Below are 57,671 nucleotides of genomic sequence, written 5' to 3'. Positions count from 1 at the left end.
TCGGTCATGGCGGTGATTTTGTTTGCGACTGGTTCAGCACTCCATCGGTAACGCTAGATATGGAATTCCGCAACAAAGGCGTTTACGCCTATTTTCGTCTGACATTGTCCGGCAAAACGGCAAACGTCGAACTCAACCATATCGTTTTCGATAACCCTGCTGAAGACCCGGCCCAGAACACAGCAAGACTTGCCCATGCGATTGACGACGCAAAGCTTTCACTTCCGAAATCCGCTTAGAGCGCATTTCACTCCATACAACTTATTCTTGAGATTACTGGCTGAACAAATGCTGCACGTCGGGCATATCAATGATGCCAAGTGCAAGCGCCGTTGCGACCGCTGACGTACGGTTTGAGCAATTGAGCTTTATTTTTGCATTCTGAAGATAGGTCACGACCGTCCAGCGCGCGATGCTGAGGATTTCGGCAATCTCGCCGTCGGTTTTGCCATTGGCAGCCCAGCGCAGGCAATCAAGTTCGCGTTGTGTGAGAAGCGCAACCGACGCGTTCAATGCGCTGCCACCGCAAAGCTTGTTGTGAAGTTTACCTGCCAGACTCAGCAAACGTGGGCGCAATTCAGCAATAAACGCATCACAATCTGCGAGATCGTCGACCCAGAAACTGAACTGCGAACAACCGCAGATCCCTTTTTGCGAGCGGGCTGATACAGCTATATGGACATTGCCCAAGCCATACTTGTCTGCATCGCGAAACATTTCTGCAACCGCCTTGCTTGTCTGCACATCACGCTTAAGATCGTGAACAAGCCCGCTCACATCTGAGCGAAAATAGGGCGCGTCCTCCTGAAAAAGCGGGTCGATCCTGAAATAATTGTTTTTGGCATATCTAGCGACCCACCCGGTTGGCGCAGACGTTACAACAGTCAGATCAGATGCAAAGCTTTTGGCACTATCACGCACACGGTGCCGGTAAGCATGCATGATGTGGCGACAGCCAATTTCGTCACGTATGCGCCCCATTAATGCCAGCACATCTTTTTGAAATGTGGCTCCGAAGAAGGTCTTTCTGAAATTCGGAAAATGGATCAAATTGAGAGTCATGTCTAAAACCCCTGCAATGAAACAAAGAGGGCCTCATTCGAACCGCCAGAAAATCCAGCGACGAATCGACTCCATCATGCTTTATCAAAGATGCCCAGACACAAGGAAAATAGGCTCTATGGCAAGCCGCTCATATACAATCAGAGCGTTTTACACACAGGAACAGTGATATCTGAAAAATATTGAAAGCACCTCATCCGCTTTATCCAACAGATGAGGCGCTGACCTTTAGGCGTTATGCTGCAACGCTTCTGCCATAGCGCGCAGAGTTACGAATGTGGATGCTGCACCCGGATCGATATGACCGATGGAGCGTTCGCCAAGCTTGGCTGAACGACCACGACGCGATTCCATTGCAGCTGTTGCCTTCATGCCCACTTCCGCACCATCGCGTGCCGCAATCAGCACGTCGAGCGTGGATTTGCCAGCCTTCGCAGCCTCGCTTGCCGCCTCAACCGCTGGAACCCAGGCATCGATCATCGTCTTGTCACCTGGTGCCGCGCGACCCCGATCCTGGATGCCTTGCGACGCGGCTGCAAGCCATTCAGCAATGCCGGTTCCATCAAGGTTGAGACGATTGCTGACAGCCGTACCTGCACGCAGGAATGCCGTTGCATAAAGCGGACCTGACGATGCGCCAACCGCATCCAGAAACGCCTTGGCCATGCGCTTGCAGATGGCTTCAATCGTCTCATCGTCCTGTTCGTCTTCAAGCGCATGTTGCACAGCCTTCCAGCCGATTTCCATGGTAATGCCGTGATCGCCATCGCCAATCACGCCGTCGAGTTCCGAAAGCCAGTTCTTCTCGGCAATGATCTGATTGCCGACATTCATCATCATCGCCTTGAAAAGTGCAGGTGTCACATCACCCTCGGTGATGAGCTTGCGCGGCGCTTCAGAAGCCACTTCCTTGTGGTCTGCACTGCGTTGAGCCTTGCGGTGCGAGGCCGGTTCACGATCACCTGCCTGCACAGCGCCAACCGTCAAGGCAGGTGTATGGCATGGATGATCAAGCAGCGTCTGCAAGGTGTCATCAAGCTTCATCAGCGTGACAGATGCACCGGCCATTTCGAGCGACGTTGCATATTCGCCAACCCATGAGGCATGGATTTGAATTTCTTTACCGTCCAGAATCTGTTTGACGCGGCGGAAAATGAGATAAAGCTCGATATGCGTGGTTGCACCAAGTCCATTGACAAGAACCGCAACACGATCACCAGCCTTGAGTTCCAGTTCTTCGACAACCGAGGCCATTAGCTCGTCGGCCACTTCATCAGCAGGCGCAAGCTTCTGACGACGAATGCCCGGCTCACCATGCAGGCCCATGCCGATTTCCATTTCATCGTCACCGATGGCAAAGTTCGGCTTACCTGTCTGGGGCAGGGAGCAAGGGCTTAAAGCCACGCCCATCGAACGGGTCGCCTCATTGGCGGCCTGCGCAAGCGCTTCGACGCGTGGCAGGGATTCACCCAGATCAGCGGCAGCACCTGCAACCTTGAATACGAAGAAGTCACCGGCAATACCGCGACGCTCCGACTTGCGATCAAGCGGCGCCGAGGCTACGTCATCCGCAACCGCGACATGGCGCACATCCATGCCGTCCTGCGCGAGTTCTTCCGCCGCCATCGTAAAATTGAGAACGTCGCCGGTGTAATTGCCGTAAAGCATCAGCACGCCCGCGCCGCCATCCGCAGCGCGTGCCGCTTCTGCAATATGTGCAGGCGATGGGGAGGCGAATACGTTACCAACAGCTGCTGCATCTGCAAGGCCGCGCCCGACATAGCCAGCAAAAGCGGGTTCGTGACCTGAGCCACCGCCGACAACAATGCCGACCTTACCTTCGCGCGGGCCATCAACTGCCACAACCGCACGCCCCGTTTCACCTTCAACACGCAGCATATGGGGATGCGCGCCGACCATGCCTTCGATCATTTCTGCAATGATGTTTTCCGGTGCGTTGATCAGCTTCTTGGTTTTGACTTGTTCATTCATGTCTTTAGCTTTCTAAAACTCGTCGCGTGTTCAGATCAGTGGGCATCCCGGCGCAGATAACGGCGCGATATGGCATCGAACGAAATAGCCAGCACGACGATTGCACCCGAAACAATGCCCTGCCAATAAGGAGAGACACCGAACAGAACGATAATGTTTTCAATAATAGCGATAATGCCTGCACCGAAGATCGCACCAATCGGGCTACCGATGCCACCCGTTGTGGCAACACCACCGATAACCGATGCAGCAATCGGAGCCAGCACCCAGCTGTCGCCAATCGACGGCTGGGCAGTTCCAAGACGCGCAACCATCAGCACACCGGCAAGACCAGCAATCGCACCAGCAGCACCAAATACCATCAGACGCACGCGATCCACACGAATGCCCAACATACGGGCGCCGTCACGATTGTTGCCGATCGCATACATGTAGCGACCGAACGGCGTTTTCAGCATCACGAAAGTCGCGATCAGCAATGCAACAAACATGATGATGAATGGCACCGGAATGCCGAACAGATCGCCACGGCCGAGATATTGCACATCACGCGGAATACCGGTGATGGCAACACCACGGGTCAGCACCAGATTGGCACCGCCGAAAATGCCTGCCGTACCAATGGTCAGCACCAGCGAATGCAGGCGCAGGAAGGTGACGAGGAAGCCGTTGAACAGGCCGAGGCAAAGGCCAAGCAGGATCGCCAGCAACATGGCCGAATAAGGCTCAAAACCCATCCGTACCATCAGAATGCCGGACACCACGCCACAGAGTCCGCCGATCACGCCAAGTGACAGATCGAGTTCGCCCAGCACCATCAGCATCGACTGAGCAATGGTGATGAGACCGACAAAGGCCAGGCCACGTGCAACAACCGACAGATTGTAAGGCGTGAGAAAGTAAGGCGATAGGGTTGCCGACAGGGCAAAGATCACCAGAAGCGCCACAAAGACACCGGCCAGCGGCGTACGAATGAGATTGGAAAAAGGATTAGTTTGCATCGGCTTTTACCTCTGTTCCAAAGATCGCGCCCACGAGTGTTTCATTGTTGGTATCGGTGGTGGAGAACTCACCCGTGATATGGCCGTTATGCATGGTGATGATACGGCTTGCGCATTTCTGTAATTCATTAAGTTCCGAAGAGACGAGGATGACACCGACACCCTCTTCAGCGAGATTTTTCATGATGCGATAAATCTCGGACTTGGTGCGTATATCGATACCCTTCGTCGGCTCATCAAAGATCAGCACACGCGGGCGCGTGGCCATGGCGCGGCCAATAATGGCTTTCTGCTGATTGCCACCCGAAAGCTGCGAGATACGCTTGCCCATTCCTGATGTGCGGATGCCGTAGTCATCGATGATTTTCTGCACGATATTGCGTTCACGACGGTCGGAAATGCCGAGCTTGCCGCTGGTCAGCTCCAGTATCGAAATGCCGATATTCTCGCGCAGTGAAAGCAGAGGCAGAATGCCGTGGTGTTTGCGCTCTTCCGAAAGATAGAGCATGCCGCCCGATACCGAACGTGAGGTATCATTGAGTGTCCAATTTTTGCCTTCGACCTTTACCTCGCCGGATTTAGCTTTTAGAAAGCCGAAGATCGTCTGCATCACTTCGGAGCGTCCAGCGCCCACCAGACCGGCGAAGCCAAGAATTTCGCCTTTGCGCAGATCAAAACTGATGTCTTCAAAACGCGATCCCGAAAGGCCACGCACTTCCATAATGGTTTCAGTGGTCGGCTTTGACGGACGGAAATGCTCATCAAAGGACAGGTCGCGGCCAGACATGGCGCGGATCAGATCGGCTTCGGTGATGTCCTTGATGTGACCGCTCTCGATCTTGGTGCCATTGCGCAGAACGGTATAATCATCGCCAATCTGGAAGACTTCTTCCATCTTATGACTGATGAAGACGATGGCATGATCGCGATCAAGAAGACCGCGAATAACCTTGAAAACACGCTCGACTTCAACACGTGTCAGCGAGGAGGTCGGCTCATCGAGAATCAGCACTTTCATCTGCTCATTGGTGCAGGCACGCGCGATCTGCAAAAGCTGCTGATCAGACACGGAAATATTGGCAACCAGATCGTCAGGGCGCGCTTCAATACCAAAGCGATCGAGATAGGATTTTGCCTCGATCATCAGCGCTTTGCGGTTGACAACAAAACCGCCATGCCCCGTTCGATTGAATGGCATGAACAGGTTTTCCGCGACGCTCATCTGCGGAAAAAGCGTCAATTCCTGCGGAACATAGGCAACGTTTTTATAAAGCGCAGGATCAGTAACAGGATCACGACCATCGATCAGCACCTGACCGCGCGAAGCGCTGTCGGTTCCGGTCAGAATTTTTACGAGCGTGGATTTGCCAGCACCATTTTCGCCGGCAAGAATATGCGTGCGACCCAGCTCGATTTTCAGGTCAACGCCATCCAGCGCGGTTACGCCCGGAAAGTCCCGGCCTAATCCGCTTGTTTCAAGATAAGCCATGATGGACACCTTGGAAAACTATCGCTGCATTTCCGGCAAGCAGCCGGTCAAAGCCGATAGGACAGGAAAGAATGGAGCACGGGAGAACCCGTGCTCCTGCAACAAGATCGGAACGGATCAGTTGCCTACGTTTTCCTTGGTGAGGAAAGCATTGCCGGTGTCGATATAGCCTGGAACCGGCGCGCCGGTTGCCTGTGCCCATAGCGTCATCACCGACCAGTAACCCTGAAGTTCAGGCTGCGATGCGGACGAGCTGTCAGCGACGCCATTGCGGATCATGTCGAGCATTTCCGGCAGGTTGTCGAGGCCGACCAGCGTGACTTTGCCCTGCTTGCCAGCTTCAACGATGGCCTGACCGATGCCGATCGGGCCAGCGGCATCCGAAGCAACCCAGCCCTTCAGGTTTGGATTGGCCTGCATAATGGCGGCCGCCTGCTGCTGCGCGATTTCGATGCTGTCATTGTCGATGCCTTCAGCAACGACCTTGATACCCGGATGTTCCTTGAACACTTCACGGTGACATTCCGCACGGATCGAATGGTTCGGTGCAGTTGGCACGCCCATCATGATTGCAACTTCGCCTTCACCACCCAGCACTTCAACCAGACGACGCGCAGCAATCTTGGCCTGCTCGCAGAAATCTGAACCGATATGGGTAATGCTCATGCCTTCCGGCGGCACGGAGTCGAACAGCACCAGCGGCACTTTCTGGCTCTGCGCTTCTTCAAGCGATGCACGGTTGCCCGATGGATCAAGCAAATCGAGTGCGAGGCCGTCAGGACGGGTGGCCAGCGCGCTGTCGATAATCTGGTTCTGTTGAACAACGTCTGCGCTCTGTGGTGCGGAGTAGACGATTTCAACATTGGCGCCGGTCTGCGCCTTGAGTGCAGCAGCGGCCTGCTGTGCACCTTCATTCACCTTGTCAAACCAAGGATGAACGACCTTTGGAACGATGACAAAACGATAACTGTCCTTTTTGACAGTGCCGGGCGCGTCCTGCGCCATAACCGAGACGGGCAGCGAAAAGGCAGCAACGGCTGCCAGCAAAGCAAGCTTTTTCATAAAGTCCTCCCTTGGAAATCAGACGAAACTTCCTCCCGCCTGACTGCTTGAAAGATCACTCGGGAAGGCTCCTCTGCCTTCATCCCTGTAGCGAACTCGACTCCTGAATACAGATGTATAATTGAAAATACAAGAGTAAAATTACCCGCCGCCGAAAACCACGTGATATGACGGCGCACTCATAAGATGAGTAAATTGTTCATATATAATTGCATTTAATTGAGCACATCCTTATAATGCGGCCATACAAATCCGGTGCCCGCCTTGAACCAGTCAGAGAAATCTAATCTGCCCGCGGCTTTTCCGCTGCGCGATATGGCAGAGATTGATGTTGCCATTACTGATTATTATGACGAGCTGTGTCGCGCAGTCCGTCGACGCGGGCACGTATCCTCAAATGCCAACGACATTGTCCATGATCTTTATGTGAGGCTGAAAGATCGCCGGACCGACCTTGAAGGCAAGTCATCTCTCCACGCATTTTTAACGCGTGCGGCTATTAATCTGGGCCTTGACCGGTTTCGCCGCGAGCGTTTTGAAGCCAAGCTCTTTTCCGGCACGCAAGAAGAAGCCGCGTATATCGCCAGCAAAGACGCCAATCCTGACATCGCCCTTGACATGCCGCGACGGCTCAACTGCCTGCGTCATGCGATTATGGAACTTCCTCTTCGCCAGCGCCGCGTTTTCATTGCCCATCGCATTGGCAATCTGCCGTCAGATGAAATTGCCAGCCGCTTTGGAATCACGCGCAATATGGTGGACCGCCACCTTCGCAAGGCGCTGATTCACTGCCTCTGTCGGCTTGATGAACTGGATCAGGGATGATGCGCTCATCCACGTCAAAACCAGACAAGGCACAACGCCTGATTCAAGAGCAGGCCGTCGATTGGCTGATGCAGCTTCAGGCATCGCCGAAGGATATGGCGCTGGCGGAGGCATGCGCACGCTGGCGCGCAAGCGATAGCCGGCATGAGCTGGCCTTCAAAAAAGCCTCACGTGTTTTCAGCGATACGCGTTTACTGCTGTTGCAGGATATCGATTTCGCCAAAACAGCTGCCAGAAGACCGCGTTTTCCGGTGCGCGCGACAGTGGCGTCAATGCTGGTTTTTGTTGCTTTCGCAGCAGCTTTCATCGCTTTTGATGGCCCCATGCGCCTGCGCGCAGACGCGATGTCTGCAAGCAGCGAAATGCCCGTGATAAAACTCGCCGATGGATCGACCGTTCAGCTCAATTCAAGTTCGGCCATCTCTTTTGACATCACAAACAAAGGCCGTCACGTTCATCTCCTGCGCGGGGAAGCCTATTTCATCGTTGCCAAGGACACGCAGCGCCCTTTCACGGTGAGCGCTGCCAAGGGCAATATTACAGCTCTTGGCACTGAATTCGATGTGAAGCTGAAAGAGCGCGGTGCAGACGTGGTCGTCACGGAGCACGCCGTTGAGGTCAAGAGCAGCGCTTCAGGCCCAGCACCCACCCCGCGTGACACCTTGCGTCTCGAACAAGGCCACAGCGTTTTTTACGACAGTGCAACAGGCATCGGACAGGTCACGGCGATTGATCCTGAATTCGCAGCCTCATGGCGCAATGGGCGGCTCATTTTTGAAGACCAGCCGCTTTCGCACGTGGTCGAAGATATTGCACGACATCTTCCCGGCCGGATCATGATTGCAAGCAATGATCTTGCGCAACGCCGCATTACTGGCACTTTCGATCTGTCTTCACCGTCCACCGCGCTTGATGATTTTATCAAGGTGTTTGATCTGAAAGCCACGCATATCGGGGCGCTGCTGACAGTCCTGCATAATTAATTTTCAATTGAATGTCCCATAAGCCGGTTTTCATTCGTCCAGTCCATGAAAGGCAATGCGCGCAACATGCGCGGATGCTTCAACACCGAAATTTTCAACGCCTTGAACGTTGAGACTGGACACGACATGAAAAGCCCCTCCTCACGCATTCTTACCGCCTATATGCGGCCTCTTTTTGCTTCGCTGCTTTTAAGCGGCACTGTTTTAAGCCCATTTTTTGCAGCACCAGCTATGGCCCAAGCGGCAACCCAACCCGTCACCGTGAATGTTGCGGCAGGGTCGCTTGCAACAGGCCTCAACCGCCTTGCTGTTCAGACAGGCTTGCAAATTGCATTTGATGCATCTGTGACAACGGGACTGAATACACCGGGTGTGCACGGAACGATGACGCTCGCTGAAGCGCTTTCAACGATACTCCGCAATACCGGCATTCGATACCGGTTTACCAGCGAAAAAACCGTTCGGCTGGAGCGCCCGGCGGAAGCAAACAATGCGCCAGTGCCGACCGATGACGGCTCGCTGCAACTTGATACAATCAGCATTTCGCATATCACCGGCGTGAATTTTGCCGAACTTGATCCGCGAGTATCGCAAATCACATCGGAACAGCTCGAACAGGCTCAAGCCTCGACAATTCCGGAACTCGTCAAAAGAACACCCGGCGTCTCCATGCTGGGCGGCGTGCGCACCGAAGGCCAGTCGATTGCCATCCGCGGCTTTTCACGCCAGACAGATGTTCGCATTTTGCTCGATGGCGCCCCTAAGAACTTCGAGAAATACGATCAGGGTACAATTTTTGTCGAACCCGAACTTCTCAAACGCATCGAAATAGAAAAAGGGGCAACGACCGTTCGTTACGGCAATGGTGGCTTTGGCGGCACCATAAAGCTGGAAAGCAAGGATGCAGCCGACATGCTGCGCGATGGCGAAAGCTGGGGCATTTGGGGCAAGACTGCCTATCAGACGGCGAACAAGCAATTTCTGGAAACCGGAGCCATCTATGGCCGCTCCAATCTCGGCACTGCAATTGATTTCGACGGCATAGCCAGCCTGACCTGGCGCAAGGGTGACAATATGCGGATCGGCGGCGGAGACATCTACAATTACTCCAATTCTGAGCTGACGTCTTTCTCCGGCAAGCTGAGTGGCGAATATGGTGGTCACGCAGTTAAAGCTTCCGTCCTTTATGGTGAAAGTGCCAACTGGGGACCGCTTGCCGCCATTCGCGGGCAGTTTGAGCCAAGCAACAATGCGCTGGTGCCGGGTACGCCCGCATATAAAGCCGCCATTCAAAGGCTTCTCGCCTGGCGCGAACTGAAGGATTTCACATCGGTTGTCGAACACACCTATGACGGCGACAGCGATTTGGTGAACACGCGCATGATGGCAAGCTATTCCTCAACCGATATGCATGCCGAACGCTTTCCGGGCGTGAATGGCACTGGATCACTGGGAGGCACCGAAAACGATGCAAAATATTCGGATTTTCACCTCGAAGCAGAGAACACCTCCAATTTCGAACTGGCCAGCATTGAACACAGTCTGAATTACGGTGTGCAATATAATCATCACGTCCGTGATGTGACGATGTTCGATAAAGCCAATGCGAAGCAAGCACAGTATAATTACGGTTATTATGCGCCATGGATCATGCCCGCTGGCAAGCAGGACATGACATCCTTCTTCATCCGCGACCGCATGACAGTCACCGATAAGCTCATCATCACGCCCGGTGTTCGCTACGATTATGTACGCTCCGAGGGCGTTCCAAACGCCGCCCCTCGTTATAACAATCCCGCCGCTGGTCACGATTATTCGGCAACATCACATCACGGTTTCACGCCCGCTCTGAGCGCCTCCTATCAGCTCACCCCCGCAACGCGGCTTTTTGCCGACTGGGCCTATGCAATGCGTGCACCAAACATCGATGAAATCTACTCGACCCAGAGCATACAGACGAAAGCGTCAGGAACCAGCCGCAACCTCAAGGTAGAGCGCAACAATACCATCAATATCGGTGCGGACACTGCGCTCAACAACCTGTTTACCGATGGCGATATGCTGATGGTGCGCGGTTCGTTCTTTAACAATCATGTTTCCAACCCGGTCGGACGACGCGTCGGCAGCGCGAACAATGCCAATCTCAGCTACGGTGAAGCGCCATTTTACTGGAATATGCCGTCCTACTATACGCGCGGCATCGAGCTCGAAGCCCATTACGAAAACAACTTCATGTTCGCCGATGCCAGCCTCACTTACATGATCGGCAGACGTGAGGGCACACTCAACAATGTGCGCGGACCGGACAGCTATATCAACGACATCATGCCAACGACTGCGGTGGCGACGCTGGGCTACAAACTTCCCGATAACGACATCAACTTCGGCTGGACTGGGACCTTCGTCGACAAGCAGGACAGAACCTCGCATGTCAAAGGTGATTTAAGCTATAATCGCCCCAAAGCACCGGGCTATTCCGTGCATGACCTGTTCTTCAACTGGACCCCGACGCAGGGGCTGATGAAGGACTCTGAATTGCGTCTTGCGCTGGAAAACGTGTTCGACAAGAACTATGAGCCTTATCTCAGCGATGGCATTTCTGCCATGCCGGGACGTAACTTGAAAGTCTCATTCAGCCGCAAGTTTTAAAGTATTTCCAGCAAAAGTGCGAAGCAGTTTTTCGCGGGATAATGGGTGCAACAAACAGCGAAAGCATTTTCAGCGATCCACCCAAAACAGAAAATGCTATAAGCTTGCTCCGCTCTGATCCAGACTATCCGGCTGTTCGAATTTGCGCGCAAATTTGACCAGCCGGTGCCGTGGAAGACCAACAACGCGATTGTTTAATTGGACGATGTTTTTGCACCTTTCCTCTGTAAGTCTGCAAGATCAACAACAATCGCAGCAGCTTCATTCTGCAGCACATCCTTAATGTCCTTGCGCGCCTTTTCCAAAGCGATGTCATCGCTCAGGCTTCGCTCGTTTGACTGCAAGCCATCATCATTTTGACCCGGTGTACGCGCGCGCGCTGCCTGCGCCTTCATTTCGGCCCGACGTTCATCTTCATTGAGAGAAATCGTCGTTTTTTCGCGATTGAGCTTCAACGCAGAAACATCATCTGCAAAGCGCTGGAACTCGACATCCTCTTTAACGCGTGCATCGTGCTTTTCCTGCAGCAAGGGAAGGAAAGCCTTCGCCTCGCCAAAAGACTTGTGTTTCGCAGCCTTTATCTGGGTCCACGGCAAGGCATTGTCAAAGCTTGCTTCACCAACAGTTTTGAGATCGTAAAGACCCGGCAAACTTATATCGGGCGATACGCCGCGCAATTGGGTCGTGCCACCGTTCACTCTGAAAAACTGGGCAACCGTAAATTTCAACTCACCAAATTTTGGTTGCGGATTTTGTGCCACCTCGTCCAGATTGACCACCGTCTGCACAGTGCCCTTCCCGAAGCTCGGCTCACCGATAATCACACCCCGATCATAGTCCTGTATCGCAGCCGCAAAGATTTCAGACGCGGAGGCAGAACCACGATTAATCAGCACACCAAGCGGACCTTCCCACGCAGGCTTAGAGAGATCATCGCGTTCGACCTTGATTTCACCCTTTGCGTTGCGCTGCTGAACAACTGGGCCTTTTCCAACGAACAAACCAGTGAGATCAATCGCTTCACTCAATGATCCGCCGCCATTGTTACGCAGATCAATCAGAATGCCATCCACTTTTTCCTGCTTAAGCTCGCCAAGAAGCTTTGCAACGTCGCGGCTGGCACTTCTGTAGTCCTTTTCACCTTTTCGCCGCGCTTCAATATCTTCATAGAAGGCGGGAAGTGTAATGACACCAATTTTACGTGTTGCGGTGCCATCTTCTACAGACAAGACTTTCTTCTGAGCCGCCTGCTTTTCAAGGCTGATCTTATCGCGAATAAGACTGATAATCCTATGTTTACCGTCGGCTCCGGCTTCTGCAGGCAATATCTCAAGACGCACGATAGAGCCTTTGTCGCCGCGTATCAGTTTGACGACCTCATCAAGTCGCATCCCGACAACTTCCTTGATAGGCCCATCCTCGCCCTGGCCGACACCAACAATCCGATCACCAACCGCAAGCTTACCCGACAATTGCGCCGGACCACCCGCAGTCAACTCGCGAATGGTTGTAAAGTCGTCCCGATCCTGCAACACCGCGCCGATACCCACGAGGGAAAGCTTCATCGAAATATCGAATTCGGCAGCAGCATTGGCACCAAAGTAATCTGTGTGCGGATCGACAGAGGTTGTATAAGCAGCCATAAAGAGTTGGAATACGTCGTCAGCTTTGGATTGTGACGCCCGTGAAAGTAAGTTTTCGTAGCGTTTGGTCAGCGTATCGCGAATAGCACTATCATCTTTGCCGGCAAGTTTAAGACGCAGCCAGTCATTCTTGACGCGCTTTCGCCAAAGATCATTGCGTTCCGCTTCCGTTTTGGGCCAAGATTCTTTCTTGCGATCGACCAGATAGCTCTCTTCTGCACTGAAATCGAACTTCTCATTGAGCAACTGCTCCGCATAAGACATGCGATCAGCAATGCGCTGGCTATAAATGTTAAAAATAGCAAACGGAATACTCAGATCCTGCCCCTCGATTGCATCATCAATCTGCGTGCTGCGCGTTTTGAAACTATCAATGTCGGATTGCAAAAAGATCAGCTTTTCAGGGTCGAGCATCTCGATAAAGCGATCCATGATTTTGGCTGACAATGCATCGTCTAATGGCACGGGCTTATAATGAAAACGCTGAAGAAATTCAGATGTCAGTTGAGCAGCCTGTGCCTGCTGTGGCAGCGGCTTTAGAACAGGCAGCGCACCAGCTTCTAGAGCGTTGGCAGGAGAAGCAATTGCGAGGATGAGGCAAAGAAAAGCAAATTTGATACGGAGCACGTCTATCCCGCTTTCGATTGGTGAGCATATGGCCGATGGACTATTTGAAATAATTACGGCTTTTTGGCAATCACCTATCCCAGCTTTGTGAGCACAGGTGGTTCAACACAGGCCAGAAAAGCGCGAAACGAATTACCAATAATCATGATTTAAAGATATAAACATTTCTTTATGTGATGTTGACATGCGGCAACGCTTCCGCCAGACTGGCCATTGTTATGGTTCTTTCGTCAGATTTCAGACGGAAGCTAAGAGGGAAACCGGTGCGTTACAAACAATACCGGTGCTGCCCCCGCAACTGTAAGCGGTGAGCCTTGATCCATCATGCCACTGGAATAAAAATTCCGGGAAGGCGGATCAGAGTGCATCCCGAAAACGTGAAACAGTTTTCGGGTGAAGATGCGCGCTAAGGTGCTGACCCGCGAGCCAGGAGACCTGCCATGACAAATAACGTCAACGGGCGGGGTCTCCCGGAGTGTCGCATATCTGGTCGCTTTTTGGCGGCCTTCTGTGCACATCTGCAAGCCCACGCCCCTTTCTATGTCGGGGTATATAGCTATGTCACAAACAACAATCGCCACAGCAACACTTGCTACCGCCACGCTGGGCGTGCCGCGCATTGGCCGTCATCGTGAGCTGAAATTCGCACTCGAAGCCTTCTGGTCCGGTAAGACGTCCGAGGTGGAACTGCTCGCAATCGCAAGCGCCCTGCGCGCCGCCAACTGGACAGAACAACGCGACCGCGGCATCACGAAAATCCCATCCAATGATTTCTCGCTTTACGATCATGTGCTCGATACTGCCGTGATGGTGGGGGCGATCCCTGCGCGCTATGGCTGGTCGGGCGGCGATATATCACTTCGAACCTATTTCGCCATGGCGCGTGGGAGCGAAGGCAAAACGCACAGTGATTGCAGCTGCAACCATCAGGGTGACGGCGTAACCGCGCTGGAAATGACCAAATGGTTCGACACCAATTATCATTACATGGTGCCAGAACTTGCCGACGATCAGAACTTCGCGCTTTCCTCACGCAAACCGGTCGAGCATTTTCTTGAGGCTAAAGCGCTGGGTATCCACACGCGCCCGGTCATTCTTGGGCCAGTCACGTTCCTGAAACTGGCAAAATCCACCGCTGCGGGTTTCAACCCGATAGCGCTGCTGCCGAAACTGCTGCCTGTTTATGAAGCGCTCTTGCAGGAACTGGCAAAGGCCGGAGCCGACTGGGTGCAGATTGACGAACCAGCGCTGGTTCTCGACCTCATCCCCAATGAACGTGCTGCCTTTGAACTGGCCTATCAGCGCTTGAGCACCGCAAGCCCGGTCAAAATCCTGCTTGCCAGCTATTTCGGAGACCTTGGCAGCAATCTCGAAACAGCGCTTGCCCTGCCGGTTGCGGGCCTGCACGTCGATCTTTTGCGTGGGGCAGACCAGCTTGCGGACGTTGTGAACAAAGCACGCAAAGATCAGGTGCTTTCGCTCGGCGTCATCGACGGGCGCAATATCTGGCGCGCCGATCTCAGCGCAATAATCGACCGTATACAGCCTGTGATCGACAAGCGCGGGCTGGAAACAATCGAAATCGCACCGTCCTGCTCGCTCTTGCATGTGCCGATTGATCTGGAGCTTGAAACAACCCTTGATGAAGAGCTGAAAAGCTGGCTTGCATTCGCAGCGCAGAAGATCGACGAGCTTTCCATCATCGGACGCGCCCTGGCATCCGGCAAAAGCACTGTTCTTTCTGAACTCAAGGCCGCCAGCGACGCGCTCGGCAGCAGAGCCCGATCACCCCGCGTGCATAATGCAGCCGTTAAACAGCGGATTGCGAATATCACCGAGGCGCAGAAAAGCCGCCAGAGTGCTTTTGCAAAACGTCAGAAATTGCAAAATGCAAAGCTTGGTCTTCCCACTTTTCCGACCACAACCATCGGTTCTTTTCCGCAAACGCCGGAAGTGCGCAAAGCGCGCGCAGCACATAACAAAGGCGAGATCACCAGCGCCCAATATGAAGGTTTTATTCAGCGTGAGACGGAAGCCGCAATCCGCTGGCAGGAAGAAATCGGCCTTGATGTGCTGGTGCATGGCGAGTTTGAACGCAACGATATGGTGCAATATTTCGGCGAGCAGCTTTCGGGCTTCGCCTTCACCAAGCACGGATGGGTGCAAAGCTATGGCTCGCGCTATGTCCGCCCGCCCATCATTTTCGGCGATGTTTCGCGTCCTGAACCGATGACGGTGGCATGGTGGAAATATGCACAATCGCTGACCGACAAGCCGATCAAGGGTATGTTGACGGGCCCGGTCACGATCCTCAACTGGTCATTTGTCCGCGACGACATTCCACGCTCGGCAAGCTGCCGCCAGATTGCGCTCGCCATTCGTGACGAGGTGCATGATCTTGAAGTTGCAGGCGCCACTATGATCCAGATTGATGAGGCCGCATTGCGTGAAGGTCTGCCTTTGCGCCGTGCCGACTGGGCGCATTATCTTGACTGGGCCGTCGAATGTTTTCGCCTCTGCTCGACCGGCGTTGCCGATGAAACGCAGATCCACACCCACATGTGCTATTCTGAATTCAACGACATCATCGCGGCAATTGCCAATATGGATGCCGATGTGATTTCCATTGAAACGTCGCGCTCACGCATGGAATTGCTCGAAGCCTTCAAGACCTTCAAATATCCAAACGAAATCGGGCCGGGCGTCTATGATATTCATTCGCCGCGCGTTCCGAATGTCGGTGAGATGGCTGATCTGTTGCAACTCGCCCGCAAGCAGCTTTCCGATGGCCAGCTATGGGTCAATCCCGATTGCGGCCTGAAAACCCGCAAATGGGATGAGGTGCGCCCTGCCCTCGTCAATATGGTGGCGGCAGCGAAAGCGCTTCGTGCTAAACGAGCTTAGTGATGCAAGCCTGCGCCGGAAGTCCGGCGTAGGCTACCCTCCGTTCACGAGTGCCAGAATAAGCTGTTCAACATTGCCGCCGGATCCCATTTCAATGCGGTCGAAATCACGGCCCTGCTGACGCTGAACGGCGACCAGCGCATTGATACGGTTAATCAGTTCGCGGCGCATTTTCTGGCATTTCGGATCGTTCGGGATGGACAGTCCCACCGTTGTGCGGACGATCTCGCGCGTCATATCCTTGGCGGTCTCGCCATGGACAAGCTCGTGCTTGTAAATGCCGTCATAAAAGCGTTCCCAGTTTTCTTTCACTGGCGAGGAAAGCTTCTGTGATGGCTTGGGCAGCGTATAGGTGATCTTGAGTTTTGGCTTTGCTGATACAATCCGACAGCCATTGTTGGAATTGTCGAACTTGCGATCCCAGGTCAAGACAAAGGTCGTGTGCGCAATCACGCGGGATTTTCCGGCCTGTGGGCCACGCTCGCCAATGGATTCATAAAGCTGCGGACCAGTGTGGCCGGAAATCGCATAAGGTTTTATAATTTCAACGGCTTTCCAGTCATCGTCTGCATAAGCCTGACCCGACAACACAACACCGGCAACAATTCCCAACACAGCTATGCGCACAACAACTCCAGGGCCAATCAGCGAAATCACTGCGTGAAAACTACAATATCATGAGTGTAAGCAGAAGCCCTTTTGCTCAGCTTTACGGATTGACTATATCTTCATGGTTTCGTAGTTATGAAGATATGAATAGAACTCACCCAATCGACCCCGGTGTCAAAACCCATCTCGCGGCCGACAAGGCAAGTGAATTTCTCAAAGCAATTGCCAACAATCACCGGCTTATGATTCTGTGTCGGCTGTACGGAGGAGAAAAGTCGGTGGGACAGCTTGCAGAGCTGATCGGCCTACGCGACTCGACCGTTTCACAGCATCTGGCTTTGTTGCGACGTGAGGGCATTATCGCCGGGCGACGTGACGGGCAGACGATATGGTATCGCGTTGAAAGCGATATAGCGCGGCAGGTGATGGCAGTGCTTTGCACAAATTTTCAGGTTCCGGCTGAATAGCCACGACCTGACCAGGCACCACGAAACGCGCATCCCGAAAGGGTGAAACATGACCGACCAGACCATCGCCAAACGCAATATTTTCGTGCTGACCGCAGCACAGGCACTGGGTGCTTCAAGTCCACCCATCATCATTTCGCTGGGCGGTCTGGTTGGCCAGCAGCTTTCTTCCGATCCGGCACTCGTCACGCTGCCGGTGAGCCTGTTTAATCTTGGTCTCGCATTGGGCACATTGCCAGCGGCTTTCGTGATGCGGACCGTTGGACGCCGCAACGGCTATCTGTTGGGCGCGTGCTTCGGCATGGCAGCAGGCCTGATTGCAGCCCTTGGCATTTTTTCAACGTCCTTCCTGATCTTCTGTCTTGGCACGTTCACTGCTGGCTTTTATGCTGCATATGTTCAAAGCTATCGCTTTGCGGCTACCGATGCCGCAACAGGCACGCTCAAAGCGCGCGCCATTTCCTATGTGATGATCGGCGGCCTGATCGCCGCGATTATTGGCCCACAGCTTGTCATCTGGACACGTGACGCATTGCCGTCAACGCCATATGTGGGAAGCTTCCTGAGCCAGGCCGTTCTTGCGCTTCTCGCAATTCCGGTGCTCATGCTGTTTCGTTCGCCGAAAACTACCAAATCCAACAAGGCCGCTGATAGCGGACGACCGCTCATAGAAATTCTTTTGAACCCGCGTTACATGCTGGCTTTGACCGCTGGCGTCGTCTCCTACGGATTGATGACGTTCGTTATGACTGCCGCCCCCATCGCCATGGTTGGCCACGGCCATTCGGTTGATCACGCGGCGCTGGGTATTCAGTGGCATGTGCTGGCAATGTTTGGGCCAAGTTTCTTTACAGGCCTGCTGATCACGCGGTTCGGCAAGGAGCGCGTTACCGCTTTGGGCCTGCTGATTATTGGCTTATCGGCAATCGTTGCTCTCTCGGGCCTTGATCTCAGCCATTTCTGGATTTCGCTGATCCTGCTGGGCATTGGCTGGAATTTCGGTTTCATCGGCGCAACCGCGATGGTCGCCGATTGCCACACGCCGGAAGAACGCGGCAAAGCGCAAGGCGCAAACGACTTCTTCGTCTTCGGCACGGTTGCCTGTGCGTCCTTCTTTGCCGGATCGCTCTTGCATTCATCAGGCTGGCAAACCATCAACTGGATGATATTCCCGGCGGTCGCTCTCATTCTTGTGCCGCTCTTATGGCAATCGGCACGAAAGCAGAAAGCCAATATCCCAGCATAGAAAAAAGGCCGCAGATCAATCTGCGGCCTTTTCTTCATCAGAACATGATCTTACTGTTCGATCGTGCGGTTCCAGCGGCTGTTAAGCTGCTGACGGCCTTCGTTGACGGCATCCCAGTCAAGCGTATTGGCGGTTTTCATGTAGCCGTTGAAAGCATCAAGCTTGGCCTGTGCTTCTGGCGTACCGGCCTTTGCTTTCAGGTTCGACGGAATGACGTTGCCATGGTCGAGTGCCTTGCTCTGCGCATCTGCGGAAAGCAGGTAATGTGCAAGCTTCTGGCTCAGCTCCGGTTCATTATTACCAGCGAGAACACATTCAGTCACAGCGAGAATGACAGAACCTTCCTTTGGCTGTGCATATTCAACCGGAATGCCCTTGTCTTTCAGGTTGTTGACGCCGGTTGGGGTCAGCGGGAAAATTGCTGCTTCGCCAGTCTGAACCATTTCCGAAATTTTGGCCGATGACGGGATGAATTCCAGAACATTCTTGCCGATGGTGTCCGGGAATTTTTCAAAACCTGGCTCCAGGTTCTTTTCATCACCACCCTGAATGCGGTTGAACATCAAAAATGCATGCAGGCCGAAAGTCGAAGCGGAAGCTGACTGGAACACGACTGCGTTCTTGTACTTTTCATCCGCGAAATCCATCCACGAGGTAGGAGCTGCCCAACCCTTTTCGTCGAAAAGCTTCTTGTTGTAGGCAATACCGGTCATGCCCATATCAACGCCGATGGCCATATCGTCTTTCAGACGCGCGGCTGGCTGAATGTCGGTAAGAACTGCATCGTCGGTGATCTTCTGGCAAAGACCGCCATTGATCGCGCGCACCATCACGCCATCATCGAGCAGCATGACATGCATCTGTGGATTGTCTTTCTGCGCGGTTGCTTTGGCCAGAATATCAGCCGAAGTGCCCGGAACGACAACGACCTTCACGTTGTTGGCCTTTTCGAACTCCGGCAGAACGTGCTCGGTGTAAGCCTTCTCCATGTTGCCGCCATTCATGCCGATATAGAGCGTCTTGGTCTCAGCGGATGCAGCTGATACAAACGCGACTGACAGGCCGAGCGCCATTGCCGTCATTGCGGTAATATGTTGATTTTTCATGCTAGTTCCCTTCCATGTTAAGATTGGTATTGGTTGAAGTGAAGCGGTTGATCGAAAAGGCATCGATCGGTGTTTCTGTCTCGCCCCTGATTGCGAGGTCAGCGAGAACCGCGCCGACTGCGGGCCCGGTCTGGAACCCTGCACCGTTAAAACCAAAGGCGTGATAGAGATTTTTGACGCGGGAACTCGGCCCGATAACCGGATTATCATCTGGCATTTCGGCTTCCGTTCCTGACCAGAAGCGGATCACCTGCGCATGTTGAAGATGCGGAAAAAGCTCAATCGCGCGTAGCATAACAGACGATGCCGCATTGACCGAAGGCCGCGAAAAATCCGGGTTTGCAAGCGGCGTACCGCGCCCGCCACCCATCACATAATTGCCGCGCGTGACCTGACGACCATAGAAACCGCCGCCTTCTTCGCCAAGGCTCATCGGCAGGCGATAGGGCATTGGCTCGGTCACAACCATCGACGGATAAATGCGCGTCAAAGGCACAGACTCGCCAAACGAGGCAGCAAACTGATCCGCCCATGCGCCAGCGCAATTGAACAAAAGGCGTGAACGGATTTCGATACCGTCGCCGGCGAGAATGGCAAAGCCATCGCCGGTTTCACGCGTTTCAATAACCGGGGTATTTTCCAGAACCGTTGCGCCAGCAGCCCGTGCCGCACGCGCAAAGGCCGGTGAAACCAGACGCGGATTGGCATTGCCATCTTCCGCACAAAGCGAGGCACCCGCCACATCGCCGGGCAACCATGGGAAGCGCCCGCGCACCGCATTGCCACCGATCATCTCGACATCAAGCCCAAGCGGCCTGACTTTGGCGGCATAGGCTTCCAGCGCTTCAAACTGGGCTTCCGTGCGTGCAAGTTTCAGATGGCCGCAACGCATATATTCGCCGTCAATGCCGATAAGTTCCGGCAGGCGCGCCCATAATGCGTGCGAGCGCTGTGCCAGCGGCAATTGTTCCGGCGCGCGGCCCTGTCTGCGCACGCCACCATAATTGACACCACTTGCCTGCGCGCCGCAAAAGCCCTTATCGAGCAGGATGACCGACAGTCCAGCCTTGCGCATGAAAAGTGCTGCCGACCCGCCCACAATCCCGCCACCAATAATCACCGCGTCGGCCTGAAGATGTCTCATCATGACGAAGTGCTTTCTCTGTCCGGTGCGCCAAAGCCAAGCGGGATCGGCTTGACGGGTGCCTGCGCACGGATCCGCCCTGTTTCAGCAGGGGTTTTGTCCTGCATCGACGCCAGAAGTTCTGCGGCGGCGGCACTGCACATGCGCCCCTGACAACGACCCATGCCAACACGGGTCAGTGCTTTCAGCCGGTTGATCTCGCGCGTATCGCCTTGGCTGATGACATCTTTTGCGTCACGGACCGCGATTTCTTCGCAACGACACAGCGTTACGTCGCCCGCAACCGTATCGAACCAGTTGTGTGGAAACGGGAAAGCTTTTTCCACGATCAGCCGCTCGCGATAAATATGGTTGAGCTTTTTCAAAAGCGCGCGCTCGTTGCCTTCATCAAATGGCATTCCCATATCGCGAAGCAGAGCAATCGCGGCCAATGCCCCACGAATTTCAGCAGCATCGGCACCAGCAATGCCTGCACCGTCACCTGCCACATAAACACCTTCGCGGCTTGAACGGCCAAGCAAGTCTGCCGCAGGAAGCCATGCGCGGTCGCGTTCTTCAAAGCAAAATTCGCAACCCGCGAGATCCGCAAGCTGTGTTTCCGGACGCAGCGCAAAACCATAAGCCAGCGCATCGCACGCGACGTCACGAACATGCTTACCCGTGCGATAGCGAATGCCTGTCACATGGTCATCACCAAGCACTTCATCGGGCCGCACATTATAATGGATCGGCACACCACCAAGCTTGAGACGCAGTCCATAATAAGCGCCAAGCGCCACGATGCGCGGGGCATAAAGTGCCAGATGCGCCAGATGGAATTTTGACGTGACAGGCGCTGTATCCAGCACGGCTGCAACCTTTGCGCCCGCATGGTGATATTGCCATGCCACCAGATAAAGCAGTGGCCCCGACCCCATGAAAACCACGCGCTCGCCAACAGTGCAGCCCTGTGCTTTCAGTGCCGTCTGAGATGCGCCGAGCGTATAAACACCGGGTTTGGTCCAGCCTTTAAACGGCAGAACCCGATCAGTTGCACCCGTCGCCAGAATAAGATGGCTGTAAGGCAATTGGCTATGCGCACCGCTGGTCAGCAGATCGAGACGATCGTCGTCGCTGCGAGTGATATTCCAGACGAGCGTTTCCGGGCGATAATCGATTGCGCCGCGAAGCGTATCGAACGTTTTGTGCAGCGCCTCAGCCTTATGCGCCTCGGAGCCATAGCGAGCACGATAGCTGCGGCCATCATCAAACGGCGGACGGCGATAGATCTGGCCACCCGAACGAAACCCCTCATCGAGTACAATCGGATGAAGGCCCGCTTTGACCAGCGTTTCAGCCGCGCGGATACCCGCCGGACCAGCGCCCACAATAACCGGATGACGTGCCGCGCTCATCGTTGAGCCTCCGTCACAAAGGACATGCCATTTTCCAAAAGCGTTGTGCAGGCACGAAGCTTGCGACCCTCAACGGTCATGACATGACAATCCTGACACGCGCCAATCAGGCAGAAGCCTGCACGCGGTTCTCCGGTAAATTCGGTATGACGCACCTTCCCCTGCACCGAGAGAATAGCGGTCAGCACGGTATCGCCACGGCGTCCCTCGAAAGGCACGCCGTCAAGCGAAAAGCTGATCGGCTGTTCAGTCAGCCGATACAGTCTGCGGAATTGCGCCGCGGCAGGCGAAACCGGGATCGTCATGAGTATCTGCTCAGCCTTTACCCACGAGGACACGATCAAGACCAAACAAACGGTCGATGATAACCATGGTCACGGTTGCAACGAGGATCATCAGGGCCGATACAGCCGCCATCATCGGATCGATGGATTCGCTGGCATACATATACATGCGCACTGGCAGCGTGACCGTGGATGGCGAGGTGACGAAGATCGACATGGTCAATTCGTCGAACGAATTGATGAAGGCGAGCAACCAGCCACCCGACAGACCCGGAAGAAGCAATGGCAGCGTGATGCGGCGGAACACCGTCCATTCACCGGCACCCAGCGTGCGGGCTGCATTTTCCGCATTGCGGTCCATGCTGCTGAGTGACGCGAGAATAAGCCGCAACGCATAAGGTGTTACGACAATCACATGCGTTGCGACCAGCCAGCCAAACGAACCTGTGAGGCCCATCAGCGAGAACAGACGCAAAAATGCGACGCCCAGCACCAGATGCGGAATAATCAGCGGCGACAGAAACAGTGCGTTCAGCGCATCGCGGCCCCGGAAATTATACTGTGCAATCGCAAGGCCTGACGGAACAGCCAGCAATGTCGAAATTGTTGCCGAAAAGATTGCAAGCTTCAGCGAGTTGGAGAACGACGTCATGAAGTCGTTATGGGCAAAGACTGCCTCAAACCAGCGCAGCGAGAAACCATTCCATGGCATGGTCAGCGTGTTTTCCGGCGTGAAAGCCACCAGACACACGACAACCATCGGTGCCAGCATGAAGATGACGACCAGCGTGTGGAAGAGAAGAGCGAAAGGACCGTTCTTGACCATGGCCGTTACCCCAGCTTCTTTCTCGCCTGCCCTTCAAGCATGCGATTATAGGCGATCATGATCACAAGATTGGCGACCAGAACGATAATGGCGATAGCAGCGCCCAGCGGCCAGTTCAGCTCGATCAGGAACTCGTCATAGACGACCGTTGCCGCCATTTTGAGACGACGTCCGCCAAGCAGACCCGGAATAGCAAAGGAGCTTGCCGAGAGCGCAAAGACGATCAGGCTGCCCGACAAAATGCCAAGCACGGCCTGCGGAAACACCACACGGCGCAGGGCGGTGAAACGCGACGCACCAAGCGTGAGCGCAGCGGCCTCAACCGTCGGATCAAGCTTTTGCAGCACCGTCCAGACAGGGATCACCATGAAAGGCAGCATGATATGCACAAGACCGATCACGATGGCTGTTTCGGTGTAGAGGATTTGCTGGGCTGGCAGGCCGACAAATTCCAGCACGCTGTTCACAAGGCCATTACGGCCCAAAAGCATACTCCAGCCGAATGTACGCACAACGACCGAAACCAGCAGCGGGCCAATAATCACCAACAGGAAGATCGAGCGCCATGGCGCACGCATATTGGAGAGAATATAGGCTTCCGGCACGCCGATCAGCACAGTGATCACGGTGGTAATCAGAGCAAGCTTGAGCGTACGCCAGAAGATGTTCAGGTAATAGGGATCCTGAAGCACCTGCGTGTAATTGGAAAGCGTGTAAATATCTTCGATGCCCTTGTCATAGCTGTAGCTATTAAACGAGAGCAGAATGGTCAGCCCCAGCGGCAAAAGCACAAGGGCGAAGAACATCAGTGTCGAAGGGGCAGTCAGGAAAAGTGGCAGATAATTGCGCCGTTCTTTCGCTTTCCCGGGCGTTGTTTGCGAAACCGCACTCATAATCAGTGCGCTCCCTTGTTGAGAACCCGGCAATCCTCATGATCCCATGATAGCCCGACTTTGCTGCCTTCGATTGGCGGCGGATTGCCCAGATTTGGCAGAGCGACCGACAGCATACCGGCTGGCGTCAGAACGCCGAGCAGCCACTGCGCGCCCATGAAATAACGCGTGGTGACTTCACCGCTGACATGGCCCTGATCCGCATCGACCAGATGCACTTTTTCAGGGCGAATAAACACCGAGACCTCGCCGAAAGCAGAAGCGTCTTTTGCAGGGAAACGCACTGCCGTGTCAGTCAGCTTGATGTGGCCGTCACCGACATGGGCTTTGAGGAAGTTCGATTTACCAACAAAGTTGGAAATGAAATGGTTACGCGGATGCTCATAGAGCTTATATGGCGCATCGACCTGCGTAATCAGACCCTTTTCCATAACCACAACGCGGTCGCTGATCGACAGCGCTTCCGCCTGATCATGGGTGACCATGATGGTTGTAATGCCAACTGTGCGCTGAATGCGGCGCAGTTCGAACTGCATTTCTTCACGCAGCTGCGCATCAAGATTAGACAGCGGCTCATCGAGCAGCAGCACCGGCGGATTGATGACCAGCGCACGGGCAATGGCAACACGCTGGCGCTGACCGCCGGACATTTCTCGCGGGTAGCGGTCTGCAAGAGCGCTCAGACGCACCAGCTCCAGCACATCGCGAACGCGTTTTTCTCGCTCGGCCTTTGGTACTTTGCGCATTTCAAGGCCGAAGCTCACATTCTGCGCAACCGTCATATGTGGGAAGAGTGCGTAACTCTGAAAGACAACGCCCAGTTCACGTTTTGCCGGAGCAAGCCGCGTGATCTCGCGCCCATCCAGTGTGATTGAGCCTGATGTTGGCGGCACAAGACCGGCGATCATCTGCAATGTTGTTGTCTTGCCGCAGCCCGAAGGGCCGAGAAGCGAGATGAACTCTCCCTTTTCAATCTCCAGATTGAAGTTATCGACGGCTGCGAATTTGCCGTAATAACGGGAAATATTGGAAAGGGTCAAAAAGCTCATTGCGTCTCCCTCTCGGCAAGACTTCCGCCATAGGCTGGGGGAGCGGAAGCGCCGTGATGTTGTCTCACGTCGCCTCTTCAATAGGGCTGGCTGACGGAAGCGGCTCGACCGCGCATCAAGCGCTGATCACACTTGGATCGTTAGAACACGTGTTTATCCGGTCTCGGATGCGACCGCAGCGTTCCCTTGACTGCAAGTTAAAACCGCCGACCCGCTTACAGCATCTTGTTTGATACCTTGCCGGACCTTCCCATTGGCGACGGATTTTAAATGGCAGAAAATTTTGTACGATTACAAATTATAATTTTCAATTTCGGAATAAATTATATATTTCTTTCATTATACAAAATTTGGAAGCAATTTCATGGATGATATATCAGAGAATTTGAAATCTGGTGCCGCGCTTAACTCAAGTCTGGTGAAGGCAATTCATATTCTGAAAGGTCTGGCCGCAAGCACGGAAGACGGCGTGCGGTTGATCGATCTGGCGCGCGATCTGGAACTCAGCCAGCCATCCGCCCATCGTTTGCTCAAAACACTGATTGCGGAAAATCTTGTCGAGCAGCTTCCCGACAAGAAAGCCTATCGTCTGTCGCTGGACTTTTTCGCCATGGCAGCACAGGCGCGTCAGCGCGATGGAATCCTCACCGTTGCGCGCCCCTCACTGCTGCGTCTCTCAACCACCTTCAACGATACCGTCTTTCTGCTGGTACGCAGCAATTTCGATGCCGTCTGTCTTGATCGCGTGGAAGGACCGTTTCCGATCCGCTCCTTTACCGGTGATATTGGCGGCAAGGTTCCGCTTGGCATCGGACAGGGCAGTCTTGCCATTCTGGCGTTCCTGCCGGAAGAAGAGCGCGAGGCGATCATTCGCTTCAACATGCCGCGCATTCTCGACAAGGCCACTGTCGATGAGGTGGATCTGCGTATCATGATTGAAGATGTCCGGCGCACAGGTGCCGCCACCTATAATTTCAACATGATCGACGGCATGTCCGGCCTTGGTGTTCCCGTCCTCAACCGGAGCGGTGAAGCGGTCGCAGCCCTCAGCATCGGCACACTGGCGTCGCGATTAACAGAACAACGTCAGCACACCATCACTGACCTGTTGCGCAGAGAGGCAGCCATTATCACCGAAAAACTCAACCCTTTTGATCTGACATTGCGCCATCCCAACCAGGCACTTGTGAAATAACCCATCCCTGTGAAGACGATGCCGTCGCGCTTTTGCTGACCTTAGGCCCTCGCATATTGGCTCAAACCAGAGCTTTATTCCGGTCGCCGGTGCAAAAAAGCCGCGCCCGTTGAACCAGCGCGGCTTTTCAAGATTAAAAACGCTTAGTTTTTGCCGAGCAAATCAGCAACTTCGCGGGCTGTTGGCGCAGCCGATCCTGCACCCGCACGCGTCACCGCAATCGCGCCAGCGGCAGAAGCAAAACGCACGCAATCATGCAACGACTGGCCTTGCGAATAGGCAACAGCGAAACCGCCATTAAAGCTATCACCTGCCGCAACCGTATCGACCACCTTCACTTTGAATGGCTCAAAATGCTTGACCTCATCCGCTGTTACCAGCAATGCACCGCGGCCGCCGAGCTTGACGATCACAATCTTCGGGCCACGCTCAAGCAACTTGCGCGCAGCCGCTTCAGCAGATGGCAGATCCGTGGGTTCGATCCCCGTTATTTCAGCCGCTTCCGTTTCATTGGGCGAAATGATCTCACTCAATGCAATCAGATCAGCCATGCGGCTTGCATCGCCCACAGGCGCAGGGTCAAGCAGCACTGTTCCGCCCGCCTCTTTCACAGCCCTTGCCACCGCAAGGTTAACCTCATGCGGCACTTCACGCTGCAAAAGCGTGATCTTAGCCTTGGCAATATCAGACCGATAAGCGTCTACATCCGATGCAGACCAAAGCGCATTGGCGCCAGCACAAACGACAATCGTGTTCTGCCCCGCTTCTTCAACCTGAATAATCGCAATACCAGTATCAGCACCATCAACGGCGCGAATACTCCTGGTATCCACACCAAACTCCTGCATTTGCCTGACAGCCAAATCGCCAAAAGAATCTCTACCGACCGCGCCGACAAAACAAAGTTCGCCACCAAGCTTGGCGATAGCAACCGCCTGATTGGCCCCCTTGCCACCAAGACCAATGCCATATCCCGACGCATTGATGGTTTGTCCCGGACGCGGCAATGCGGCCATTCGGGCGCTAACATCGACATTCACACTGCCAAAAACAAAAATTTTCAACGCAAGTTCTCCATAACTGCTCTTGCGCGCACCATAACCGCGCTTCCGCAAAACTTCCATGGAGCGCGCCACACGATGCACAAATTACAATTGCTAAAATCTGCATTAAATAGTATTAATCAAAAATTGTGCGTTAATAAAATATTTACATTTAATAATCATTTCATCACCTATCTCATATTAAAGAACCCTTTTTATTACATATTGTAAGTTCTTGGAAATCGGGGGAATAGTATTGATAAGCTCTATCAGACTTTCGACAGATTTAATTGAAGAACGCGATAGAAATGACTATTGGCGCGAAGTAACGCTGCCTGCCTTTGAAACCATTATAGATCCACGAGAGGCACCACAGACTCTTTACGGAGAAATTACGGCCAACCAGATTGGCGAATTAGTTATGGGCGAAACGAAATTCAACGCCCAAAAATATATACGTGACGAGCACTCCATCTCACGCTTTGGTCTCGACCATTATATGATTCAGGTTGTCACACAAGGAACGCAACGCGGCGACTTTAACGGAATATGCTCACAGGCTTTTGTAGGCGATATTCTCATTATGGACATGGCCTATAAGCTGACAACCGAAGTAACGCCGGGCAGCAGAATGACAATGGTGCTACCGCGCGCTCTGGTTCAACGCAGCGGTTTAAACGGCAATATTCACGGGCGCGTTCTGGGATCAGAAGACCCACTGACAGCGTTTCTGGTCAACTGCACACAAGGTTTTATGAAGGTCTCACCACACCTCAACACTGTACAAATTGAGGGCATTCAGAATTCTATTATAGATATGTTTGCAATGAGCCTGAACGGCAAAGAGTTTAACGCTGCTGAATCAACAACATTGAGCATTATAACGAAGCAGAGAATTTTGGATTACATCGATAGAAATATCGAAAATCTTTCGCTCTCCACAGGAAGCATCCTGAAACGCTTCAACATATCGCGCTCTCATCTGTATCGCATTTTCGCCGAAGAGGGAGGCATTGCGGCCATTATCAGAAATAAACGACTGACTCTCGCTTTCAGGCGCCTAAGAGCCTCGAATGGCAGACGTATTCACCTTGCTGAACTCGCCTATCAGTCAGGCTTTAGCGACTATAGCTCGTTCTCGAAGCTATTTCATGAAAAATATGGTGAAAAGCCGACAGATATTCGCAGTAAGATACAGCAAAGTGTTTATCAAGAAATAGGCTATGATGGCAAAATCATAACCTATTTCAAAAATCTGCACAAATTTCATTATGCTGAAGAGAGTGAAACCTCTTCGGAAGCAAGCCTTTGAGGTTAAAGCATTTCCAGCAAAAGCGGGAGCCGCTTTTCGGAATTCTCTCCTCCCCTCACCTGACGTTATTTCAAATAATGAATATGAGGCCGCGCACTGTGTGGAGATATTTCGACACGGGCATCAACGGAAAAAACTTGCTTGAGAAGATGCTGATTTATAACGTCTTCCGGTGAGCCGAAAGCCACGATCTTGCCTGCCTGCATGATCATCAGCTCATCACAGAACATAGCCGCATGATTGAGATCATGTAGTGCAATGATGCTGGTAATCGGCAGTTCTGAGACAAGCCGCAGCAAGGCCATTTGATGTTGAATATCAAGATGGTTGGTCGGTTCATCAAGGATCAGCTCTTTGGGTGTCTGTGCAAGCGCCCTTGCAATATGCGCGCGCTGCTTTTCACCACCCGACAGGCTTTGCCAGCTTTCGTTACGTTTGGCTTTCATGCCGGTACGCTCAATCGCATACTCAACGGCCGCATCATCGCTACTCGCCCAGCCCGAAAACATGGACCTGTGAGGAAAGCGCCCAAGCTTGATAACGTCTAGGACCTTCAAATTGGCATTGGTGGTCGCATGCTGTTGGACAAAAGCAACGCGTTGAGCAACAGCACGGCGCGCTATTGTTGTAATATTCGTATTATCCAGCAAAACGCTGCCCGAATTTGGTCGCTTCAATCCAGCGATCAGCCGCAGAAGCGATGTTTTTCCAGAACCGTTTGGTCCGAGAAGACCGAGCATTTTGCCGGATTTCGCTTCAAAGGAAACATCATCCAGAATGGTCTTCTTACCAATTTTCCAGGTTAGGTTTTCTACCTTAATCGTCATGACGCGCGCTGAAACCGATAAAGAATGATGGAAAAGACCGGCACACCGACGAGTGCCGTCACAACGCCAATGGGCAAAACCTGCTGCGGTATGAGGGCACGCGAAGCAATATCAGCCAGAATCATGAAAATCGCGCCAATCACCGCACAGGCTGGCAGCAATCGTATATGCAGCGGCCCGACGATAAAACGTGCTGCATGCGGGACAACCAGTCCGACAAATCCGATTGAACCCACCATACTGACGATTGTGGCAGTCATCATTGCCGTCAGTGCAAAAAGAACAATGCGCGCGCGGCCGACATTGACCCCAAGTGAGGACGCGGCTTCATCACCAAAGGCAAATGCATCGAGAACATGGGCATAGAGCAGACAGGCCAACAGACCAAGCGTGATAATGATCGACACCAGCACAAATTCAGGCCAGCGCACACCACCAAAGCTACCGAGCAGCCAGAACATCACATCGCGCGCCTGCTGCGCATTTCCCGAGGTCGTGACAATATAAGAGGTTATGGCGTTGAAAAGCTGCGACGCGGCGACACCCGCAAGAATGGTTCTATCCGCACCACCCCTTGTGCCGTTGGACAAAAGGGCGACAAAGAAAAATGCCGCGAAGGCGCCAACAAAAGCACCCGCTGAGAGCGAGACCGCGCCCGCGCCAACACCTAAAATTACCACAACCACGGCACCGGTGGAGGCGCCAGCCGAAATACCAAGCACATAAGGCTCGGCCAGTGGATTGCGCAAAAGTGATTGCATGATCGCACCCGAGAGGGCGAGGCCCGCACCGCAGAAAGCTGCAACCAAAGCGCGGCTGAGACGATAGTCCCAGATCACCGTCTCATGAATGCGGCTAAGCTCGATGTTCGTCCATCCCAGACGATTGGTTATAGCCGCCAATGTGGTTGACAACGGGATTGGAAGATCTCCAATCCCGACGCTGATACCGACAACTGTTCCAATACAGGCAAGGGACGCCAACAGCAAAAGGCCGAAAGCCCCCCAGTGCCTCAGAGAATGGCTTGAGACATTCACTTTAGAATACCAAGTTCTTTCAACTGGCTTGCAACCTGTTCAGCACCATAAATCGTGCGAATGGTCGGGTTCATCGCCTGGCCGTCCATGACAACAATGGCTTTGTTCTTCACTGCGGGCATTTGGCTGACAGCCGGATCGGTGTTGAGGAACTTAATCTTTGCTTCCGGCTTGTCGAGTTCCCACCGGTTGCGGTCAAGATTGGCAACAACGATAACATCCGGGTTGGCTGCAATGATGCTTTCCCAGCCAAGTGTTGGCCATTCAGCTTCTGCTTTGATGGCGTTTTCGCCACCCAGAACATCCGCGATAAAGGTCGAAGCACCATTTCCACCGCCCAGATAGGCATCAGCAGACGGTGACTGGCTGGAGAACCAGAACACATAGGAAAGCTTTTTATCGCCAGCGGGTACGCTCGCACGCAATGCCGCTTCACGCGCCTTGAAATCAGCAATCAGCGCCTGACCACGATCGGCCACATCGAAAATCTGAGAAAGCTCGTCAATTTCCTTATAAAGCAGATCCATGTTCCAGAGCTCGTCGCGGCTGCCATATTGGTCTTTGACCCGCGTTGTGCTCAGGCAGGTGCTGGGTGACAGATAGGCTGGAATATCAAGCTTATCAAAATCTTCGCGCTTGGCGACCTTGCTGCTCGGCCCGATCAAGGTCGGCAATGCAGCGGCCACGAAATCCGGATTTTCTGCAAGAATCGATTCGAAGGTTGGAAACTCGACGGTCAGAAGCTTGACCTTGGCATTTGCTTCCTCAAGCTGCGGAAGAACTTTACTCGGCCAAAATGCTGTTCCGGCCATCTTATCTTCAAGGCCCAGAAGCAGCATGATTTCAGCACTGTTCTGTCCAAGACCAATTGCACGTTCCGGCGCTTTTTTGATGGTGATCTTTGCGCCGCAATTATCAATGGTCAGCGGATATTGTGTCGTTGCAGCACCAGCCGGGCTGATTTGCAGCGCCAAAATGGCAACTAGGCCAGAAGCGGAAAAGAAGGACTTCAATGAGAGCACGGAGAGAAACCTCTGGGTTGATCGATGGAGGCGATTAGAAAGGCCTGTTATATAATTCTCCCTATAATCCCTATGCCTGCATAAAAACAAGATAGATAAAGTCATATTTTAAATAAGTCAGCCGTTGGCGAAACTTGCAAATTGAAAAGGGGAATATTTATCCCAGTCCACTTGGTGGTGACCGCCATTCTCGCTAGATGGAAGCCCATGCTGATCTGATTATGATGTGGCTCAGCGAGCATCGGGACGCCACCTTGTTCGAGTTGCGTGACGCTCTGGCTGCACAAGGTATTGTTATCAGCAAGTCAGCGTTACACCGTTTCCTCATCCGGCACGACCAGACGCGCAAAAAAAAGATTGGTCACGCGGTAGAGCAAAGCCGTCCGAATCTTTTGGAAATGCGTCAGTCTTGGTTCGACAAGCAACGTGATCTCGATCCTGCACGACTGGTCTTTATCGACGAAACATGGACTACAACCAATATGGCACCTACGCACAGACGCTGTCTCAAGGGCGAGCGGCTGCAAAAGGACTTCCCGCACGGCCATCGTAAAACAACGATGCTTGTTGCCGGACTACGAAACACAGGAATGGTCGCGCCTCTCGTCATTGATGGACTTATCAATGGTGAATGGTTCGAGGCTTATGTGGGTCAGGTTTTCGCTCCGACATTGAAGCCAAGCGATATCGTCATCCTCGATAATCTTTCCAGTCACAAACGGCCCGCGGCACGTGAGATAATCGAAGCGGCGGGCGCGAGGCTGATGTTTCTGCCGGCATATAGCCCGGACTTCAACCCTATAGAAAACGTTTTCTTCAGGTTAAAAGTCCCTTTGCGAAAGGTCACTGAGCGAACCGTCAGCGGCCTATGGGACAGGATTGGAAAAATCGTCGAACTCATTGATCAACAAGAAGCTCAAAACTACTTTGCTTCCTGCGGATACGATCCATCATGAAAGGAAAACGCTTTAATGGCTGCAATGCAAGGTGTGAGTGCAGGTATTGGCGTTGCACAAAACTTGCGCCGACATCATTCCCCCTGGCTATTGCGTGACGCGGTTATGTTATTGTTCGTCGCAAATTTCATCAACATTGGGGTGGTCCTTGCAGCGATGGGGGCCGCTGTCCGACTGTTTGCCGATGCCCCCGAGACCCTCTACTATCAATGGAGTACTGGCTACGCCACTGATGATAATTCTGCTGGCAATGGCTACCAACCGACGCATTATGGGACGACTGACAGCGCCCTTATGGATGGTTAGTCTGGGATGGCTGGCGGTTGTGGTTAGGTCATAGGCGAAAATCGGATTTCTGCTGCTATGATCCGGCTTTCCATTTCTGTCTTGAAGACGGCCGGTTTTCATTGAACAGGCACAAATTGCCACAGCCGTGGGGCAGCCGCGAATAGGTGTTCATTCCGGCGTCGCCTGCCCCACCATGAAAAACTGCCAGTTCCAGAGTTAGCCGATACCAGTCCAGTTACGATATAGGATATATGCGGCGACGATGAAGATTACCGCGGCGAACAGGTCTGCAGCTGCGTGAACGCTCGTGTCTCCCACCAAGGCCGCCGCAACGCGGGTCCGTAAATCGAAAGAAAGAAGTGGGGCTATCATTGCTGGCCTCCTTGCCAGCAATGATCATGAATCACAAAACGATTCGGCTTATCCCGGACAGCCTCAAAGATAAGCGTCTGAACTGATTTCTCTTGTTCACTCAATAAAAACTTTCACGCTTACAGCGCGTCCGCCTGCATCAACAACAGTCAGCGTAGAATAGCCGGTGCCATCCGGCAGCCAGGTGGCCGTGCGGCGGCGATTGGGTTCGGCAATGGGTTTGCCATTGGCAAGCCAGCGAAACGGTGCGCGTCCGCCCTGTAATTTCAGCACCAGCGGCGAGGCATTATCGGTCAGGGCTTTGAGTTCGACATGCGCACCATCTGGTGGAAATACGATACGCGGTGCTGGCTCAATCGTGGGTTTGACAACCGGCAGAGCATCGCTTGCAGACGAAAAACGTATCTGCGTCACCGGGAGATCGGCTCGTGCTGTCCGAAACGCGCCAGCAGGCGCACGCGGCAGAGGCACGGATGTCACGCCTGAGCGCACAAAGGCTTCAAACAGGATGGGCGCTGCCGAAACATAACCGGCAAGGCCCGGCACCGAGCCGCCATCGGCACGCCCGACCCAGACACCCAGCACATAACGCCCGTCATAACCGACCGACCATGCATCGCGATAGCCATAGGACGTGCCGGTCTTGTAAGCGAGGCCGAGGCGTTTCGCGCCTTGCGGCGGCACCACGCCAGCCAGGATATCGCCAATCTGCCATGTCGCCTGTTCGGTGAGAAGAGGAGCCGATGGCTGCACCGGTTCTGAACCTTCGGTGCCGTCATGAAGGGCTGCCCCTCGCCCGCCATTGGCAAGGCCAGTATAAAGCTGCACCAGATCGCGCAGACTGATGCCCGCGCCACCAAGGCCGATAGCTAGTCCCGGCGCTTCACCTTTCGGCAATTGCAGATTAACCGCCGCCTGTCGAATACGCGTGGTGAGCCGTGCAGGGCCGACGGCATCAAGCAGGCTGATGGTCGGCACATTCAGCGACATTTGCAGCGCCTGACGGATGCTGACATCGCCCTGATAGCTCATATCGAAATTGCGCGGACGATAGCCTGCAAAATCCTGAGGGCGGTCCTCGATGATGGTTTCCTGCGCAATCAGTCCCTGCTCGAAAGCCAGCCCATAGATGAAAGGCTTGAGCGTTGAACCGGGCGAGCGCACAGCGCGGGTCATATCGATCCAGCCCTGCCGCTTGCCATCGAAATAATCGGCGGATCCGACTTCGCCTAAGATATTGCCGTTGCGACTGTCGGCCAGCACCATGGCGACCGATACTTTTGGCCCAAGCTTTGCGGCAGCTTCGCGCGCCACAACTTCAAGCCCAACCTGCACCGACTTTTTAAGCGTCAGCTGATGCCGGGCCTCAGTCGGTGCCCGCTTCAATGCGAGATCGGCAAAATGAGCGGCCAATGAAGGCAAGGGATGACGCGTCGCGGATATGCGCTCACGCGATGCGCGCTCGGCTTCCTCATTGGTGAATACTTCAGACGCAACCATGCGATCCAACACACGATCGCGCGCAGCAACAGCATTTTTGAGCTCGCGATCCGGGCGGCGGCGTTCCGGCAATTGCGGCAAAGCCACAAGGAGCGCTGCTTCCGATGTGGTAAGGCGCAGCGGCTCCTTGCCGAAATAGGCGAGTGAAGCCGAGCGCACGCCTTCCAGATTTCCGCCATAGGGTGCGAGTGTCAGATAACGTTCGAGAATTTCAGACTTGCTCAGCCGCCGCTCAATCTGGACTGCACGCGCAAGCTGCCGGAATTTTGAGCCAAAACTCCGGCTTTCGCGCGGCTCGATAAGGCGTGCAAGCTGCATGGAAAGTGTGGAACCGCCGGAAACAATACGGCCACTCCCTGCAAGCTGATAGGCGGCACGCAATAGCGCTGTGAAATCAATGCCGCCATGCTCGTAAAAACGCTTGTCCTCATAGGCGATCAGCATTTTCACGAATTTCGGATCGACATCCTCAATCCGTGTATTCAGCCGCCAATAGCCGTCCGGCGTTGCATAGGCACGCAGCAAAGCGCCGTCGCGATCCATGACTTCAGTGGAAATGGTCAGCCGTTCCGGCAAAGGCGGCGGATAAGCGCGGTCGAGCCAGTCAAGCCCGATAACGAGTCCGACAGCGGCGATGCCAAGAAATGCGGCACCGCCAATCGCTATTTTCCAGCCTGATTTCATTGACCAGAAGTCACCTCCATCATGCTTGTCGCCGTGCGCGCTGCAAATTGCGGACGATACATGTCCTCAACCGTTGCTGCCGGATGGGTATAAAGACCCGGCGTCACAGCACGCACCACATAAGCCAGCGTAATCGGCTTCTTCTCGCCTGCCGAACGGTCGAAAGCGGCCACAAAACGATCATTGCGGAACTCAAGATGCGCTGCCTGTGTGCTGTCGAGCCATGGAAAATTGCCAAGGTCAGCACTGGAAACAAGCCCCGGATTGTCGATCTCGAAACCAGCGGGCAGCAGATCGGTCACAAGCAGACGCGACTGCCATTCCTGCAAATCGTCGATTTTCAGAACAACCACATAGCGCTCATTCTGATTGACCCCGGTGACATTGGCCGGTTCACCATCAAGCGTATAATAGGTGCGCTCGATGTTGAAACCTTCGCCACCCGCAGGCAGCGATTGTGCAGGCGGCGCAACGGCTGTCACAACAGCATCAACTGAACCCTGACCTTTGTTGGTGACGACCAGCGGCTGCGCTTCAAGGCTTGCACCATTGAGACGCTCGGAGAACGCGCCCTGATGCGCTGTGCCATTGATGTCGAGGCTGATTGCGCCATTGTCATCCTGAAGCCCGCGGGCTGCGAGCAGCATCCATGCCTGATCCTGCGTGCTTAAGTGACGCGCCTTTTCGCGCTGGAACTCGACCAGCGTAATGAGAGCGGGAAGCACTTTCGGCGCAGGCTTGGTTTCCGCAGCCAGAGCCAGCATTGCTGCACCATCACGCAGCGGCGAACCATAATCGGAGCGATTATAGTCATAGCTGGACTGGCTGGTTGCGAGCTGGAGCGACGCATTGAACACGCGTTCCGAACGCGGCTGATCACCATAAAGCGCTAATGCTGCACCAAGCTGGGCAACGGCCATCGGGCTTGCAAAGTTTTCAAGCTGGGTATCGGCAAAGTAACGCAGATCGCCAACTGAAGCCTTCTTGTTGCGTGCCAGAACATAAAGCGCATAGGCAATGTCGTTGCCGCGTTCCTTGACGTCGGTGGTATAGCCGAGCGCATTTTGCAGGTTAGAAAGCGCTGACAGCATCGCCTGCTGCGGCACGCCATAGCCCTTTTCGCGGGCACGCGTCAGGAAGTCGGTCACATAGGCGTCCATCCAGAGATCACCCGATCCCGGCGACCACAGGCCGAACGAACCACTCGAAGACTGGTTGTTGAGCACGCGGAAGATAGAATCCTGTACGCGCTTTTTAAGCTCTTCCTGATCAGCAAGACCTGCTGCCGCTTCCGTACCTGCTGCCATTTCGCTTAAATAGAGCAAAGGCAGTGCGCGGCTGGTGGTCTGCTCTGTGCAGCCATAAGGATAACGGTCGAGCGCCATCAGCAAAGCGGGCACATCAAAGGCCGCACTGCGCGTCACGCCAACGCTGACGAAAGCACCATCAAGCAGGCTTTCAGACAGAAGACCGCCATCTACCCGCACACTTCCGCCATTGGCCGTGAGATTGACGACATGACGGGTCGTGACCGGCAGATCAACCGGACGCACCGGCAATGCAAGCGCCTGTTCGACATTGAGACCAGCATCGTTGGAAAGCCGGATCGTCACACCACCCGCACCCGTGGCCACAGCATTGAGTGGAACGTTGATCGACTGCCGTTTGCCACCTTTAAGCGCGATGCTTTCAGGATAAGAGCCAACCTCGACACCGAGATTATCGGTGGTCTCAAGGCTCACACGATAATCGCCGTCCGGTGCATCCGTATTGGCAATATCGAAGCGGATATTGGCCTGATCGCCGGGGGCCATGAAGCGTGGCAGGCCAGCCGTGATGACTACTGGATCACGGATGATGACATCGGCGACCGCGTGGCCGACAGCTTTTTTGGTCCATGCCACCGCCATGACACGCGCGGTCCCGTTGAACTGCGGTATGTCGAAATCGATGATCGCCTTGCCGTCGCTGTCGAGTTCAACAGGACCAGAGAACAGCGCAACCAGCTTTTCGGTGGGCGGGCTGCCTTCCGCTGCCATATTGCCACCGTCGCCACCTGTGCGCAGCTTGCCGGTGACGCCGAGCGAACCGTCGATCAGGCGACCATACATGTCGCGCATTTCAAGGCCCAGCTGACGCTGACCGAAGAACCAGTTTTCAGGGTTCGGCGGCTGATAGCGTGTGAGATTGAGAATGCCGACATCGACCGCCGCGACCATAACATAGGCCTGTTCGCCACCCGCATTTTCAACCGAAACCGGGATGGAAAGTGTCGAGCGCGGCGCGATCTTTTCAGGCGGGGTGAGCGAAACGGCTAGCTGCTTGTCGGCAGGATCGACCTTGAGCCATTTCAGGCCAATCGCACGCGCAGGCATACGGCTTTCAATCGCCTCACCCGGACGGAACAGCGTGGCCGTGACATAGACACCCGCACCCCAATCCTCACCCACCGGAATATCGATGGTCGTGCCACCTTCCGGCACGCTGGCCGTGATGGTCTTGAGCAGCTTTTCTGCACCAATGGTGATGAGCAACTCACCGGCAAAACGCGGGGACACTTTCAGTTCTGCCGTGTCACCTGCCGCATAATGTTCCTTGTCGAGCGCGATTTCGAGCCCGTCCGGCGTTTCGGTCGAGGTTGAGCTGACAAACCAGCCTGCATCAAACTCATAGCTTGTGGCCGGACCTGAAGCATCGGCAGTTTCGATTTCCAGACGGTAACGGCCCCAATCGACCGGCAGACTGATTTCAGCCTCGCTATCGGTTGTAAGGTCAATCTTGCCGTTGGCAATCGCCTTGGTGAAAGTCACTGGTTCGTAGTTCCAGCTGTTGCCACTGCGATACCACTGATAATTACGCTCGATCTTGACCAGCGACCATTGTGCGCCATCAAGCGCCTTGCGATCACCCTTGCTGTCAGAGGCGATCAGGCTGAACTTCGCGGTTCCGCCCTGTGGGACTTCATCGCCGGAGAACTCAGGACGAATGCCGATGAGATCGGTTTCCGGCTGAATGGCAAGATCGATCTTGCGCTCAACCGCACGGCCACCCGTTTCGCGCATACGAACGGTCACGGCTGCATTGACGAGACGCGTCGTTGACGGCATTTCTTCAACTGCAACCGGGAAAGTCGCCTTGCCATTGTCATCGACTTTCGACAGACCATCCAGAGGAAGGCGCGTGGCTTCGCCCTGATCTTCATCAGCGAGGCCGAAATAATAGCCCTTGAAGCGGTCCCACTGACGCTTGGTCGAAAGCGTGACTTCTCCTTCAAGCGCAAGACCGGCGGCAGGCGCACCATAGAGGAAACGACCGTCCACGGTGATATTGGCGGTTTCACCCACGGCGATTTCCGGCTTGTCGGACGTCAGATCGAACTCGATCCGGTCCGGCACGAAATCTTCAACCAGGAACATTTGCGTGGCAATCGCTGGCTGCTTGGGATCGGTGTAGATCGCCACCGTCCAAGTGCCGCGCATGGCGTTCGACGGCAAGGTCAGGTCGATGGCATGACCACCCGCCAGTTTGCTATCGGAAACAAGACGGCGATCTTCCACGCCATCGGGGCGCGTGAAAATAAAGGTGAGTGGCAGATCATCAATCGCGGTTGCGGTGTCGTCACGCGCAAGCGCACCCACATGCACAACTTCGCCAGCACGATAGATACCGCGCTCTGTCCATGCATAAAGATCAAGCGCTTTCGGCACGGCACGGCCTGTCACACCACGATCGGAAAGATCGAAACCGGCGCGCGCCATGTCGAGGAATGTGAAATCCTCATCATCACTACTGGCCATCAGCACCGCTGGCACCATGCCGTCCGTGCCGCGTGTCAGTCCCGGTGTAAACGTCGCCCGGCCATCGCTGTCGGTGGTCGCTTCGCCCAGCACTTCGTTGTTGCGTGCAAGCAGCGTCAGCTTCACGCCTTTAAGCGGTTCTGCGCTTTCAAGCGACCGGGCAAATACATTGATGCCGTCCTGTCCGGTATAGGTCGAAAGGCCGATGTCGGAAACGACAAACCATTGCGTGGCCTTGGTGCCATATTCATCATCGGACTTCTGCACCAGCGGCTCGGCGGTCAGCACATAGACGCCGGGCTTGCGCGCTGGCAACGCTTCATCAACCGGGAAACTGGTTGTCGCCTCTTTGTTCAGTTCATTGCCAGCAACCTCGATTTCGCCTTCCCAGACAGGTGCACCCATCTGATCGGAAACCGTGCTGATGTCGTAGCTGTCGAGTTGACGCAGGAACTGATAGCCGGAAAGGAGCTGTGCGAGCGAACGGTCACCAACCCGGTAAAGCTTCACTTTGGCAGCATCCAGATTGACGCTGACCAGCGGAATGCCGCGACGGGCTTTCGCAGGCAGCACAAAACTATCGCCGGTAAAGCGCACGGATGGCGCGCGATCCTGCACATAGATCGAAAGCGTAACCGGTGCTGGAAGCACTTCGCCAACAGACGATGGCAGACCCTGACGGAACGTCACATTATAATTGCGGCCATGTTCCAGACCTTCGACGCAAATCTGGCGGTCCTTGGTGTCAACAGCTTTTGGCGCACCATTATCGAGCGTAACGAAGCTCGAATAATCGACACCGCTTTTTACCAGATCTTCTGAGAACTGCGCGCAGATGCGCGGCGCGGCATTATCATTATCGACCGTGTTATTGACGATGCGGAAGCCTTTGCGGGCTTTGAGATCTTCATAGGCGGCGCGAACCGATGCGGAATTGACGAGATCAAGGCTTGCTTCATAGGCCTGCAAAGCCGGGCGCGACGCATCGCGCTTTTCCAGCGCCTGCGCCATGGCAGCAAGTGCTTGCGCACGGTCGTCGGTGGTGCGGGATGTCTGGTAGGCGAACCATGCGGCAGAGGTCGCATCGCGCTGAAACTTGGAACGTTCCTGATAATTCGATGGTTCGATAGCAAGGACGGAAAGTGCGTATCCGGCCCATAATTGGCTGTCGTCCGGCGCCATGCTTGCAGCTAAGCGGAATTTTTCCATCGCCGTTCGCGGATCGCCATTCATGCTGGCAGTGCTCGCCTCATTGCGCAATGTGCGCAGGCTGTCTGAACTTTCAAGGCTTGCCATTTCACGCTTTAGACGCCGGGCTTCATCAACCAGATTGGCGGCAAAGAACGAGATTGCTGGCGGCGCACCAATATCTTCAACGGCGACCGCGGCAGGCGTTTCCGTCACGACCTTGCCCGCGATGGAACCGACAGACTCGTTGAGCTTATTAAAATCAGCTTTCAGAAAGCACCATTTGACCTTTGGATTATAGGTGAAGGCCAGACAGGTATTATCGCCAAGACAGATGCTTTTGCATTGCGCGAGCGAGACATTCTTTTCGGTTCGCATATCAAAGCCGAAATAATCGGCATCCTGCGTCGTTTCAATGCGCCGGGTTTCGGTGGCATTGGCACTCAATGATGTCGCAAAGCAAAACGCAGTCGTAAAGGCCAGTAACAGCCGATTGAACCGAACAGACATGAATGTCTCTCTTCTATGGTTGTCGCTCATCCCACGCGGCAGTCTTCAAACGAAGATCCGCATGCTCTCCAGATGAAACCTTAGCAATTTCTCAAAGGCCGGGTAACTGAATTTATGCCCGAACATATCAATAAGTTCTCACAAAGGACGCTATCGAATAGCGTCCAAGAATTTCGTTCCATGTTTCCGCTTTATTAGAATGATATTCTAACCTGGTTTTCAGGAATGGAATTCTGTTCGTCGTAAAGAGAGGGTGGCTTCCTTAAATTCGCACCAGCTTAAACCAAGGAATTCCCCCATGCGCCTCAGCGTCAAAAACATTACCAAAGCTCTCATTGCAGGCTCGCTCATGGCGCTTGCGACCTCCGTCTCCGCCCATGCGGACGCAACGCTGGATCGTATCAAAGCCAAAGGCAAACTAACCGTTGGCGTCATCCTTTCGGGCGCGCCCTTTGGCTATATTGATCCCAAGACGCAGGAACAAAAGGGCCTCAACATCGATATTGCCAAAGAACTCGCAAAGGGGCTGGGCGTAGAGCTTGCAACGCAGACTGTCACGCCGCCCAACCGGGTGCAATTTCTGCAGCAGGGCAAGGTCGATATTCTGATCGCCAACATGCAATATACAGAAGAGCGCGCCAAAACACTGGGTTATGTAAAGACGCCTTATGATCGCATGGGTGGTGCCGCCATTGGTCGTAAAGACAGTGGTATCAAAGACTGGAAAGACCTCAAGGGTAAGGTCGCCTGCGTTTCGCAAGGCTCCAATTATGCACAGCCGCTGGCCGAGGAATATGGTGCCAATGTTAAAGCACTGCCAAGCCAGCCGGAATCACTTCTGGCACTCAAGGGCGGCAATTGCGATGTTTCGGTGCACGTAAGCGGCACACTCGGCCTGTTGCTTCAGGATCGCGCCGATGAATGGAAGGATTACGGTCTTCTTACCCCAACCGACCTCATTCCATCGGATTCTGTCATCTGGCTCAAGAAGGATGAAAACGATACCGAAGCAGCTCTCGACAAGATCGTCCGCGATCTGCATGCGTCGGGAAAAATGATTGAGATCGCCAAGGCTAACCGACTGCCAAACCTCAGCTATCTGGAAGAAGAGCACAACAAGCTCAAGTCTCAGTGAGTTTCGACTTTATCAGGCCAGACGATTTGCGGGCGGTCGATCCGTCCGCATCTCCAGAGCGTTTGCGGAAAATTACCGGATAGTTTCAATGGAAGAAGCTCTGATTTCGCGCTTTATCGAACTGACAGGCGCAATCGGCCTCAATTATGAATTTCTCAACAGCAGTTATGAACGCGGGATCTGGTTTCATGGCATGGTCACCACGCTTGAACTGGTCATCATTACGATTCCGCTCAGTCTGTTTTTCGGCTTTTTGTTTGCAGGGGCGCTAACCTCCAACAAACGCTGGCTTTCGGTGCCAGTGCGCGGCTATGTCGAACTCACCCGCAATACGCCGACACTCGTTCAGCTCATGTGTGGATTTCTCGTGCTCAACATGCTGATTTCCAATGCAATTGGCGGCGCGCAGAACAATCCCCTGACACCGTTTTTCTGGCTGATAACAATCACGGCTCTGCATAGTGCCGCTCTTCACGCCGAAGCATTGCGCGGCGGTATTGAAGCCGTGCCCGGCACAACAATTGAAGCAGCCAGAGCCATCGGTTTTAATTCTTTGCAGGTGCTGATCTATGTGGAACTGCCGCTTGCAATCCGCACCGCACTGCCTGCAATCGTCAATAATCTCGTCAATCTGGTCAAGCTGTCCACCGTCGGGTCGGCCATTGCCGTGGGCGAAATCACCTATGCGTCGATCCTGATCTGGACCCAGCGTGACAATGTGGTCGAACTGATGCTGGTCATTCTTTTGTTTTTCAGCATCATCAATCTCTTCGTCGCACGCCTTGGCTACTGGTTTGAAAAACGCCTTGCAATTCCGGGATATGGCCAATGACGATCGCAATTGAACAAAAGCCCGGCCTCAGGCTTTCGCCAGCAACGCTCACATTCACGGCCATTATTCTTGCGGTTGCGTTCTGGTTCTATATTGATCCGTCGCTCGGACAAATTTGGCTCAGCTGGCTGCCTTATCTTGGCAAAGGCTTTGCCATGAATGTGCTCATCAGCATCTGTGCCATCACGCTTGGCTCGCTGGCGGGGATTATTCTCGGCATCATGGAGCTTGCGCCCTATAAAATCATCCGCGCACCGGCAATCACCTATGTGCAGATTTTCCGCAATGCACCGCATCTCGTGCTGATCTTTGCCGCCACCTATATTTTCCCGTTCGAGCTGGTGGTTTTCGGCAATTATGTCCCCTTCCCCGACTGGATCAAGGCGGTCGTTGGCCTGGCGATCCCGGCAAGCGCACATATTGCAGAAATTACGCGCGGCTCTATCCAGTCAATCCCGACCGCGCAATGGGAAGCGGCACAGGGCTTGGGCTTTTCGCGCCTGCAATCGCTGCGCTGGATCATTCTGCCACAATGCATCAAGCGCTCGCTGCCACCGTGGATGAATCTTTATACGTCCATTACCATGGGGACGGCCCTCGCTTCGCTTGTCGGCGTGCATGAATTGCTGCATTCGGCAACCGATGCCAGCACCGCTGTGCAGCGCAATGATTTCACCGTCATCATCTATCTGAGTGTGCTGATGGCGTTCTTTCTCTTTTGCTATCCCGTGTCGCGCTTCACACAGCGGCTCGAAAAGCGGCTCTCCTCCCGCTGACAAGGATCTGGAATTCACATGAGCGACACCACCAAAACTACATTGGTCAAACTGGAGAACGTTCATCTGTCTTTCGGGCAGAATGAAGTGCTCAAGGGCATCGACCTCAAGATCAACAAGGGCGATGCGGTCTCGATTATCGGCCCATCAGGCTCGGGAAAATCGACCATTCTGCGCTGCATCAATGGTCTGCTGATCCCACAATCAGGCAAGATCACCGTAGGTGCAACCCGCGTGGATGCGCTTAAAACCGAAGCCGAGCGCATTAAATTGCGCAAGCGCATCGGCATTGTGTTCCAACAGTTCAATCTGTTCCCGCATCTGACAGTTCTTGAAAACATCACGCTTGCGCCGGTCAAAATCCTGCGCACGCCCAAAGCCGAAGCCGAGCGCCACGCAAAAGAACTGCTGAAAAAAGTGCGGCTCGAACATAAGACCGACGCCTATCCGGGCGAACTTTCCGGTGGTCAGCAACAGCGTGTCGCCATTGCCCGCGCGCTTGCCATGCGCCCGGAGCTGGTGCTGTTTGATGAAGTCACCTCCGCGCTTGATCCGGAAACCGTCGGCGAAGTGCTGTCGGTCATTCGCGATCTGGTCAATGAAGGCATGACGAGCATTCTTGTAACCCACGAGATGCGTTTTGCCGAAGAAATCAGCGACACGATCGTATTTACGGAAAATGGTCGCATCATCGAACACGGCACGCCGGAGCAGCTTTTCTACAAGTCCACAAACCCGCGCATCCGTGCGTTCGTGAACGGTCTTGGTGGCAATGCAAACCGCATCAATGAAGGCGGTGAAGGCATCTGATATGACAGATCATGTAACGAAAGCCTTAAGCCAGGCGATTGTTGGCTCTAAACCATCGCCCGATGCAATCGCGATTGCCCGCACGGCAATTGTTGATTTTCTTGCCTGCGCACTTGGCGGTGCAAATGATCGCAGCACGCTTCTGGTCAGCAAGGTTCTGGGTGTGGGCGGCACTGTCGCGCTCATTGGTCAGAGCGGAAAAGCCGATCCTTTTTCGGCAGCACTGATCAATGGTCATGCAGCCCATGTGCTTGATTATGACGATGTGCATGGCAGTGTGCGCGGACATCCGACAATTGCAATCATTCCCGCACTCCTTTCGGTGGCCGCAGAAAGCAATGTCAGCGCGCACGGATTCATTGCCGCCTACATTGTCGGACTGGAAACCATGGCACGCCTTGGCCTTGCCATGGGCACAAAACACTATGAAACCGGCTTTCACGCGACCGCAACGCTCGGCACCATCGGGGCTGCGGCAGCCATTGCGCATCTTCTCAAATTCGATGCGACGACCACAGCCATTGCTCTTGGTCTCGCGGCCACACAATCAGCAGGGCTTCGCCTGCAATTCGGCTTTGACGCAAAGCCGCTTCATGCAGGATTTGCCGCGCGCGCCGGTCTCACGGCCGCCCGACTGGCCGAAGCTGGCTTTCACGGTGCACCGGATTTCATCGACAACGCAAACGGCTTTTTCAAAGCCTTTGCCTTTGGTGCGCAAGATCTATCCCGCGTGAGCCAAGGTTGGGGTGCGCCATGGCAGATTATCGTTCCGGGCCTGACGCTGAAAGCGTTCCCCTGCTGTACAGCGGCGCATCCGGTTGCTGTCGGCGCTTTAGCCTTGCGCCATGAAAACGCGCTGCAACCCGATCAGATCGCCTCCGTTTCCATCACCTTCCCCCCCGGAGGCGATGCCGCACTGGTGACAACCAAGCCTGTGACGGGCATTGATGCGCGGTTCAGCCCGGAATATATTTTTGCGGCTGCTTTGCGGGACGGAAAACTGACAATTGGGCATTTCGATGAGCGGCCGGTCGATGCCGATCTCACGCAGCTCGCAGCGAAAGTAACGCGACACCATGACGAGCGCGCAGCGCGGCTCTCGCCCGATCCCAAAACACGCTTCGTCATGATCGATGTAACGCTGAAAGACGGCTCGATGCTTTCCAAGCGTGTCGATGGTCTGCCGAGTATCAGCGATCCAACCGGCAAATTCAAAGATGCGACAAAGGATGATCTGCGCTTTGCAGGCATACCCGATCTCGTCCAATCCATGACCAGCGCAGACGACTTGCAAAAGCTTATCGCGTGGCTCAACCAATCCCCGGAGTAAAAGACATGACCAAGAAACAAATGCATCTCGGCCTTTTCCTGCAAGGTGCTGGCCACCATGTTTCCGGCTGGCGTCACCCGGATGCGGAAGCGGGCAGCGAGAATTTTGATCTGCTGCGCCGTGTGACACAAGAAGCGGAAAAAGCGAAATTCGACATGGTATTTCTGGCCGATGGCCTGACCAGCGGCGTCGATGCGCATCCGTCGATGGTAGCGCGGTTTGAGCCGCTGACCTTGCTATCCGCACTTGCCATGGTCACAGACAAGATCGGGCTGGCAGCCACCGCTTCGACCACCTATGGCGAGCCTTATCACACAGCCCGCGCCTTTGCGTCCATTGACCATTTGAGCCATGGACGGGCCGCGTGGAACATCGTCACCACATCCTACGCCCGTACGGCAAACAACTTCTCCAAAAGCCATCCTGAACATGATGAGCGCTATGCGGTCGCTGAAGAATTCGTCGATGTCGTGCGCGGTCTTTGGGATAGCTGGGATGATGATGCTTTTCCCAAAGACAAGGAAAAAGGCGTCTATGCCGATCCGAACAAGCTGCATGTGCTCAATCACGCCGGCAAATATTACACGGTGCAGGGCCCGCTCAATATTCCGCGTTCTCCGCAAGGTCATCCGGTGCTCATTCAGGCTGGATCGTCCGGCCCAGGCCAGGATCTGGCGGCACGTATCGCGGATATTGTTTTCACAGCACAGCAGAGCCTGCCGGAAGCACAGGCATTCTATACAGGCCTGAAAGAACGCGTGGTCAAAGCAGGCCGGGACGCCGACAGCGTTGCCGTGATGCCGGGCTTCATGCCGATCATTGGCGAAAGTTTCGAGGATGCTGCCGAAAAGCTGAAAGAACTCAATCGCTGGACAGATATCAAGAGTGCCATGCCGCTTCTCGAAGAGCGTATCGGCCACAGCCTTGCCGAATATGATCTGGACGGCCCCCTGCCCGACCTGCCGATTTCTGATCAGCTTCGCAGCCGAGCAGAACTTCTGCGTGATCTGGCGCGCCGCGAGAATCTCACCATCCGTGACCTTGCTCTTCGCGTCGCGGCCGGTCGTGGCCACCATATTGTGCTTGGAACGCCCGAGCAGATTGCCGACCGGATGCAGGAATGGTTTGAAGGCAAAGCTGCCGATGGCTTCAATGTGATGCCTCCATATTTCCCCGGCGGTCTTGAAGATTTCAACACAAAGGTCGTGCCGATCCTTCAGGAGCGTGGGCTTTTCCGCACAGAGTATGGTGGCTCGACATTACGCGAACATCTCAATATTGCGCGGCCAGGCATGACACCAAGGCACTAAGGTGCTCACGCAGCACACAAGTTTAACCGGGTATCTATGAGCCATACTCACCGATACCCGGTATAAGATAGACACGATACGCCTCCCCAAAACAAAGGCCGGAAAGCCTGCCCCGCAGGTTTTCCGGTTGGCATGAATAATGGCACATCCAAACAGACTGAATTTCGAAACGCCCGATGCGCCCAGCGCAATGGCCACAGCGGATGAACTCAAAGCTGCGATGCGGCAGCTTGCTGCCGGCATCTGTGTTGTGAGTGTTGGCACCGGCGAAGCCAAAACGGGGGCAACGGTGACATCTGCGACAGCACTGTCCGTTGAACCGCCCACCATCATCGTCAATATCAATCTCACTGCATCTGTCTGGCCGGTAATCAATGCTGAAGGTTGCTTCTGCCTCAATATTTTATCCGATGCGCAACAGGCCATCGCCGATCGTTTTGCAGGCCGGAACGGTGAAAAGGGTGCGCGCCGCTATGAAGGCGCCGAATGGTACAGGCTTGCGAGCGGTGCATTGGCGCTCAAAGGCGCACTCGCTTCCATTGATTGCGAAGTTGAAGACGTCATCACGCGCCATACCCATGCGATTGTTATTGGTCGCGCACTCAAAATCGTGACCGGCAGTGGCGAACCTCTGATCTATCATCAAGGACGCTATCACAGCTTACAACGCTGATATTTTCTTAACGCATAGGCTCTATCGAGATGACGTGAGACTTCGTTTCAATCAGATCGCAGCGCGCTATGAGCCTGCATCTTACCCGAAAACCGCTTTGCGCCTTTGTACATGTGCTTGCCAACCCGCATTATACCTAAAACAGCTGTTGCCTTGATTTCACAAATTGCCTAGCTGTTAGACAAGTTGCGTGAAAGCGGAGGAGTGAGCATCATGATTGACTGGGTATCCAATAGTACGCCGGTTAACCGAAAAAATGCTGCTGAAATCGTATTTGAGGATATACGGTCAGCCATAACGACCGGACGCCTGCAGATCGGAATACGGCTTCCCTCTGAAGCCAAGCTCGCGGAAAAATACAGCGTCAGTCGTCCAATCGTGCGCGAAGCACTGCGCTCGCTTCAAACGCTCGGCCTCACCCACACCCGCACCGGAAGCGGCACTTATGTGCTGAAATCTTCACCGGGCCCGGAATTAAGTTATGGCGGCTATTCGGCGAGTGATCTTATTGAGGCGCGTCCGTTTATTGAAGTGCCCGCAGCAGGCTGGGCCGCAACACGCCATACGCAGGATCAGATCGAAAAAATCCTGGATATTTGTGAGCGCATGGACAGGCAGACGGACCTTCATAAATGGGTTCTTCTCGACACCGAATTTCACAGCATGATTGCTACAGCTTCCGGCAATACGGTTTTCGCCAATATCGTAGCAGATGCGCGCGATGCCCTTTCGCGCCAGTCGGAACTCGTCAATCTGATGGCTGGTCGGCGCACCGCGTCCAATATTGAACATCGCCAGATCGCCGAAGCGATCAAATCCGGCTCTCAGGAGCGGGCACGGCTTGCCATGCAAAACCATCTCGGACAGGTCGAACTGGCTGTGACCACGATTATTGCAAAAGAAAAATAATGTAAAACAGCTCGTTCTCGGAGTGATTTATGCCGTGTTCTGACAGAGCATACCAAGGCATAAAACCGAATTTAAAATTCTGAATCTACTGTATAATTTTTATAACATTGACGCAGTGGACCCTAAGTTCCAGCTGCCCCACGCCCTGCATTTCATCAAAAACATCCGCTCCCGCGCCTGCTTGACTGCCGATTTCTGATATGCGTTAAGAGCTTCAGAAATTTGTCATACAGCATTACAGAATATCAAAAACGCAACGGTCCATCGTCGAAAGCATTTCATCAAAGCTATTTCTTCATAGAAAATCTGGCTCTCAGGGAGGAGCGATGACAACGGAATTTATCAAGGCGACGCCATCTGAATGTGAAGTCTACAAAGAAGAAGACAGCGGCTATCACAAAGCGCTTAAACCACGTCAGATCCAGATGATTGCCATTGGCGGTGCCATTGGTACGGGTCTGTTTCTTGGCGCGGGCGGACGGCTGGAACAGGCCGGCCCTTCACTGGTGCTTGTTTATGCTGTGTGCGGCTTTTTCGCATTTCTGGTACTGCGCGCCCTTGGCGAGTTGATCATGCATCGCCCGAGCTCCGGCTCTTTTGTCTCCTATGCACGCGAGTTCTACGGCGAAAAAATGGCTTTTGCAGCGGGGTGGATGTACTGGCTCAACTGGGCCATGACATCGATTGCGGACGTGACCGCTGTCGCGCTCTACATGAATTTCTTCAAGCATTATGTTCCATGGCTCGAAGGCATTGACCAGTGGGTGTTTGCGATGACCGCGCTCATCATTGTGCTCTCGATGAACCTGCTCTCGGTCAAAGTCTTTGGAGAGCTGGAATTCTGGTTCAGCCTTGTCAAAGTGCTCTCGCTTGTCATTTTCCTGATTGTCGGCATTTATTTTGTCGTGACCGGCACACCAATTGATGGTCATCAGCCGGGTTTCCATCTTATTCGTGAGAGCGGCGGCTTCTTCCCCAACGGGATATTGCCTGCACTTGTCATTATACAAGGTGTCGTGTTTGCCTATGCCTCGATTGAGCTGATTGGCACCACGGCTGGCGAGACAGAAGATCCACGCAAGATCATGCCAGGCGCGATTAAAACAGTCGTTTTCCGCTTGCTGGTTTTCTATGTCGGTTCTGTCCTGCTTCTCACCATGCTGCTTCCTCACACGCTTTATTCGGGCGGAGAAAGCCCGTTTGTCACCTTCTTCAGTAAAATTGGCGTCGAGGGTGCTGATATTATCATGAACCTTGTGGTTCTCACTGCGGTTCTGTCATCCCTCAATGCCGGTCTCTACTCAACCGGACGCATTCTCCACTCCATGGCTGTTTCCGGTTCAGCACCTGCGTCTCTTGCCAAAATGAACAAAAATGGCGTGCCCTATGGCGGCATCGCTGTCACCGCCGCAGTGACCGCGCTTGGTGTGGTGCTCAACGCCTTTGTTCCGGCGGCAGCGTTCGAGATTGCACTTAATCTGGCTTCACTGGGGATTATCACCGCCTGGGGCGTGATTATCCTGTGCCAGCTCAAGCTTTGGTCTCTTTCGCGCAAGGGTGAAATCGCCCGTCCGGACTTCCGCATGTTCGGCGCACCTTACACCGGCATTCTCACGCTTTTGTTTTTGTTCGGCGTTCTGGTGCTGATGGCTTTCGATTACCCTATTGGCTCATATACCATCGGTTCGATGATTATCATTGTACCTGCGCTGGTTATTGGCTGGTATTGTCTGCGTGACCGAATCTATCGTCTGGCAGCCGAACGCGCAGCCGAGGCGGGCCATGCTGACAAGTGAGGGGCAGAGTGAATAAGACGCAATTCCAACCATTGGTGGCGGTTATCGCCACCGGTGGAACTATTGCAAGCAAGCGCGGGGAAGACGGGGCAAGCACACCGACGCTGAACGGCGGAGATCTGCTCGCAACTCTTGCAGGGCGTGATGCCAGCCTGCGTGCAATTGATCTGATGGCCAAGGATTCTTCAAGCCTGACGCTCATCGATATGCAGGCCATTAGCGATGCCGTTCAAGTGCAGCTCGACGACCCGCAAATCAGCGGTATTGTTGTGCTTCATGGCACGGATTCCATGGAAGAGACCGCCCTTCTTGTTCATCTGCAACGGCATATTTCCAAGCCAGTCATTTTCACAGGCGCACAATTTACAGCTGATCATCCCGATGCTGACGGTCCTGCCAATCTGGCCACAGCAATCCGCCTTGCCGCTGATCCTGCCAGCAGGGATAAGGGCGTGGTGATTGCCTTTGGTGGCCGGATTGTTCCTGCATGGGGTGCTTTCAAATACAGCAGTGACCACGCTGACGCTTTCAGATCGGTGCGCGCGCTTAAAACACCCGACGGCATTCACCTCCCCGCGCCGGTCGCTGGCAAACGTATCGACATCGTTGCCATTCATCCCGGCTGTGATGATCTGCATATTCAGGCCAGCATACAAGCAGGCACAGATGGCATCATCCTTGCAGCGCTTGGTTCAGGCAATGCCAACGCGGCTATCGTTGAAGCCGTGAAGCAATGCTCAAAGCATAATATTCCGGTCGTGGTTTCAAGCCGCGTTCCAACAGGTGTGCTGGTGGCAGGCTATGGCGGCGGTGGCGGTGGTTTTGATCTGGTTACAGCCGGTGCGATCCATTCGCAAACCCTGCGCCCCGGACAGGCACGAATTCTATTGGCCAGCATGATAGCGAACACATGCCCGAAAGAGCTGATCGTCAAAGCTTTTGACGATGAGGATTTTCGGCTGGGCACTCAATCTGAAAAAAAATCTCTTGAGACTTGAATCCAAACTTTCGATTTCTATTTAAACAGTGTGGACCGGGCCCCTCTGGCGGTTTCCTTGAAACCGTGATGTCGGACCACTTCGAGTAAGCTCGAGGTCAGCCCGGTCATATCCTCGCCGACCTTGTTAAATGAAACAGAGGTCGGAAATGGAAATTTTCACAACACTCTTTATGGGAACACCGCTCTGGATGTGGCTGGTGTTCATCGGCATTGTTCTTGCACTTCTGGTGCTGGATCTTGGTGTCTTCAACAAAGAAGACCATGAGATCGAGATTGGCGAAAGCCTCAAAATGTCAGCGTTCTATATAACGCTTGGCCTGGCTTTCTCCGGTTTCGTCTGGTGGCAGATGACCAGCGAGGCGACAGCACAGTATCTCACGGCCTTTGTGGTCGAAAAGACGCTGGCGCTTGATAATATCTTTGTCATTGCGCTGATCTTCAGCTTCTTTGCAATCCCGAGAAAATATCAGCATCGCGTGCTGTTCTGGGGTATTCTTGGCGTTATCATCCTGCGCGGCATCATGATCGGTCTGGGTGCCACAATTGTCGCAAATTATCACTGGGTTCTTTATCTCTTTGCGATCTTCCTGATTGGCACAGGGATCAAGATGCTCTTCTCTGGTGATGATGAAGAGCCTGATCTAAGCCGTAACCCGCTTCTTCGCTTTGCCCGCAAACACATGCGTGTGACGGATGAGCTGCATGGCAATGCATTTTTCGTGCGTATCAAGGATGGCAAAACGGGTAAGATGCTGCGCTTTGCAACGCCGCTTTTCCTGGCGCTGGTCATGATCGAATTTGCTGATCTGATTTTCGCAGTCGATTCAGTGCCTGCTGTTTTCACAATCACCACCGATCCGTTCATCGTCTATACCTCCAATATCTTTGCGATCCTTGGCCTCAGAGCGCTGTTCTTTGCCTTGTCGGCTATTCTGCATCGTTTTGCCTATCTCAAATATGCACTGTCCATTCTGCTGATCTTCATTGGCTCCAAGATGTTCATTGCAGACCTGATGGGCTGGGAGAAATTCCCGCCAGCATGGTCGCTTGGTATTACCTTTGCCATTCTGGGCGCTGGTATTGTGGTTTCGCTGGTCAAAACCAAGGACGATAACAAGGCTGTTATAGACACACAGTCTTAAGCAGTTTTTTTGTCTATGTCGGGCGTCAGGGAGAGCTCTGGCGCCTTTTTCATTGCAGTTGTGCTTGCATGTCGCGATGTCTGCCGTGCAGAGCGCTGCTCATCAAAGCTCTTACAGAAAATCCGTCTTCAGCGGCCTTTTCCACCAGGATACGCAGATAACCGCTGATGGAGCGAATTTCGCCATATCGCTGTAGGAGATAAGCAATAACAATGGCTGTGTTTTCTCTTCCTAAAATTTTCAGAGCGAATTGATGCAGTCGGGTATCGATGCCGATAAACCCGTGAACTTTATCGGTTGCATCTACAAGATGCTGCCATTGAGTAATCGGTTGTTGAGCATAGGATGTTATTTCAGGACAGGCTCGTAGGACGAAATCAAGCGAGACAGTCCTTTCTGGTAACGGTTTGTCAGTTGAGGAACACTGTTTAGTTCTCATGTTTGCAACGGTTCTATCAATATAGGAATCTGGTTTTGATTCATAATATTGCCGCTCATTTTGAGACTCTCTGCCGCTCATATTTTGATTTTTTTCGTTGTTTTTCAGAGCGTTATCAACAGTGGCGTAAATTTCATTCAGCTTCTTGATTAAAACAAGCAGTTCTTGTGCACTGGCACGGCGCGGAATTGTGTCCACGACAGTTCTGAAAACTGTACTGATATCAGTCCATGATCCGTCCAGTTTTTGTTCGACGGCATATTCAAGTGTTTTGGCTATATCGCGGCGTAGCAAAGTTAGCTGCTCACGCAATTCGCGTAGCAGGGTCTTATCGGCTTTGACTTTTTCGGCGGCGGCTTCAATTTCGTCTTTGCGTGCAAGCAGTGGGGCAAGAGAGAAACCAAAAGCAAGTTTGACATCGCCTGTTTTCGTACGGCGGGCATAGCGTTTGCCATTAGGGCTGTCCTGGCGCGCAACAAGACCTGCATCGACCAGCGCTGCAAGATGTCTGCGTAAGGTTGCATCGGCCATGCCATGGGCGCGCAAGGCGAGTTGTTTGTTGGAAGGAAACACAATGAGGCCATTGGTTTCGCTCAAAATATTCTCAGGATAAAAGGATAGCAGCGCTGCAAGAACTGCAAGCGTGCGGTCACTGATACCAAGAATGCTCTTGCCTTCGCAGAGCCAACGATGAAGCTGCCATTTATCGACAGCTGATCCTTCAGGAATTTCCCGTGCCTTTTGCTGCATTGTCAGCAAGGCATGAGTCATCCTTTGACGACCAAAGGGCGTCAAGCCGAATTGAGACTCCATTTTCTTCCACCTTCCACAAGGCAAAAGAAATTCAACCGCCAAAATGACGCTAATTACACTTGACAGTGATTCGTAGATTTGCGATTCTCTAGCTGCTAAACCAATGAGAAGGGCTTCCACGCGGCGACGTTTGGGGGCCTTTTTCTTTTGCTTCGGTTTCCTTTTCGTTCGTTCGTGCAAATGACCATCACTTGCATCCAACTCAATCTTACCCGCTACTCAGAAGACAGGGATAAGTTTCCCTGAATTTTTTAAATGCACTGCCTCTTGATATCTGGGCGATGCGATGAAAACTTTATACTGGCCAGTTCTGAAATAGGTTATGGGCTTTTCAGAACTGGGATTACGCTTACGCACTCACTTTTCCTCATCCCGAAATGACGCATAAAGCGTATCGAGATTACGGGAAATCCATTCAGCAAAACGTTGTCCATTTGCGGCACCAAGCGCCAGTGTGGCCGTTTTACCTGTTTTTTTGACCACGACACTGATGCTCTTGTCGTCTGGTGCCCATGTGGTTCCAGCGCGCGAAGCAGCCTTTGTGACAGGCTTGTTTTGCCGTGACCCTTTCAAATAGCCATAGAGCTGCTCAAAGCGTGTGGCAGACTGCGCATTTTTAAAAGCATCTGTTGCGATCAGTTCACGCGCGGCATCCGCTTTGCTGGGCATTTCGATCAGCTTGCGCAATTCCAGCCAGCGATCCCGTCCAATACCCTTTGCAGGCCCAATGGCCACCAGCATATCTTCGGGAATAGACCGCGGGATTGTCAGCATCTTCGACAAGGTCTGATAATCTACCGACAAGGCTGCCTGTATCGCTTCGCGATCAAAATTCATCGCTTCAAGGCGCGCTGCAAACAGTACGCGTTCAATGAAGCTGAGATTAGCACGGGCTGAATTTTCCTGCCCCTGGCTCAGAATATGTTCAAGATCTTCCAGTGGCTTGATGACGGCCTTGACCTTGATACCGAGCTCTTGAGCGACGCGGGCGCGGCGATGACCGAAAACGATCATATAGCGGCCGCTGGTCTGCGGGTGAGGGCGAACAAGAATTGGACTGTCCTGCCCTCTTTCCCGAATGGCTTCCAGCAGCTCGGCATATTCCTGATCGTTCGCTTCTTGCAGGCGGTCCGCTATAAAAGAAACATCGAGAACCGCCGGGTCCAGTTCAACGATCGTTTCACCATCCAGCTTTTGTGCAGCCTGCTTTGCGAGTTCGTTAATAGACGCGGAGAGAGACTTTGCGGCACCGAAACGACGAGTCACGCTTTCTACGGGGGCTTCGGACTGTTCTTCCGTTGCTTCCGGGCGCATGACGCTTTCAAATATATTCTTTCGTGCCATTCTCATATCCTCAAACCAGGCATAAGACTGATTTTACTTCATTATTTCAAAATTAGACGGCAGTCTAACGTCCCCAGGCTTCATGTATGAGCCCACGTATCTCCGAGTTTACCAGCTCCATGGCTTCCATGGCGCGATCATAAGTTCCGCGGTTCATGGACGAGCGCTCAACCTCGTAAAGCGTTTGCTTGGTAAGGCCTGCATCCGAGATTGCCGTTGATTTGAGCATTTGATGCTTGAGCATATGGGATGCCAGCATGCTTTGCATGAAGCCAACCATCTGCGCCTGAGGCACATCTGTTGGCTCATAGCGGGTGATCAGATATCGGAACCAGTCGAGATGCACGGCACCACCTGCTTGACGGACGGTCTTGAGAATATCGCCAAGCATCAGCAAAAACTGCGACATCGACATGAGGTCGAGCATTTGCGGATGAACCGTAATCAGAACCGACGTTGCCGCTGAAAGGGCGGTGAGCGTGAGATAACCAAGCTGCGGCGGACAATCGATCACAACGACGTCGTAATCCTGATCGACCTCCGCCAGCGCCATGGCAATACGGCTAAAAAAGGTTTTACCCTCCCCGCCGTTTTGCATGGCAAGCGGTGTATCATACTCATATTCCTGCAGCTCAAGCATTGCAGGAATGATATCAAGTCCCGGAAAGTTCGTTTGACGAATGATGTCACGGATCGGCTTGCGCTCGGAGTCGTAACGAATGGCCTCATAGAGCGAGGGGAAATTGTCGAGTTCCGGCTGAATGCCATGCAAGGCTGACATTGATGCCTGCGGATCCAGATCAATAGCCAGAACACGATGGCCGGTGAGGGCAAGATGCTGCGCCAGATGCGCGGCAGTCGTTGTTTTACCCGAGCCGCCCTTGAAATTCACAACACCAATGACCTGGAGCTTCTCATCACCGCGCCGATGCGGTACATAACGCTTAACCTCAGCACGACCATTTCGATCAAGCCAATGGCGCAGTTCCTGCATCTGCTGGATAGAATAGGCTCTGCGTCCGCCGGAAAGGATGGTAGGCTCAACGCCCTTGCCTTCCAGATGAAGCTTTTTGAGATTGCTCGGGGATACACCAAGAAAATACGCAGCTTCAGCCATAGAAAATTGCCGCAACTGCTTGCGCGCATCCGGAGGGAAGTTTTCATGGCGCAGCAAATTGAGCTTGTGCGATATTTCGCGCCCTTGCATCAATATCATGTCGTCGAACGACATCGGTGCTGTCGAATTTGCGATATTCATTACCTTAAGGTCCCTAGTGACGGCACTGGAACTAATACCGCCTAAATACCGTCATTATGTCCGATTCTTATTTTGTCGCAAGAGGCTCTGTTAACAAAGCGTTACTCCACGCAATTTAGCCATTTCATTGTTTGCCTTCCTACGAATCGGTTTTCATCTATCACATTGAAACTTATGATTTTTGTCGAAAATAGACGGCAGTCTATCGGAATCAGTTCAACGCATACCCGTTTATGGGCGTTTGTTTGAGCAAATCTCAAGCTCTGCTCTGCGGTTCCGCTGTGGAGGAATCACCAGCCAATCGGATTTGGTTAAGATATTGGAACGCTTCGATTGGGGCTCTTTAGCAATGCGTTTCCTGACGTCTTGCTGTGAAAGCGTATTTTGCGGGTCATCTCCTCCGGCAACATTGTGTCAGCGCATTCAAAACGTAAGCTGTGCGAAGAGGACCGACTTCATTGCCTGTGCGAATGCTGAACCAATCTCATCCATCGAACATATTGCCATTATGCGATAACGATATCGAAAAAGGCGCGACGCTGCAGCAACAGGAGGACGTTTAAGAATTGGGTTGGGGGCAAGATAAAGAACAACGGTCAGATCTATAGGGTAGGTCCCGCCTTCAAAGGAGGTGCGCATTATCACCAAAGCCGGTCGGTCTTTGGAGGCGGCTTTTTGCCTGAGCTTGTATCCGGGCACTCAACGATACGTCTCACAAACAGGGGCCGAATGTTTTTTGCCTTGGGCAATGGAATTCGGGTCAAAACGGCTCTAGGACTAGACAATCGTAACCAAATCAACATATGATTGCGAATGGAAGGCAAAGTATTATTTGCTTCTTATAAAGCGGAAAAGACCGTGATAGACGGCTTCTAGAGCCAGTCACACCAGTGAAATAAAAACTGGGTTTAACTTTCAAAAAGCTGAATAAACCCTATTGTTTCATGTTGATGGTTTTGTGTCGAGTTTTCGTCCCCACATGTCATTGCAGGTAAGCGGGGCATATCCGTTGGCGGTGCTATTTCACTGTGCAATTGCGCGCTGACTTGCAATCTACCATAATCCGGTCTGTGACAGAAGATTGCTTCCCATTGCATTTTGAAGAAGGCGCGGATGAC

General features: G+C 53.5%; 47 protein-coding genes, 1 pseudogene and 1 riboswitch (1 of these 49 running past the window's edge). Of the genes and pseudogenes, 22 read left to right on the top strand and 26 right to left on the bottom strand.

The features are described from left to right. Positions 1 to 239, top strand: the 3' portion of a protein-coding gene (locus OPR82_RS11985) for a hypothetical protein (RefSeq protein WP_265985028.1). The gene continues 190 nt to the left of window position 1, outside the view; only the last 239 of its 429 coding nucleotides appear in the window; its start codon lies off the left edge, out of view; the stop codon is at positions 237 to 239. Between the two features lie 34 nt (positions 240 to 273). Here the strand turns inward: OPR82_RS11985 and OPR82_RS11980 are convergent, their stop codons facing one another. From OPR82_RS11980 to OPR82_RS11960, 5 genes are all read right to left on the bottom strand, one after another. Beyond that, complete coding sequence (locus OPR82_RS11980) at positions 274 to 1,062, bottom strand: helix-turn-helix transcriptional regulator (protein ID WP_265985027.1); 789 nt, start codon at positions 1,060 to 1,062, stop codon at positions 274 to 276. Between the two features lie 228 nt (positions 1,063 to 1,290). Then, a complete protein-coding gene (gene dhaL, locus OPR82_RS11975; protein ID WP_265985026.1) occupies positions 1,291 to 3,054 on the bottom strand; it encodes a dihydroxyacetone kinase subunit DhaL in 1,764 nt (587 codons plus the stop codon). A gap of 35 nt (positions 3,055 to 3,089) precedes the next feature. Beyond that, complete coding sequence (locus OPR82_RS11970; RefSeq protein ID WP_265985025.1) at positions 3,090 to 4,055, bottom strand: ABC transporter permease; 966 nt, start codon at positions 4,053 to 4,055, stop codon at positions 3,090 to 3,092. After that, entirely contained in the window at positions 4,045 to 5,544 is a 1,500-nt protein-coding gene (locus OPR82_RS11965) for a sugar ABC transporter ATP-binding protein (protein ID WP_265985024.1), read from the bottom strand. Before OPR82_RS11965 ends, OPR82_RS11970 begins: the two co-directional genes overlap by 11 nt. 117 nt (positions 5,545 to 5,661) lie before the next feature. Further along, positions 5,662 to 6,606 (bottom strand): substrate-binding domain-containing protein, encoded by a 945-nt coding sequence (locus tag OPR82_RS11960; protein WP_265985023.1) that lies wholly within the window; start codon positions 6,604 to 6,606, stop codon positions 5,662 to 5,664. 255 nt (positions 6,607 to 6,861) lie between these two features. Here OPR82_RS11960 and OPR82_RS11955 point away from each other — a divergent pair, with 255 nt between their 5' ends. Then, a complete protein-coding gene (locus OPR82_RS11955) occupies positions 6,862 to 7,431 on the top strand; it encodes an RNA polymerase sigma factor (protein WP_265985022.1) in 570 nt (189 codons plus the stop codon). Next, entirely contained in the window at positions 7,428 to 8,414 is a 987-nt protein-coding gene (locus OPR82_RS11950; protein WP_265985021.1) for a FecR family protein, read from the top strand. Before OPR82_RS11955 ends, OPR82_RS11950 begins: the two co-directional genes overlap by 4 nt. On the opposite strand, the gene OPR82_RS11945 is transcribed toward OPR82_RS11950, so the two are convergent. Further along, positions 8,411 to 8,542, bottom strand: coding sequence for a hypothetical protein (locus tag OPR82_RS11945; protein ID WP_265985019.1), 132 nt, complete (start codon positions 8,540 to 8,542; stop codon positions 8,411 to 8,413). The two genes, OPR82_RS11950 and OPR82_RS11945, sit on opposite strands and share 4 nt — an antisense overlap. Here OPR82_RS11945 and OPR82_RS11940 point away from each other — a divergent pair. Further along, the gene (locus OPR82_RS11940; protein ID WP_265985017.1) at positions 8,541 to 11,063 is read left to right on the top strand and encodes a TonB-dependent receptor; all 2,523 of its coding nucleotides are present in this window, start codon (positions 8,541 to 8,543) and stop codon (positions 11,061 to 11,063) included. The two genes, OPR82_RS11945 and OPR82_RS11940, sit on opposite strands and share 2 nt — an antisense overlap. Positions 11,064 to 11,257: 194 nt before the next feature. On the opposite strand, the gene OPR82_RS11935 is transcribed toward OPR82_RS11940, so the two are convergent. Further along, positions 11,258 to 13,333, bottom strand: a complete 2,076-nt coding sequence (locus OPR82_RS11935; protein ID WP_265985015.1) for a carboxy terminal-processing peptidase — start codon at positions 13,331 to 13,333, stop codon at positions 11,258 to 11,260. A gap of 202 nt (positions 13,334 to 13,535) precedes the next feature. Next, positions 13,536 to 13,790: riboswitch (cobalamin riboswitch) on the top strand. Positions 13,791 to 13,891: 101 nt separating this feature from the next. Between OPR82_RS11935 and metE the strand changes: the two genes are divergently transcribed. Continuing rightward, entirely contained in the window at positions 13,892 to 16,237 is a 2,346-nt protein-coding gene (metE, locus tag OPR82_RS11930; RefSeq protein WP_265985014.1) for a 5-methyltetrahydropteroyltriglutamate--homocysteine S-methyltransferase, read from the top strand. A gap of 33 nt (positions 16,238 to 16,270) precedes the next feature. On the opposite strand, the gene OPR82_RS11925 is transcribed toward metE, so the two are convergent. Next, positions 16,271 to 16,858, bottom strand: a complete 588-nt coding sequence (locus OPR82_RS11925; RefSeq protein ID WP_265985208.1) for a DUF922 domain-containing Zn-dependent protease — start codon at positions 16,856 to 16,858, stop codon at positions 16,271 to 16,273. A gap of 131 nt (positions 16,859 to 16,989) precedes the next feature. Here OPR82_RS11925 and OPR82_RS11920 point away from each other — a divergent pair, with 131 nt between their 5' ends. Then, the gene (locus OPR82_RS11920) at positions 16,990 to 17,313 is read left to right on the top strand and encodes an ArsR/SmtB family transcription factor (RefSeq protein WP_265985012.1); all 324 of its coding nucleotides are present in this window, start codon (positions 16,990 to 16,992) and stop codon (positions 17,311 to 17,313) included. 49 nt (positions 17,314 to 17,362) lie between these two features. Next, positions 17,363 to 18,559, top strand: a complete 1,197-nt coding sequence (locus tag OPR82_RS11915) for an MFS transporter (protein WP_265985011.1) — start codon at positions 17,363 to 17,365, stop codon at positions 18,557 to 18,559. Between the two features lie 50 nt (positions 18,560 to 18,609). On the opposite strand, the gene OPR82_RS11910 is transcribed toward OPR82_RS11915, so the two are convergent. Genes OPR82_RS11910 through OPR82_RS11880 form a run of 7 tightly spaced genes read right to left on the bottom strand, consistent with a single transcriptional unit; the run spans position 18,610 to position 25,255 of the window. Further along, positions 18,610 to 19,665 (bottom strand): ABC transporter substrate-binding protein, encoded by a 1,056-nt coding sequence (locus OPR82_RS11910; RefSeq protein WP_265985010.1) that lies wholly within the window; start codon positions 19,663 to 19,665, stop codon positions 18,610 to 18,612. Between the two features lies 1 nt (position 19,666). Further along, the gene (locus OPR82_RS11905) at positions 19,667 to 20,812 is read right to left on the bottom strand and encodes an NAD(P)/FAD-dependent oxidoreductase (RefSeq protein WP_265985008.1); all 1,146 of its coding nucleotides are present in this window, start codon (positions 20,810 to 20,812) and stop codon (positions 19,667 to 19,669) included. Beyond that, positions 20,809 to 22,203: an FAD/NAD(P)-dependent oxidoreductase gene (locus OPR82_RS11900; protein ID WP_265985006.1), complete on the bottom strand. Its 1,395-nt coding sequence runs from the start codon at positions 22,201 to 22,203 to the stop codon at positions 20,809 to 20,811. Before OPR82_RS11900 ends, OPR82_RS11905 begins: the two co-directional genes overlap by 4 nt. Beyond that, on the bottom strand, positions 22,200 to 22,508 hold the full coding sequence (locus OPR82_RS11895) for a (2Fe-2S)-binding protein (RefSeq protein WP_265985005.1): 309 nt from the start codon (positions 22,506 to 22,508) through the stop codon (positions 22,200 to 22,202). The genes OPR82_RS11900 and OPR82_RS11895 overlap by 4 nt, the downstream gene beginning before the upstream one ends. 10 nt (positions 22,509 to 22,518) lie before the next feature. Beyond that, positions 22,519 to 23,313, bottom strand: coding sequence for an ABC transporter permease (locus OPR82_RS11890; RefSeq protein WP_265985002.1), 795 nt, complete (start codon positions 23,311 to 23,313; stop codon positions 22,519 to 22,521). Between the two features lie 5 nt (positions 23,314 to 23,318). Continuing rightward, positions 23,319 to 24,206 carry an ABC transporter permease gene (locus tag OPR82_RS11885; protein WP_265985001.1) on the bottom strand — a complete coding sequence of 296 codons (888 nt, stop codon included), beginning with the start codon at positions 24,204 to 24,206 and terminating at the stop codon, positions 23,319 to 23,321. Positions 24,207 to 24,208: 2 nt separating this feature from the next. Beyond that, a complete protein-coding gene (locus OPR82_RS11880; protein WP_265985000.1) occupies positions 24,209 to 25,255 on the bottom strand; it encodes an ABC transporter ATP-binding protein in 1,047 nt (348 codons plus the stop codon). Positions 25,256 to 25,619: 364 nt separating this feature from the next. On the opposite strand from OPR82_RS11880, the gene OPR82_RS11875 reads away from it, so the two are divergent. Further along, positions 25,620 to 26,450, top strand: a complete 831-nt coding sequence (locus OPR82_RS11875; RefSeq protein WP_265984999.1) for an IclR family transcriptional regulator — start codon at positions 25,620 to 25,622, stop codon at positions 26,448 to 26,450. A 143-nt stretch (positions 26,451 to 26,593) separates the two neighbouring features. Here the strand turns inward: OPR82_RS11875 and rbsK are convergent, their stop codons facing one another. Then, positions 26,594 to 27,574, bottom strand: coding sequence for a ribokinase (gene rbsK / locus OPR82_RS11870; protein WP_265984998.1), 981 nt, complete (start codon positions 27,572 to 27,574; stop codon positions 26,594 to 26,596). A 175-nt stretch (positions 27,575 to 27,749) separates the two neighbouring features. Here rbsK and OPR82_RS11865 point away from each other — a divergent pair, with 175 nt between their 5' ends. Then, a complete protein-coding gene (locus tag OPR82_RS11865; RefSeq protein WP_265984997.1) occupies positions 27,750 to 28,805 on the top strand; it encodes a helix-turn-helix domain-containing protein in 1,056 nt (351 codons plus the stop codon). A 65-nt stretch (positions 28,806 to 28,870) separates the two neighbouring features. Here OPR82_RS11865 and OPR82_RS11860 read toward each other — a convergent pair whose 3' ends face one another. Genes OPR82_RS11860 through OPR82_RS11850 form a run of 3 tightly spaced genes read right to left on the bottom strand, consistent with a single transcriptional unit; the run spans position 28,871 to position 31,691 of the window. Beyond that, positions 28,871 to 29,632, bottom strand: a complete 762-nt coding sequence (locus OPR82_RS11860) for an ABC transporter ATP-binding protein (protein WP_265984996.1) — start codon at positions 29,630 to 29,632, stop codon at positions 28,871 to 28,873. Beyond that, positions 29,629 to 30,669 carry a FecCD family ABC transporter permease gene (locus OPR82_RS11855; RefSeq protein ID WP_407673254.1) on the bottom strand — a complete coding sequence of 347 codons (1,041 nt, stop codon included), beginning with the start codon at positions 30,667 to 30,669 and terminating at the stop codon, positions 29,629 to 29,631. Before OPR82_RS11855 ends, OPR82_RS11860 begins: the two co-directional genes overlap by 4 nt. Continuing rightward, positions 30,666 to 31,691 carry an ABC transporter substrate-binding protein gene (locus OPR82_RS11850; RefSeq protein WP_265984994.1) on the bottom strand — a complete coding sequence of 342 codons (1,026 nt, stop codon included), beginning with the start codon at positions 31,689 to 31,691 and terminating at the stop codon, positions 30,666 to 30,668. The genes OPR82_RS11855 and OPR82_RS11850 overlap by 4 nt, the downstream gene beginning before the upstream one ends. A gap of 116 nt (positions 31,692 to 31,807) precedes the next feature. Between OPR82_RS11850 and OPR82_RS11845 the strand changes: the two are divergent. Next, positions 31,808 to 32,647, top strand: a pseudogene (locus tag OPR82_RS11845) (IS630 family transposase); the annotation flags it as partial. Positions 32,648 to 32,662: 15 nt separating this feature from the next. After that, complete coding sequence (locus OPR82_RS11840; RefSeq protein WP_265984992.1) at positions 32,663 to 32,953, top strand: hypothetical protein; 291 nt, start codon at positions 32,663 to 32,665, stop codon at positions 32,951 to 32,953. A 198-nt stretch (positions 32,954 to 33,151) separates the two neighbouring features. Here the strand turns inward: OPR82_RS11840 and OPR82_RS11835 are convergent, their stop codons facing one another. The 3 genes from OPR82_RS11835 to OPR82_RS11825 form a co-directional block, all read right to left on the bottom strand. Continuing rightward, positions 33,152 to 33,307, bottom strand: coding sequence for a hypothetical protein (locus OPR82_RS11835; RefSeq protein ID WP_265984991.1), 156 nt, complete (start codon positions 33,305 to 33,307; stop codon positions 33,152 to 33,154). 96 nt (positions 33,308 to 33,403) lie between these two features. Next, on the bottom strand, positions 33,404 to 35,491 hold the full coding sequence (pbpC, locus tag OPR82_RS11830) for a penicillin-binding protein 1C (RefSeq protein ID WP_265984990.1): 2,088 nt from the start codon (positions 35,489 to 35,491) through the stop codon (positions 33,404 to 33,406). After that, complete coding sequence (locus tag OPR82_RS11825; RefSeq protein WP_265984989.1) at positions 35,488 to 40,986, bottom strand: alpha-2-macroglobulin family protein; 5,499 nt, start codon at positions 40,984 to 40,986, stop codon at positions 35,488 to 35,490. Before OPR82_RS11825 ends, pbpC begins: the two co-directional genes overlap by 4 nt. A gap of 349 nt (positions 40,987 to 41,335) precedes the next feature. On the opposite strand from OPR82_RS11825, the gene OPR82_RS11820 reads away from it, so the two are divergent. From OPR82_RS11820 to OPR82_RS11770, 11 genes are all read left to right on the top strand, one after another. Beyond that, complete coding sequence (locus tag OPR82_RS11820; protein ID WP_396996850.1) at positions 41,336 to 42,121, top strand: transporter substrate-binding domain-containing protein; 786 nt, start codon at positions 41,336 to 41,338, stop codon at positions 42,119 to 42,121. Between the two features lie 88 nt (positions 42,122 to 42,209). Beyond that, positions 42,210 to 42,953: an amino acid ABC transporter permease gene (locus tag OPR82_RS11815; protein ID WP_265984986.1), complete on the top strand. Its 744-nt coding sequence runs from the start codon at positions 42,210 to 42,212 to the stop codon at positions 42,951 to 42,953. After that, positions 42,950 to 43,729 (top strand): amino acid ABC transporter permease, encoded by a 780-nt coding sequence (locus tag OPR82_RS11810; protein ID WP_265984985.1) that lies wholly within the window; start codon positions 42,950 to 42,952, stop codon positions 43,727 to 43,729. Before OPR82_RS11815 ends, OPR82_RS11810 begins: the two co-directional genes overlap by 4 nt. An 18-nt stretch (positions 43,730 to 43,747) precedes the next feature. Beyond that, positions 43,748 to 44,539: an amino acid ABC transporter ATP-binding protein gene (locus OPR82_RS11805; RefSeq protein ID WP_323054550.1), complete on the top strand. Its 792-nt coding sequence runs from the start codon at positions 43,748 to 43,750 to the stop codon at positions 44,537 to 44,539. Between the two features lies 1 nt (position 44,540). Continuing rightward, positions 44,541 to 45,869, top strand: a complete 1,329-nt coding sequence (locus OPR82_RS11800; RefSeq protein ID WP_265984984.1) for an MmgE/PrpD family protein — start codon at positions 44,541 to 44,543, stop codon at positions 45,867 to 45,869. Between the two features lie 5 nt (positions 45,870 to 45,874). Next, entirely contained in the window at positions 45,875 to 47,179 is a 1,305-nt protein-coding gene (locus OPR82_RS11795; RefSeq protein ID WP_265984983.1) for an LLM class flavin-dependent oxidoreductase, read from the top strand. Positions 47,180 to 47,318: 139 nt separating this feature from the next. Next, positions 47,319 to 47,852: a flavin reductase family protein gene (locus OPR82_RS11790; protein WP_265984982.1), complete on the top strand. Its 534-nt coding sequence runs from the start codon at positions 47,319 to 47,321 to the stop codon at positions 47,850 to 47,852. A 213-nt stretch (positions 47,853 to 48,065) separates the two neighbouring features. Further along, positions 48,066 to 48,761, top strand: a complete 696-nt coding sequence (locus tag OPR82_RS11785) for a FadR/GntR family transcriptional regulator (RefSeq protein ID WP_265984981.1) — start codon at positions 48,066 to 48,068, stop codon at positions 48,759 to 48,761. Between the two features lie 326 nt (positions 48,762 to 49,087). Further along, complete coding sequence (locus OPR82_RS11780; RefSeq protein WP_265984979.1) at positions 49,088 to 50,557, top strand: amino acid permease; 1,470 nt, start codon at positions 49,088 to 49,090, stop codon at positions 50,555 to 50,557. Between the two features lie 8 nt (positions 50,558 to 50,565). Then, positions 50,566 to 51,555, top strand: coding sequence for an asparaginase (locus tag OPR82_RS11775; protein WP_265984977.1), 990 nt, complete (start codon positions 50,566 to 50,568; stop codon positions 51,553 to 51,555). 148 nt (positions 51,556 to 51,703) lie between these two features. After that, positions 51,704 to 52,699: a TerC family protein gene (locus OPR82_RS11770; protein WP_265984975.1), complete on the top strand. Its 996-nt coding sequence runs from the start codon at positions 51,704 to 51,706 to the stop codon at positions 52,697 to 52,699. A 49-nt stretch (positions 52,700 to 52,748) separates the two neighbouring features. Here the strand turns inward: OPR82_RS11770 and repC are convergent, their stop codons facing one another. The 4 genes from repC to OPR82_RS11750 all read right to left on the bottom strand — a co-directional run. Next, complete coding sequence (gene repC, locus OPR82_RS11765; RefSeq protein WP_265985206.1) at positions 52,749 to 53,951, bottom strand: plasmid replication protein RepC; 1,203 nt, start codon at positions 53,949 to 53,951, stop codon at positions 52,749 to 52,751. Between the two features lie 357 nt (positions 53,952 to 54,308). Continuing rightward, entirely contained in the window at positions 54,309 to 55,295 is a 987-nt protein-coding gene (gene repB / locus OPR82_RS11760; RefSeq protein WP_265984974.1) for a plasmid partitioning protein RepB, read from the bottom strand. A 64-nt stretch (positions 55,296 to 55,359) separates the two neighbouring features. Next, positions 55,360 to 56,553, bottom strand: a complete 1,194-nt coding sequence (gene repA / locus OPR82_RS11755) for a plasmid partitioning protein RepA (RefSeq protein ID WP_265984972.1) — start codon at positions 56,551 to 56,553, stop codon at positions 55,360 to 55,362. 908 nt (positions 56,554 to 57,461) lie between these two features. Next, the coding region (locus tag OPR82_RS11750; protein ID WP_265984970.1) for a hypothetical protein at positions 57,462 to 57,671 on the bottom strand (210 nt) is incomplete at its 5' end.

This window comes from Ochrobactrum chromiisoli, from assembly GCF_026241335.1.
GTDB classification, from domain to species: domain Bacteria; phylum Pseudomonadota; class Alphaproteobacteria; order Rhizobiales; family Rhizobiaceae; genus Brucella; species Brucella chromiisoli.
This window is presented reverse-complemented; position numbering and strand designations above follow the sequence as displayed.

Bases quoted from the DNA above. Each gene is read 5' to 3' on its own strand.
- OPR82_RS11980 (WP_265985027.1), bottom strand. From the start codon at position 1,062: ATGACTCTCAATTTGATCCATTTTCCGAATTTCAGAAAGACCTTCTTC.
- dhaL (WP_265985026.1), bottom strand. From the start codon at position 3,054: ATGAATGAACAAGTCAAAACCAAGAAGCTGATCAACGCACCGGAAAAC.
- OPR82_RS11970 (WP_265985025.1), bottom strand. From the start codon at position 4,055: ATGCAAACTAATCCTTTTTCCAATCTCATTCGTACGCCGCTGGCCGGT.
- OPR82_RS11965 (WP_265985024.1), bottom strand. From the start codon at position 5,544: ATGGCTTATCTTGAAACAAGCGGATTAGGCCGGGACTTTCCGGGCGTA.
- OPR82_RS11960 (WP_265985023.1), bottom strand. From the start codon at position 6,606: ATGAAAAAGCTTGCTTTGCTGGCAGCCGTTGCTGCCTTTTCGCTGCCC.
- OPR82_RS11950 (WP_265985021.1), top strand. From the start codon at position 7,428: ATGATGCGCTCATCCACGTCAAAACCAGACAAGGCACAACGCCTGATT.
- OPR82_RS11940 (WP_265985017.1), top strand. From the start codon at position 8,541: ATGAAAAGCCCCTCCTCACGCATTCTTACCGCCTATATGCGGCCTCTT.
- OPR82_RS11945 (WP_265985019.1), bottom strand. From the start codon at position 8,542: ATGTCGTGTCCAGTCTCAACGTTCAAGGCGTTGAAAATTTCGGTGTTG.
- metE (WP_265985014.1), top strand. From the start codon at position 13,892: ATGTCACAAACAACAATCGCCACAGCAACACTTGCTACCGCCACGCTG.
- OPR82_RS11920 (WP_265985012.1), top strand. From the start codon at position 16,990: ATGAATAGAACTCACCCAATCGACCCCGGTGTCAAAACCCATCTCGCG.
- OPR82_RS11915 (WP_265985011.1), top strand. From the start codon at position 17,363: ATGACCGACCAGACCATCGCCAAACGCAATATTTTCGTGCTGACCGCA.
- OPR82_RS11910 (WP_265985010.1), bottom strand. From the start codon at position 19,665: ATGAAAAATCAACATATTACCGCAATGACGGCAATGGCGCTCGGCCTG.
- OPR82_RS11905 (WP_265985008.1), bottom strand. From the start codon at position 20,812: ATGATGAGACATCTTCAGGCCGACGCGGTGATTATTGGTGGCGGGATT.
- OPR82_RS11900 (WP_265985006.1), bottom strand. From the start codon at position 22,203: ATGAGCGCGGCACGTCATCCGGTTATTGTGGGCGCTGGTCCGGCGGGT.
- OPR82_RS11895 (WP_265985005.1), bottom strand. From the start codon at position 22,508: ATGACGATCCCGGTTTCGCCTGCCGCGGCGCAATTCCGCAGACTGTAT.
- OPR82_RS11890 (WP_265985002.1), bottom strand. From the start codon at position 23,313: ATGGTCAAGAACGGTCCTTTCGCTCTTCTCTTCCACACGCTGGTCGTC.
- OPR82_RS11885 (WP_265985001.1), bottom strand. From the start codon at position 24,206: ATGAGTGCGGTTTCGCAAACAACGCCCGGGAAAGCGAAAGAACGGCGC.
- OPR82_RS11880 (WP_265985000.1), bottom strand. From the start codon at position 25,255: ATGAGCTTTTTGACCCTTTCCAATATTTCCCGTTATTACGGCAAATTC.
- OPR82_RS11875 (WP_265984999.1), top strand. From the start codon at position 25,620: ATGGATGATATATCAGAGAATTTGAAATCTGGTGCCGCGCTTAACTCA.
- rbsK (WP_265984998.1), bottom strand. From the start codon at position 27,574: ATGGAAGTTTTGCGGAAGCGCGGTTATGGTGCGCGCAAGAGCAGTTAT.
- OPR82_RS11860 (WP_265984996.1), bottom strand. From the start codon at position 29,632: ATGACGATTAAGGTAGAAAACCTAACCTGGAAAATTGGTAAGAAGACC.
- OPR82_RS11840 (WP_265984992.1), top strand. From the start codon at position 32,663: ATGGCTGCAATGCAAGGTGTGAGTGCAGGTATTGGCGTTGCACAAAAC.
- OPR82_RS11835 (WP_265984991.1), bottom strand. From the start codon at position 33,307: ATGATAGCCCCACTTCTTTCTTTCGATTTACGGACCCGCGTTGCGGCG.
- pbpC (WP_265984990.1), bottom strand. From the start codon at position 35,491: ATGAAATCAGGCTGGAAAATAGCGATTGGCGGTGCCGCATTTCTTGGC.
- OPR82_RS11825 (WP_265984989.1), bottom strand. From the start codon at position 40,986: ATGTCTGTTCGGTTCAATCGGCTGTTACTGGCCTTTACGACTGCGTTT.
- OPR82_RS11820 (WP_396996850.1), top strand. From the start codon at position 41,336: ATGGCGCTTGCGACCTCCGTCTCCGCCCATGCGGACGCAACGCTGGAT.
- OPR82_RS11815 (WP_265984986.1), top strand. From the start codon at position 42,210: ATGGAAGAAGCTCTGATTTCGCGCTTTATCGAACTGACAGGCGCAATC.
- OPR82_RS11810 (WP_265984985.1), top strand. From the start codon at position 42,950: ATGACGATCGCAATTGAACAAAAGCCCGGCCTCAGGCTTTCGCCAGCA.
- OPR82_RS11805 (WP_323054550.1), top strand. From the start codon at position 43,748: ATGAGCGACACCACCAAAACTACATTGGTCAAACTGGAGAACGTTCAT.
- OPR82_RS11800 (WP_265984984.1), top strand. From the start codon at position 44,541: ATGACAGATCATGTAACGAAAGCCTTAAGCCAGGCGATTGTTGGCTCT.
- OPR82_RS11795 (WP_265984983.1), top strand. From the start codon at position 45,875: ATGACCAAGAAACAAATGCATCTCGGCCTTTTCCTGCAAGGTGCTGGC.
- OPR82_RS11790 (WP_265984982.1), top strand. From the start codon at position 47,319: ATGGCACATCCAAACAGACTGAATTTCGAAACGCCCGATGCGCCCAGC.
- OPR82_RS11785 (WP_265984981.1), top strand. From the start codon at position 48,066: ATGATTGACTGGGTATCCAATAGTACGCCGGTTAACCGAAAAAATGCT.
- OPR82_RS11780 (WP_265984979.1), top strand. From the start codon at position 49,088: ATGACAACGGAATTTATCAAGGCGACGCCATCTGAATGTGAAGTCTAC.
- OPR82_RS11770 (WP_265984975.1), top strand. From the start codon at position 51,704: ATGGAAATTTTCACAACACTCTTTATGGGAACACCGCTCTGGATGTGG.
- repC (WP_265985206.1), bottom strand. From the start codon at position 53,951: ATGGAGTCTCAATTCGGCTTGACGCCCTTTGGTCGTCAAAGGATGACT.
- repB (WP_265984974.1), bottom strand. From the start codon at position 55,295: ATGGCACGAAAGAATATATTTGAAAGCGTCATGCGCCCGGAAGCAACG.
- repA (WP_265984972.1), bottom strand. From the start codon at position 56,553: ATGAATATCGCAAATTCGACAGCACCGATGTCGTTCGACGACATGATA.